This window comes from Myroides sp. NP-2 (genome assembly GCF_014145665.1).
In the GTDB taxonomy this organism is placed as follows: Bacteria; Bacteroidota; Bacteroidia; order Flavobacteriales; family Flavobacteriaceae; genus Flavobacterium.
Window position 1 is genome coordinate 288,357 of sequence record NZ_JACHTD010000002.1, and the last position, 57,671, is coordinate 346,027.

Annotated in this window: 52 protein-coding genes (1 of these 52 only partly in view); 39 read left to right on the plus strand and 13 right to left on the minus strand. The window is 37.2% G+C overall.

Annotated features, from left to right (window positions below):
• Positions 1-154 precede the first annotated feature (154 nt).
• From H4K35_RS03610 to rnpA, 4 genes are all read left to right on the plus strand, one after another.
• Complete coding sequence (locus tag H4K35_RS03610; protein WP_182626018.1) at positions 155-1,015, plus strand: MBL fold metallo-hydrolase; 861 nt, start codon at positions 155-157, stop codon at positions 1,013-1,015.
• 74 nt (positions 1,016-1,089) lie between these two features.
• Positions 1,090-2,703 (plus strand): S8 family peptidase, encoded by a 1,614-nt coding sequence (locus H4K35_RS03615; protein WP_182626019.1) that lies wholly within the window; start codon positions 1,090-1,092, stop codon positions 2,701-2,703.
• An 83-nt stretch (positions 2,704-2,786) separates the two neighbouring features.
• Positions 2,787-4,682 carry a M1 family metallopeptidase gene (locus H4K35_RS03620; protein WP_182626020.1) on the plus strand — a complete coding sequence of 632 codons (1,896 nt, stop codon included), beginning with the start codon at positions 2,787-2,789 and terminating at the stop codon, positions 4,680-4,682.
• Positions 4,683-4,809: 127 nt separating this feature from the next.
• On the plus strand, positions 4,810-5,223 hold the full coding sequence (rnpA, locus tag H4K35_RS03625) for a ribonuclease P protein component (RefSeq protein ID WP_182626021.1): 414 nt from the start codon (positions 4,810-4,812) through the stop codon (positions 5,221-5,223).
• A gap of 116 nt (positions 5,224-5,339) precedes the next feature.
• On the opposite strand, the gene H4K35_RS03630 is transcribed toward rnpA, so the two are convergent.
• The 3 genes from H4K35_RS03630 to pgk are packed head-to-tail and all read right to left on the minus strand — an operon-like array spanning position 5,340 to position 9,073.
• The gene (locus H4K35_RS03630) at positions 5,340-6,332 is read right to left on the minus strand and encodes a DUF4837 family protein (protein WP_255492354.1); all 993 of its coding nucleotides are present in this window, start codon (positions 6,330-6,332) and stop codon (positions 5,340-5,342) included.
• A gap of 10 nt (positions 6,333-6,342) precedes the next feature.
• Positions 6,343-7,827 (minus strand): lytic transglycosylase domain-containing protein, encoded by a 1,485-nt coding sequence (locus H4K35_RS03635; RefSeq protein ID WP_182626022.1) that lies wholly within the window; start codon positions 7,825-7,827, stop codon positions 6,343-6,345.
• Positions 7,828-7,882: 55 nt separating this feature from the next.
• Positions 7,883-9,073 carry a phosphoglycerate kinase gene (gene pgk, locus H4K35_RS03640; RefSeq protein WP_182626023.1) on the minus strand — a complete coding sequence of 397 codons (1,191 nt, stop codon included), beginning with the start codon at positions 9,071-9,073 and terminating at the stop codon, positions 7,883-7,885.
• A 200-nt stretch (positions 9,074-9,273) separates the two neighbouring features.
• Here pgk and H4K35_RS03645 point away from each other — a divergent pair, with 200 nt between their 5' ends.
• Positions 9,274-10,419 (plus strand): DNA polymerase III subunit delta', encoded by a 1,146-nt coding sequence (locus tag H4K35_RS03645; protein WP_182626024.1) that lies wholly within the window; start codon positions 9,274-9,276, stop codon positions 10,417-10,419.
• Between the two features lie 5 nt (positions 10,420-10,424).
• Here the strand turns inward: H4K35_RS03645 and H4K35_RS03650 are convergent, their stop codons facing one another.
• From H4K35_RS03650 to H4K35_RS03675, 6 genes are all read right to left on the minus strand, one after another.
• Complete coding sequence (locus tag H4K35_RS03650) at positions 10,425-12,710, minus strand: helix-turn-helix domain-containing protein (RefSeq protein WP_182626025.1); 2,286 nt, start codon at positions 12,708-12,710, stop codon at positions 10,425-10,427.
• 95 nt (positions 12,711-12,805) lie between these two features.
• Positions 12,806-13,405 (minus strand): OmpH family outer membrane protein, encoded by a 600-nt coding sequence (locus tag H4K35_RS03655; protein ID WP_182626026.1) that lies wholly within the window; start codon positions 13,403-13,405, stop codon positions 12,806-12,808.
• Between the two features lie 267 nt (positions 13,406-13,672).
• Positions 13,673-14,533, minus strand: a complete 861-nt coding sequence (locus H4K35_RS03660; RefSeq protein WP_182626027.1) for a class I SAM-dependent methyltransferase — start codon at positions 14,531-14,533, stop codon at positions 13,673-13,675.
• A gap of 1,160 nt (positions 14,534-15,693) precedes the next feature.
• The gene (gene mnmG, locus H4K35_RS03665) at positions 15,694-17,571 is read right to left on the minus strand and encodes a tRNA uridine-5-carboxymethylaminomethyl(34) synthesis enzyme MnmG (protein ID WP_182626028.1); all 1,878 of its coding nucleotides are present in this window, start codon (positions 17,569-17,571) and stop codon (positions 15,694-15,696) included.
• Between the two features lie 21 nt (positions 17,572-17,592).
• Positions 17,593-18,012 (minus strand): rRNA maturation RNase YbeY, encoded by a 420-nt coding sequence (gene ybeY, locus H4K35_RS03670; protein ID WP_182626029.1) that lies wholly within the window; start codon positions 18,010-18,012, stop codon positions 17,593-17,595.
• A 2,749-nt stretch (positions 18,013-20,761) separates the two neighbouring features.
• Positions 20,762-21,997: an NAD(P)/FAD-dependent oxidoreductase gene (locus H4K35_RS03675; RefSeq protein WP_182626030.1), complete on the minus strand. Its 1,236-nt coding sequence runs from the start codon at positions 21,995-21,997 to the stop codon at positions 20,762-20,764.
• Positions 21,998-22,100: 103 nt separating this feature from the next.
• Between H4K35_RS03675 and hutH the strand changes: the two genes are divergently transcribed.
• The 34 genes from hutH (at position 22,101) to H4K35_RS03845 (ending at position 55,205) form a co-directional block, all read left to right on the plus strand.
• Positions 22,101-23,618, plus strand: coding sequence for a histidine ammonia-lyase (hutH, locus tag H4K35_RS03680; RefSeq protein WP_182626031.1), 1,518 nt, complete (start codon positions 22,101-22,103; stop codon positions 23,616-23,618).
• Positions 23,619-23,993: 375 nt separating this feature from the next.
• Positions 23,994-24,725, plus strand: coding sequence for a 3-oxoacyl-ACP reductase FabG (gene fabG, locus H4K35_RS03685; protein ID WP_182626032.1), 732 nt, complete (start codon positions 23,994-23,996; stop codon positions 24,723-24,725).
• Positions 24,726-24,734: 9 nt separating this feature from the next.
• Complete coding sequence (locus tag H4K35_RS03690; RefSeq protein ID WP_182626033.1) at positions 24,735-25,958, plus strand: beta-ketoacyl synthase; 1,224 nt, start codon at positions 24,735-24,737, stop codon at positions 25,956-25,958.
• A 3-nt stretch (positions 25,959-25,961) separates the two neighbouring features.
• Positions 25,962-26,210: an acyl carrier protein gene (locus H4K35_RS03695; RefSeq protein ID WP_182626034.1), complete on the plus strand. Its 249-nt coding sequence runs from the start codon at positions 25,962-25,964 to the stop codon at positions 26,208-26,210.
• Positions 26,211-26,218: 8 nt separating this feature from the next.
• Positions 26,219-27,106 (plus strand): lipid A biosynthesis acyltransferase, encoded by an 888-nt coding sequence (locus H4K35_RS03700; protein WP_182626035.1) that lies wholly within the window; start codon positions 26,219-26,221, stop codon positions 27,104-27,106.
• 8 nt (positions 27,107-27,114) lie between these two features.
• A complete protein-coding gene (locus tag H4K35_RS03705) occupies positions 27,115-28,023 on the plus strand; it encodes a dialkylrecorsinol condensing enzyme DarA (RefSeq protein WP_182626036.1) in 909 nt (302 codons plus the stop codon).
• A 4-nt stretch (positions 28,024-28,027) separates the two neighbouring features.
• Positions 28,028-29,161, plus strand: coding sequence for a beta-ketoacyl-ACP synthase III (locus tag H4K35_RS03710; protein WP_182626037.1), 1,134 nt, complete (start codon positions 28,028-28,030; stop codon positions 29,159-29,161).
• Between the two features lie 2 nt (positions 29,162-29,163).
• Positions 29,164-29,598: a hypothetical protein gene (locus H4K35_RS03715; RefSeq protein WP_182626038.1), complete on the plus strand. Its 435-nt coding sequence runs from the start codon at positions 29,164-29,166 to the stop codon at positions 29,596-29,598.
• A gap of 6 nt (positions 29,599-29,604) precedes the next feature.
• The gene (locus tag H4K35_RS03720; RefSeq protein WP_182626039.1) at positions 29,605-30,060 is read left to right on the plus strand and encodes an ABC transporter permease; all 456 of its coding nucleotides are present in this window, start codon (positions 29,605-29,607) and stop codon (positions 30,058-30,060) included.
• Positions 30,061-30,063: 3 nt separating this feature from the next.
• Complete coding sequence (locus tag H4K35_RS03725; RefSeq protein ID WP_182626040.1) at positions 30,064-30,468, plus strand: hypothetical protein; 405 nt, start codon at positions 30,064-30,066, stop codon at positions 30,466-30,468.
• 1 nt (position 30,469) lies between these two features.
• Positions 30,470-31,465, plus strand: a complete 996-nt coding sequence (locus H4K35_RS03730) for a BtrH N-terminal domain-containing protein (RefSeq protein WP_182626041.1) — start codon at positions 30,470-30,472, stop codon at positions 31,463-31,465.
• On the plus strand, positions 31,465-32,217 hold the full coding sequence (locus H4K35_RS03735) for an ABC transporter ATP-binding protein (protein ID WP_182626042.1): 753 nt from the start codon (positions 31,465-31,467) through the stop codon (positions 32,215-32,217). Before H4K35_RS03730 ends, H4K35_RS03735 begins: the two co-directional genes overlap by 1 nt.
• Complete coding sequence (locus H4K35_RS03740) at positions 32,210-33,487, plus strand: ABC transporter permease (RefSeq protein WP_182626043.1); 1,278 nt, start codon at positions 32,210-32,212, stop codon at positions 33,485-33,487. The genes H4K35_RS03735 and H4K35_RS03740 overlap by 8 nt, the downstream gene beginning before the upstream one ends.
• Positions 33,462-33,914 carry a thioesterase family protein gene (locus tag H4K35_RS03745; protein WP_182626044.1) on the plus strand — a complete coding sequence of 151 codons (453 nt, stop codon included), beginning with the start codon at positions 33,462-33,464 and terminating at the stop codon, positions 33,912-33,914. Before H4K35_RS03740 ends, H4K35_RS03745 begins: the two co-directional genes overlap by 26 nt.
• A complete protein-coding gene (locus H4K35_RS03750; protein ID WP_182626045.1) occupies positions 33,911-35,032 on the plus strand; it encodes a beta-ketoacyl synthase in 1,122 nt (373 codons plus the stop codon). The genes H4K35_RS03745 and H4K35_RS03750 overlap by 4 nt, the downstream gene beginning before the upstream one ends.
• A 7-nt stretch (positions 35,033-35,039) precedes the next feature.
• Complete coding sequence (locus tag H4K35_RS03755; protein WP_182626046.1) at positions 35,040-35,660, plus strand: 3-oxoacyl-ACP synthase; 621 nt, start codon at positions 35,040-35,042, stop codon at positions 35,658-35,660.
• A 5-nt stretch (positions 35,661-35,665) separates the two neighbouring features.
• A complete protein-coding gene (locus H4K35_RS03760) occupies positions 35,666-35,923 on the plus strand; it encodes a phosphopantetheine-binding protein (RefSeq protein WP_182626047.1) in 258 nt (85 codons plus the stop codon).
• Between the two features lie 2 nt (positions 35,924-35,925).
• Positions 35,926-37,122 carry a beta-ketoacyl synthase gene (locus H4K35_RS03765; RefSeq protein WP_182626048.1) on the plus strand — a complete coding sequence of 399 codons (1,197 nt, stop codon included), beginning with the start codon at positions 35,926-35,928 and terminating at the stop codon, positions 37,120-37,122.
• Between the two features lie 3 nt (positions 37,123-37,125).
• Positions 37,126-38,121, plus strand: coding sequence for a beta-ketoacyl synthase N-terminal-like domain-containing protein (locus H4K35_RS03770; protein WP_182626049.1), 996 nt, complete (start codon positions 37,126-37,128; stop codon positions 38,119-38,121).
• On the plus strand, positions 38,106-38,873 hold the full coding sequence (locus H4K35_RS03775; RefSeq protein ID WP_182626050.1) for a polysaccharide deacetylase family protein: 768 nt from the start codon (positions 38,106-38,108) through the stop codon (positions 38,871-38,873). Before H4K35_RS03770 ends, H4K35_RS03775 begins: the two co-directional genes overlap by 16 nt.
• Positions 38,870-39,499 carry an outer membrane lipoprotein carrier protein LolA gene (locus H4K35_RS03780; protein WP_182626051.1) on the plus strand — a complete coding sequence of 210 codons (630 nt, stop codon included), beginning with the start codon at positions 38,870-38,872 and terminating at the stop codon, positions 39,497-39,499. Before H4K35_RS03775 ends, H4K35_RS03780 begins: the two co-directional genes overlap by 4 nt.
• A complete protein-coding gene (locus H4K35_RS03785) occupies positions 39,477-40,106 on the plus strand; it encodes a hypothetical protein (RefSeq protein WP_182626052.1) in 630 nt (209 codons plus the stop codon). The genes H4K35_RS03780 and H4K35_RS03785 overlap by 23 nt, the downstream gene beginning before the upstream one ends.
• A 114-nt stretch (positions 40,107-40,220) precedes the next feature.
• Positions 40,221-40,823, plus strand: a complete 603-nt coding sequence (locus H4K35_RS03790; RefSeq protein ID WP_182626053.1) for an outer membrane beta-barrel protein — start codon at positions 40,221-40,223, stop codon at positions 40,821-40,823.
• A 160-nt stretch (positions 40,824-40,983) separates the two neighbouring features.
• Positions 40,984-41,349, plus strand: coding sequence for a 3-hydroxyacyl-ACP dehydratase (locus H4K35_RS03795; RefSeq protein ID WP_182626054.1), 366 nt, complete (start codon positions 40,984-40,986; stop codon positions 41,347-41,349).
• A gap of 7 nt (positions 41,350-41,356) precedes the next feature.
• Positions 41,357-41,839, plus strand: a complete 483-nt coding sequence (locus H4K35_RS03800) for a hypothetical protein (protein WP_182626055.1) — start codon at positions 41,357-41,359, stop codon at positions 41,837-41,839.
• Between the two features lie 11 nt (positions 41,840-41,850).
• Positions 41,851-43,041, plus strand: a complete 1,191-nt coding sequence (locus H4K35_RS03805; RefSeq protein WP_182626056.1) for a DUF2062 domain-containing protein — start codon at positions 41,851-41,853, stop codon at positions 43,039-43,041.
• 2 nt (positions 43,042-43,043) lie between these two features.
• Positions 43,044-46,721, plus strand: a complete 3,678-nt coding sequence (locus tag H4K35_RS03810) for a 1-acyl-sn-glycerol-3-phosphate acyltransferase (RefSeq protein WP_182626057.1) — start codon at positions 43,044-43,046, stop codon at positions 46,719-46,721.
• A complete protein-coding gene (locus H4K35_RS03815; protein ID WP_182626058.1) occupies positions 46,711-48,249 on the plus strand; it encodes an NAD(P)/FAD-dependent oxidoreductase in 1,539 nt (512 codons plus the stop codon). The genes H4K35_RS03810 and H4K35_RS03815 overlap by 11 nt, the downstream gene beginning before the upstream one ends.
• Positions 48,230-49,897 (plus strand): C45 family peptidase, encoded by a 1,668-nt coding sequence (locus tag H4K35_RS03820; protein WP_182626059.1) that lies wholly within the window; start codon positions 48,230-48,232, stop codon positions 49,895-49,897. Before H4K35_RS03815 ends, H4K35_RS03820 begins: the two co-directional genes overlap by 20 nt.
• A complete protein-coding gene (locus H4K35_RS03825; RefSeq protein ID WP_182626060.1) occupies positions 49,888-51,186 on the plus strand; it encodes a phenylacetate--CoA ligase family protein in 1,299 nt (432 codons plus the stop codon). The genes H4K35_RS03820 and H4K35_RS03825 overlap by 10 nt, the downstream gene beginning before the upstream one ends.
• Positions 51,187-51,288: 102 nt before the next feature.
• Positions 51,289-52,800 (plus strand): glutamate--tRNA ligase, encoded by a 1,512-nt coding sequence (gene gltX / locus H4K35_RS03830; RefSeq protein WP_182626061.1) that lies wholly within the window; start codon positions 51,289-51,291, stop codon positions 52,798-52,800.
• Positions 52,801-52,897: 97 nt separating this feature from the next.
• The gene (locus H4K35_RS03835) at positions 52,898-53,401 is read left to right on the plus strand and encodes a hypothetical protein (RefSeq protein WP_182626062.1); all 504 of its coding nucleotides are present in this window, start codon (positions 52,898-52,900) and stop codon (positions 53,399-53,401) included.
• A 78-nt stretch (positions 53,402-53,479) separates the two neighbouring features.
• Complete coding sequence (locus tag H4K35_RS03840; protein ID WP_182626063.1) at positions 53,480-54,214, plus strand: hypothetical protein; 735 nt, start codon at positions 53,480-53,482, stop codon at positions 54,212-54,214.
• A gap of 64 nt (positions 54,215-54,278) precedes the next feature.
• Positions 54,279-55,205 carry an SPFH domain-containing protein gene (locus tag H4K35_RS03845; protein WP_182626064.1) on the plus strand — a complete coding sequence of 309 codons (927 nt, stop codon included), beginning with the start codon at positions 54,279-54,281 and terminating at the stop codon, positions 55,203-55,205.
• Between the two features lie 211 nt (positions 55,206-55,416).
• Here the strand turns inward: H4K35_RS03845 and H4K35_RS03850 are convergent, their stop codons facing one another.
• From H4K35_RS03850 to H4K35_RS03865, 4 genes are all read right to left on the minus strand, one after another.
• On the minus strand, positions 55,417-55,665 hold the full coding sequence (locus tag H4K35_RS03850) for a DUF6327 family protein (protein ID WP_182626065.1): 249 nt from the start codon (positions 55,663-55,665) through the stop codon (positions 55,417-55,419).
• A gap of 18 nt (positions 55,666-55,683) precedes the next feature.
• A complete protein-coding gene (locus H4K35_RS03855; protein WP_182626066.1) occupies positions 55,684-56,034 on the minus strand; it encodes a hypothetical protein in 351 nt (116 codons plus the stop codon).
• 21 nt (positions 56,035-56,055) lie between these two features.
• The gene (locus H4K35_RS03860; RefSeq protein WP_182626067.1) at positions 56,056-56,397 is read right to left on the minus strand and encodes a YtxH domain-containing protein; all 342 of its coding nucleotides are present in this window, start codon (positions 56,395-56,397) and stop codon (positions 56,056-56,058) included.
• Between the two features lie 104 nt (positions 56,398-56,501).
• Positions 56,502-57,671 carry the 3' portion of a glutamine--tRNA ligase/YqeY domain fusion protein gene (locus tag H4K35_RS03865; RefSeq protein ID WP_182626068.1) on the minus strand. 513 nt of this gene lie beyond the right edge of the window, so the window shows 1,170 of its 1,683 coding nt (coding positions 514-1,683); its start codon lies beyond the right edge, outside the window; its stop codon occupies positions 56,502-56,504.

Sequence of the window (57,671 nt, forward strand, 5' to 3'; positions counted from 1 at the left end):
CGTTCTGTCGCCGCTTATGCTAAAATCTAACAGATCGACTTGCTGCTGAACAACGGCATACAAATTTAGATTATACCTTATAAATTGGTTATTTATGCCCAGGGTTTTACATAAATTTCTTACTTTGCATCATTCACTGTTCAAAATAATCAACATGAAACTATACAGCATAGAAAGTGGCAATTTTAAATTAGATGGTGGCGCTATGTTTGGCGTAGTTCCCAAAGCGATTTGGAACCGTACCAATCCTGCCGACTCCAACAATCAAATTGATTTGGGCGCGCGTTTGCTCCTCCTTGAAGATGGCAATCGCCTGATTCTATTCGATACGGGGATGGGAAACAAACAGTCGGATAAATTTTTTGGATACTATGCGCTTTGGGGGGACCATACTTTAGAAAAGTCTTTGGCACAACACGGTTTTCACCCCGATGACATTACCGATGTGTTCCTGACTCATCTTCACTTTGATCACGTAGGGGGAGCAGTAAATTGGAATGCCGATCGCACAGGCTATGTCAACGCATTCAAAAACGCGCGTTATTGGTCCAATGAAGCCCATTGGCAATGGGCCACAAATCCTAACGACAGAGAAAAAGCGTCTTTTTTACCTGAAAATATCCTGCCTATTCAACAAAGCGGCGCTTTGCATTTTGTACCGAAAAGCGACGGCGATTTTACCCTAAATACCGAATTGGGATTCTCAATTTTCTTTGCCGATGGACATACGGATAAGCAAATGATTCCCATCCTGGAGTACAACGGACGCAAATTGGTCTTTACCGCAGACCTTTTACCCACTGCTGGCCATATCCCTTTGCCTTATGTAATGGGATACGACACCCGACCCTTGTTAACATTAAGCGAAAAAGAAAAATTTTTAAAAATGGCTGCAGACGAAAACTGGTTGTTGTTTTTAGAACATGATGCTCATAACGAAATAATTACAGTTCAACACACCGAAAAAGGAGTGCGTTTAAATGAAAAATTCAAGGTGTCTGATATCTTAATTTAATGTTAATCCTAACGTTTTCAACTAATTAAATACTATTTTTATCGGTCTTAAATCGAAATTAAAAAAAAATAACAATGCGTTTGATTAAACCAATTTACCTATCGGCAGCCTTAGCTTTTGCTTTAGCTAGCTGTGGAGGCTCAAAAGCAATTATACAACAGCCTATTTCAAATGTAGATCAACTGCCTACAAGAACTACTGATTTATCTGAAGAACAACTAAAGAGATGGAGTCATTTAGACATCCTAAGAGATACCGTACCAGGCATGTCTGTTGATCGTGCATACGAGGAACTTTTAAAGGGAAAACCACTTCCTAAAAAAGTAGTTGTTGGAGTGATAGACTCGGGTATTGAAATTGATCACGATGACTTAAAAGATCAGGTTTGGAACAATCCAAATGAAATTGCTGGAAACAACATAGACGATGACAACAACGGTTATATTGACGATGTACACGGTTGGAACTTTTTAGGTAAATCTGTACATGAAAACGTAGAGATGGTACGCGTGGTTCGCAGAGGAGATGACGGATCTGAGCAATACAAAAGAGCCGTTAAAGAATTGGCAAAAGAAATCCATGACGCAAAAGAAATCCAAGTTAGAGCCGATATGTTAATGCGTGCCAACGAAAGATTGGCCTCTTTCTTAGGTAAAAAAGACTATACCGTAGAAGACCTAAACGCAATTGCTGAGGATGCATCTGAAGAGATTTTACACTCTAAAAAAATAATTACTCCTATTTTAAACAATGGGCGTGAGCTATCTTGGATAGAAACGTATAAAAACTACGGAGATAGCAAATTAAAATATCATTTAAACATTGATTACAACGGACGTGAACTAGTGGGTGATGATCATTCGAACATCAACGATCGCGTTTATGGAGATAACAATGTATTAGGTCCAGACCGAGACGAAGCAAAACACGGAACACACGTTTCGGGAATCATCGCTCAATCGCGTCACAACGAGCTAGGTGGAGACGGTGTTGCATCAGATGTTGCAGAAATTATGGCTTTACGCGCTGTTCCTGACGGAGACGAATACGACAAAGACATTGCCTTAGCGATTCGCTATGCTGCAGATAATGGAGCTAAAGTAATCAATGGTAGTTTTGGTAAGTACTTTGAAGAAAATAGCCAATGGGTGCGAGATGCAATCCAATATGCAGAATCTAAAGACGTATTAATCGTTGTAGCTGCAGGAAATGATGCTATGGATTTGAACATTGATGGCGGTGTAGAACGCTATCCAAATGACAACGTGAAGATGGGACCTGAAGTAGCAAACAACTTCCTTGTTGTAGGAGCTTTAAATCCTAAGTTCGGAAAAAATATGGTGGCTACCTTTTCGAACTATGGACACTATGATGTTGACGTATTTGCTCCTGGAGTAAAAATTTACGCAACAACGCCAAATAACTCATACGAATACTTACAAGGAACATCTATGGCCTCGCCAAACGTAGCTGGAGTTGCTGCATTAGTTAGAGCGTATTACCCTCAATTTACAGCAGCAGAAGTGAAAAAAATCATCATGGATTCTGGTGTAGCCGTAAATATTGATGTTGTAGTTGGTGAGAAAAAAGAAGTGAGAAATTTCAATTCAATTTCGACGTCTGGAAAATTTGTTAATGCATACAATGCCTTACTTTTAGCTGAAAAATTGGCTAAGGCAAAAAAATAACATTTTTCTTCTAATCGGGAAAAATATCCTATACTCCACAACTTAGTTCTACTTTGTTGTGGAGTTTTAATTTACAGTAAGATATGAAAAAATTAGTAGCAGTTTTCTTTTGTTTTTTGCCGTTTTTGCAACAGGCAAACGCACAACAAAATCCAAATCCAGGGTATTGGCAGCAACATGCTGATTACAGCATGGATGTCAAAATGGACGTTAAAAAATTCACGTACACGGGAAAACAAGCCGTTGCCTATACCAATAATTCTCCTGATACGCTTCGCAAAGTGTTTTATCACTTGTATTTCAATGCCTTTCAGCCGAATAGTGATATGGACGCCTTGTTGATGTCTATTCCTGATCCTGATTCTCGTATGGTGGATACCAAAGAAATAAGAGGTCGTAAAATCCATGAAAGCAGAATCAATAAGCTGAAAGAAAGCGAGATCGGCTTTCTTAAAATTAAAAACCTTACTCAAGATGGCGTGGAGGTAGAAAACAACGTTGTGGGTACTGTAATGGAAGTGACGTTAAAAACACCACTAGCTCCTAAACAGACCACAGTATTAGACATGACCTTTGAAGGCCAAGTTCCACAAATGATTCGAAGAGCTGGACGCAACAGCAAAGAAGGCGTTGCTTTATCTATGGCGCAATGGTTTCCAAAATTGGCAGAATACGACTTTGAAGGATGGCAGACTGAGCAATACCTAGGAAGAGAATTTCACAGTGTATGGAGTGATTTTGACGTAAAAATTACCCTAGATAAAGACTATATTGTTGGGGGAACTGGAATCTTACAAAACAACAACGAAATCGGATTTGGATATGAAGATGAAGGGGTAAAAGTACCTGCAGTGAAAGGCAAAACCAGAACATGGCATTTCAAAGCAGCCAATGTACTCGATTTTACTTGGGCAGCAGATCCAAACTACATCCACGATATATACGATGGACCGAACGGCGTGAAATTACATTTCTTGTACAAGAACAACCCTGCTATCGTAGAAAACTGGAAGAAATTACAACCCATTACTGCTCAATTAATGGATTTCTTCAACAAAAATGTAGGCGATTATCCGTACTCTCAATACTCAGTTATTCAAGGAGGAGATGGTGGAATGGAGTATTCAATGTGTACGCTAATTACTGGAGAACGCAATTATGCAAGTTTGGTAGGTGTTACAGCACATGAATTAGCACACAGCTGGTTTCAACATACGTTAGCAACCAATGAGACCAAACACGAATGGATGGATGAAGGTTTTACAACTTTTATTTCAGATTTAGCGATGTTACAAATCTTGCCTAAAGAAGATTTAGAAGACAACAACCCCTTTGCTTCTACCTATAAAAGTTACTACAACATGGTAGCGCGAAACATTCAAGAGCCCTTGACTACACATGCTGATCACTATTTAACCAATAGAGCATATTCCATTTCAGCATACAGCCGAGGATCGATCTTCTTAACTCAACTCGCCTATATCATCGGTTGGGATAATATGATGACAACGCTAAAAGAATTTTACAGCCAGTACAAATTTACACATCCTACACCGAACGACTTTAAACGCACGGCAGAACGAATTACAGGAGCAAACCTCGATTGGTATTTAACCGATTGGACCATGACCAATAACACCATTGACTATGCAGTACTCTTTGTAGAAGAAATTCAAAAGAATCAATCTGTAGTAACCTTAAAACGCATTGGTCGTGCAGGCATGCCTTTAGACATTTTAGTAACCTATCAAGATGGGTCTATGGAAACTTTTTATGTGCCTTATACTTCCATGATGTGGAACAAACCCAATCAGTATATCGAGTATGAACGCACTATTTTAGAAGGATGGGGTTGGGCGCAGCCAGACTATAAATTCATCATCCCTAAGCCTAAAAATACAATAAAATCTATTCTCATTGACCCTAGCCAATTTATGGCAGATGTCAATCAAGAAAATAACGTGTATCACAACGAATAAAAACGCACAATTGCGGGGGTTAAAACCACTGTGCCTAAACAACAATAAAAAAACTCAAAAGTCCTAGTTTAATTCTAGGACTTTTCTTTTATAGATATCGTTTTCCTTTTCTACCTTTGCACCACCTATGACAAAACAAAACCAAACTTATTCAAAAGAAGAAAAGCTAAAAGCTAAAAAGCTTATAGATGAACTATTTATAACAGGAAAATCTGTTAGTAAATACCCACTTCGCTTGGTTTATATTGAGGTAAACGACCAAGATGCCCCCCCTTTACAAACCGGTGTTTCCGTGTCAAAACGCCATTTTAAAAAGGCGGTAGACCGAAATTATTACAAGCGTTTACTGCGCGAGTGCTATCGAAAAAACAAAACGCTAATCTTGGATCACGTGGACCAAAAGTTTGCAATGATGTTGTTTTATCAAACCAAAGATCGATTGACCTATCAAGAGGTAGAATACAAGATGAAAGCCTTGTTCGAAAAATTTGTTCGTCAACACCAACAAACAACCCCAGAAAGTGATAATAAAACGATTTAAATCGCTTTTACAATAGCGTTATAGAAATAGCAATTAAAATAAAAAAAAGCGTTTAAATCGCTTTAAATTACATCGCATAAAAAAAGCGGAGCACATCGTTAAGTGCTCCGCTTTTTTTATGGATTGATGCGCAGGGTGCGCATAATGGCTTCTAATTCGAGCAACACATTGCGCTTACTCATCGACGGATTATAGGTAAACCCCTCAAGAATTAAATAATATTTTTTGTCTTCTACTTTGGCAATATAGCTTAGATAGGGACCTCCCATAAAACTATTTTCCATATCCCAAATACCTGTTACTTCCAGAATTTCAACTCCATTGAGTTCAATCGTTCGACTGAGTGGTTCTGCATCGACAATCAAATTCATAAACGTATTTGATTCTGAAGAGTGAACGTATTTTTCAACTACGGAATCCCTCAAAAAATTAATTTCTCTTGTCAATTCTCTTTTGTCCGTGGTCGATTTAATTCGCTCATACGGCAAGCAATAAATTAAAATATTACTCGTTCCAGAAGCTATTTCTTTCTTGTACCACACAAAGCTATCATCTGTTAATACGCGTTTATACGACGCAGGCAGATCGAGCTTAATCTTGTATTTATGTTGCAAGAAATCAGCATCGCGCAACACACTTTCTTTGAATCGATCCTGCATTTCGCTAATTTCTTGATGGTGAAAGCGACTGATAATGGAATCTTTGTGCTTCAAGAAATTGTCTATTAGGCTTTTATTGTCCTTTCCCTCCACCACAAAAAAATGCTGCGGTTGAGCGTACTCGTTGATTAAAAGCTCAAATTTAGTGCGCTTTTCACTTGTTGACACATACAATATATGCTTACTACTCTTGGCGGTACTTTCAAATATACGGGGCGATTGCTGATCAATATCAAATTTGGGTTCCACTGGCGTGATTCCCTCAATAGCTGCAGCCAAGTAATTTCGAATTGTATCTCCTACATTACTCAACCACAAATCGTCGTCAATAACCACCAAGACCTGGTTCACTTGACCTTGGGAAGGCAGTTGTGTTTCATCCTTTCGCGTGCGTTCACTACAACTCACACAAAAAGTCAAACAAACCATATAGAAAATAAAATATCTCAAAGGATGTAACTTAATTAATTCTCAATTTCATACCTGGTTGTAAGGTTGATTGATCACTCATATTGTTTAAAGCTTTCAACTTAGAAATGGTTACACCTGGTAGATTTTTACTGATTGAATACAGAGAATCCCCTTTTTTAACAACGTAATATCCATTCGTTGAAGCTTGAGCAACCGTTGATTTCCCTACGATTAATTTCTTACCAGGATAGATAACATTTGTTTTCATGTTGTTTAACTTTTTCAATTGAACAACAGAAAGACCGTATTTTTTGGCAATTACACCAACGCTTTCACCCTTGCGAATGGTGTGATATTTATTGCGTACACTAGACGTTTGCGCAATGGCTATATCGTAATTCGGCTTCTCTTTGCGATTTTCCTCAAAATCGACATAAGCATATACTTTTTCTTCATTCGACACTAATAAACCAGCGCGATCCAACGGTAAACGAAGGAAGTTTAATTCGCTAGAGGAATACGGAATGACTTTTAATTTATAGGTTGGGTTTAAAAACTCCAATTCTTCTTCGCTGATGTCTAATAGTTTAGAAATTTGTTCAAAGCTCATCATGCGTTTCACTGCCACAGTATCGGTTTGAACTAATTTCATTGGAATATTGTCATTGGCTTTGATTCCGTGCTCTTTGGCATATTCGAAAATATACATTGTTGCATAAAAAGCAGGCAGGTAGTTTTGGGTTTCACGCGGTAAATTTGGACGTATGTTCCAGTAATTAGTCAAGCCATTTGAGCGACGAATGGCCTTAGAAACGTTTCCAGGACCAGCGTTATACGAGGCTAATACCAAATCCCAATCGCCAAAAATGGTATAGAGGTCTCCTAAGAATTTGGCTGCTGCTTCAGATGCTTTTAACGGATCCACGCGATCGTCTTTAAAGGAAGAAACTTCCAAATTATACTGTTTTCCAGTGGCATACATAAACTGCCACAACCCGGTTGCTCCCATATGGGATACTGCTTTTGGGTTCAAGGCAGATTCAACAATTGTCAAATATTTGACTTCCAGCGGAATATTGTTTTTTGCTAATTGTTCTTCAAATAGGGGAAAATAGTATTCTGAAAGACCTAATAGGCGTTCGAACGACTTTTTTCTCTTCTTTAAAAACGACTTAATCAATCGCTCCAAAGACTCGTTATACTCCACGTTAAATGGCGTTTTTTCATTCAATAAAGCCAATCGTTCTTTCAAGACTTCGGTTGTTAAGCCATCGTATTCTCCAGCATCTTCACTAAAAAATTCATCCCCTGTTAAATCTGCATTCATCTCCTCATACAAATCTTGGTTGATCAATTCACCTAGCCAGAGCTTTTCTATGCGCTCGCTAGTAGAATGATTGACAAAACTTGCTTTGATTGAATCCAAATATACTTGTGGATCTAGTTCTTTCTTGCTTGCTTCTATTCCTTCTTGTGCATGTAAACTTAAAGATAATAGGCTAATAAGGGATAACGCTACTCCTTTGTAAATCATAATTTTATATTTTGATATAGGGTATAGTCCACAACGCCAACTACACCCTATACTGTTATTCTTGTATTGCTTTGATACCAGGCAATATTTGTCCTTCCAACATTTCTAACATAGCTCCTCCACCCGTAGATACATAACTCATTTTCGGTGCTAATCCAAATTGCTTCACAGCGGCTACAGAGTCTCCCCCTCCTACTAAAGAAAATGTACCCTTAGTTGTTGCCTCTGCGATGAAGTTTCCTAATTCAATGGTTCCATTGGCAAATTTCTCCATTTCAAATACCCCTAGTGGTCCATTCCAAAGAATAATTTTAGAATCCAAAATTACCTTTTTCAAACTCCCAAGTGTTTCTGGCCCGACATCAAGTCCTTGCCATCCCACAGGAATTGCCTTTACATCGACAATTTGCGTCTGAGCGTCTGCTGAAAATGCATTCGCTGCGACTACGTCAATAGGCAAGTGAATCTCCACGTTTTTTTCCTTAGCCTGCTCTAAAATACGCAATGCCAATTCAATTTTATCATCTTCACAAATGGAATCGCCAATAGCTCCCCCAAGTGCTTTGACAAAAGTAAACGCCATACCACCTCCAATAATCATGTGGTCTACTTTGTCTAAAATATTTTCAATTATCGTAATTTTAGAAGACACTTTTGATCCTCCCAAAATTGCTGTAACTGGTTTATCTGTACTGTGTAAAACTTTATTGATACTTTCAATTTCTTTAGCTAACAAATAACCAAAGCACTTGTCATTTGGAAAAAATTTGGCTACAATTGTCGTTGAAGCATGGGCGCGATGCGCTGTACCAAAAGCATCGTTAATATAAAAATCAGCCAGTGAAGCCAAAGCAGCAGCAAATTGCTCCTCTCCTTTTTCTTCTTCTGCGTAGAAACGCAAGTTTTCCAACAAAAGAACATCTCCCGCTTTGCTGTTGGCAACTGCTTGTTTCGCAGTATCGCCAATACAATCGTCAACAAACGTAACTTTTGTACCTAAGACTTCTTGCACTTTAGCCGCAATATGTCGCAGTGAATACGCTTGGTTTTTTTCTCCTTTTGGACGACCCAGATGAGAAACCAAAATGGCTACTCCACCCGATTTAATCACTTTCTCAATTGTGGGTTTTGCCGCTTCAATACGATTGGTGTCTGTCACCTCAAAAGCATCGTTTAACGGCACATTAAAATCAACGCGAATTAAAACTTTTTTATCATTAAAATTCACAGTATCAATTGTTTTCATAGTTGTATTTTTCTATAATAGGTTCCAATTAACGCAAATATAAATCTTTTTAAAATCCAAATTACGTTTATTTTAATTATTATCTTAATTTTCTCTTGGCAATTGTCTTCCAAAACGCGAATCAAATTGTTGCCCAAACAGGAGGAAGTTTTCTTTTCCAAGACATTCTCATACCCAAAGAATTCCATTATATTTGCATTATGTTATTTTCAGAAATAGTTGGTCAAAACCACATCAAAAATCACTTAGTACAAAGTGCCGAATCCGGTCGAATCCCGCATGCCCAATTATTTATTGGTCAAGAAGGTACTGGAACATTAGCGATGGCCATTGCCTATGCGCAATACCTACTTTGTCGCAATGTAGGTGGTGAAAACACAGGCGGAAATGAAAGTTGTAATATCAAGTTTAATGCCTTGATGCATCCCGATCTACACTTTGTCTATCCGGTGGCAACAACAACTGAAGTTAGCAAACATCCTACAAGTGATAAATTTGCCGAAGCTTGGCGTATTTTTATCAAAAACAACCCCTATGGCAGCTTATTTGATTGGTACAACCACATTGACATTCAAAATAAACAAGGGCAAATTGGCGTGGATGAAGCAGGAGAAATCCTCAAAAAACTAGCGTTGAAATCCTACGAAGGTGGATATAAAATTATGATTATTTGGATGGCCGATAAACTCAATACAGAAGCGTCCAATAAGATTTTAAAAATTTTAGAAGAACCGCCTGCCAAGACGATTTTTATTCTAATTGCCGAAAACGAAACTTCCATCTTACAGACGATCTTATCGCGTTGTCAGTTGTTGCGTTTTACGGCATTAAACAGCGTTGAAATCGAACAAGCCTTAATCAATCAGGGGTGTGACAAGCAGCAAGCGGCTTTGCTTGCTCGTCAAGCTCAAGGCAATTACAACAAAGCATTGCAGTTACAGCGCAATGGTGCCGATTCCACGGATTTTGAACAGAAATTTGTCACTTGGGTTCGCGCGGCTTTTCGCGCCAAGGGCAATGCAGCAGTCATTAAAGATCTCGTTGATTGGAGTGAGGACTTAGCCACCATAGGCCGTGAACAACAAAAACAATTTTTGGAATTTTGTATTGAATTGTTTCGACAAGCGCTGCTTTACAACTACCAATCGCCCGATTTGGTTTACTACCAAACATCAGTCGACCGATTTAAACTGCAAAACTTTGCCCCATTTGTCAATGGCGCAAATATTGAAGAGATTTTTGAGGAATTATCCAACGCAATTTACCATATTGAACGCAATGGTAACAGCAAAATGATTTTTACAGATCTCTCTATTAAATTAACTCGATTAATCCATAAAAAATAGCGAAACTAATCGGTTTCGCTATCGGGTAAAGTGCGTTGATATAATTTTAATTCTTCCCATGTAAATTCGTTGGCTGAAGCCGCTTTAAGGTCTGCAAGCGATTTGCCCTCGTGTTGTGAAAACACCTCGCTTAAACGCTTTATTTTCGCTTGGTCTAACACTTCGTGCAATTCAATTTTTCCATCGCTGATCAATTTAGCCAAATGAGAATATATAGTGGTAGGCGTCAATTTGCGTTCTGCAGCTATCGCATCTACACGCAGACCTTCCATCCACAACTCATACGTTAGAACAAAAGTGCTTTTCTTCTTTTCTTTTTTCTGGTTGTCTTTAGACTTTAAATCTTCTATAAGGTCGTAATCATCCTGTAGATCCAATCTAGTGGTGAGCAATAAAGAGGCAATGTGGGTCAGGTGATTGATGCGGTACTCCCCTATTTCTAAACTGCGTAGATTTTCTTTGGTTATACGTTCTTTTTTAATGACTAAATCAACCAAAAGTTTGGTTTTTTTCAGGTCTAAAACTGCTTTAATTGTCTGATCTTCCAATTCCTCTAATTCGGAGAAAAAAGTCTTCATTTGTCGCTTTCCACGTACTTGTGCCATGGTAAACAACAGCTCAAATACCACGTGATCTAAGGAAGGGAAAAAATACGCATAGGCTTTGTCCACACGCTCTTTGACAAAGTGAATATCCACGGGTTGTTGATAAAAAATATGGCTGAGTTGTTTAGTAAACTTATCGGCTAATAGCACGAGTTCTTCCAAGGTCTGAACAATTTTTAACGTCCAACTTTTATAGTCATTCTTTTTACTTTTATCGTTTTCCTCTCCGTAGGAGTACAAGTGATTGCGCCAATTCTGGCACAATCCTTTCCACGAATAAGCACCGATCAATTTCTCTTCCAAAAAAAGTAGGGTTTGCTTGAGCACTTCTTGTTCTAAAGTGTCTTTGTCCGCCTTATTTTTGGCATATTGCATCACATCGAAGTCGTTCTTTAGACCATTCATTTGAATTGGCGATAATAGAACCAATCCCTGCAGCGATTTTAATCGAGACAAGGCAACATAAGCCTGACCAGGTAAAAATACCTTAGAAACGTCTAAAATTGCTTTTTCAAAGGTCAATCCTTGACTCTTGTGAACCGTAATAGCCCAAGCCAGTTTTAAAGGGTAATGTGTAAAGGTTCCCAAAAGCTCCTCTTCTATTTCCTTAGAATTGGGATTGACCTTATACCGAATATTTTGCCATTCATATCGCTCTACTTCAATCACCTCATTTTCCTCAGGGAACTTAACAAAAATCTCCTTGCTACTCAACTTTTGTATAATCCCCATCTTGCCGTTGTAATATTTCTTCTCGAAGGATAAATCGTTTTTTACAAAGATGACCTGCGCCCCCACTTTTAAATGCAACTGATTTTCAATGGGGTAAATAGACGTAGGGAAATCACCAACCACTTCAGCTTGATAAGTATAAGCCTTTGCCGCTAAGGCCGCTAAGGAGTCGGAATTAATCGTATCTGCTTTGGCGTTATGCGTAGTTAAGGTAATATAGCCTTGCGCTTTATTTTGATCAAAGGTTGGGTTTACATACTGATTGAGTACTTGTAAATCCAAGGGAGTAATCGTGTTATTGCGCAAGTTATTTAATATTTTAATAAAAGCATCATCTGATTGTCGATAGACTTTGTCTAATTCGATATACAGTGGTGGATTGGATTGAACAATCAAGGAGTGAAAGAAATATGAACCATCGTAATACCTTCTCAAGACCTCCCATTCTTCGTTTTTCACCACGGGAGGTAATTGCAACAAATCGCCTATAAAAAGCAACTGAACCCCGCCAAAGGGCTGATTATTGCGTCGAACCGTTTGCAACATAAAATCCATCGCATCTAGTACATCGGCGCGAAGCATACTCACCTCGTCAACGATGAGCAATTCTAAATTGCGAAACAGCGAACGACGTACATTACTCATGCGGAAATGCTTCTTAATCGACACCCGATTTTCAAATTTTACGTATTCACTAAATATAGGTGGGTTTACTGCATCCGGAATAAAGGCAGCTAAGGGAAAGTGAAAAAAAGAATGTATCGTAACACCTCCAGCATTCAAGGCTGCAATACCTGTTGGAGCAACAATAACCGTATTTTTATGCGTGCTTTTGACAATCTCTTTCAACAATGTGGTCTTTCCCGTTCCCGCTTTTCCCGTTAAAAAAATGGACTGCTTGGTCTCGTTGATAAACTGTAAAACGTACTTGGCTTCGCTTGAAAAATTTTCCATTTTTTGAGGTAAGATAAAACTTAAATTGGTTTTAAAATAAAAATAGCCCTAAGAATGCTTAGGACTATTTGAATAATATACGTAATTAAATATTCTTATTTTTCTTCTTTTGTTGCTGGAGTTTCCTCTGCTTTCTTATCGTCTACAGTTGAAGCAGCAAATGTACCTGAATACTTTGCATTCAATTCTTTGATGATGGCATCCGTAATATTGTACTCTTCTTTACCGAAAATTACAGTGGAAGCTTCTTCTGTATTAAATACATAGTCTAAACTCTTTTTCTTCGCATAGTCAGCAATGTGTGTTTTCACTTTTTTCACTACTGAATCCATTTCTTTTGCGCTAGCAGCTTGTAATTCTTGAAACATCGACTGTTGTTTCATTTGAATTTGTTGCTCTTTACGTTGTAACTCTCCTCCTTTTTGTTGAGCCCACGCTTGTCCTTTTTGTGCTGCGTTATTTTGGAAATTTTGAATCTCTCGTTGAAATTGTGCAATTTCTCCTTCTAGCTCTTTTCCTTTCTCTTCAGATTTTATTTTGTATTTCGATTCAATATCTTTTACCTCTTGATATTCTGTCATTAATTTAGAAGAATCAATATACGCAGTTTTAAATTCTGTTGCAGCAGAGTTTGTATTGTTGTTACAAGAAAATAACAATCCAGCTAATCCTAATACGAAAATACCTTTTTTCATTTTTGATTTTTTTAAAAACATGTAAAATTAAAAAAACTTTTAATGTATACTACATTATTTCAATTTATATATTCCGATAAATATAACTTATAAAGATAGTATAAACAATAGAAATAAACTATTAATACTAGCTATAATAGCTTCTTTCTTATCCACGATCTATATTTTGCTATACGAAGTATTGACTCAACTAAAAAAAGTAGCTTAAAACACTTTAAAATAAGAAAAACAGTTCAATACCTACAGTTTTTACGCCATCCTTGTGTTTTAGTTTATTTTAGACAGGCAATAAATTAAAGAAGAATATTCCATCGTATTTCTCGCTTCAACATTGGAACGCAAACCAACAAATAAAGCTTTACCCCAATTTCGCTTTCCTGTTTTATACTGTTCCGACAAAAGGGAAACATAAAAGCTATCAAACAGCATCGGATGAAGTTCGTCGACAGTAAAATCAAAAAGTGAAAAAATACGCGGAATCGAAGATTGAGAAAAATGCCAAAGATGTCTTGGTACGTCAAAGGCTGCCCAATACTCTTTGTAATAAACAGCATCATAGGACTTATAATTAGGCACGGCGACGATTAATTTACCTCCAGGTTTCAACAAGCGATTCAATTCAACGATTTGTTCTTCTAAGTTAGGAATATGTTCCAACACATGCCATAGGGTGATTACATCAAATGTATGAGCTTCCAATTCACTCAATTTTTTTACTAAAGTAATTCCCTTCGCTTTTGCTTTGGCAAAAGCATGCTCATTTGGCTCATAGCCTGTAGTGGCCCATCCGCTCTTTTTCGCTTCTACCAAAAAATCACCTGTACCACAGCCAATATCCAAAAGCGTTCCCACTGTATTATTTTGTTTGAAAAGCAAATCTACTTTTCTGCGTAAAGCAATGCGCTTTATACCTTGATAAATTCGTTCAAAAAAATTGCGCTTGCCATCCGTATGCGAAATATAATTCTCACTTAGATAGTAGTTGTTCAAATTTTCTTTTGCTGGAACAGGATCTGTAAGCAGTAAATCATAAGCGCGATTATAGAACAAGGAAAATACTTCTTTTGAAACAGCGTGATCTTGCACCGTTAAAAATTTCTCATCTTTTGTAAAATTCAATTTTTCCATCTACTCTATACTTTTTAATCTACAACGCTTTTTTTCGAAGTGAAAAAAATCATCTTTCAAATTTAAAATTTAATCTAAGAAAAACACGTTTATTCTCCAATCAAAATTTTAATTACACCGGGAAAGAAAAAAAGAATGAGCTATCTATTTTGCATCAATCATTCTTTTCTCTTCTTTTTTTGTCGATCTAAAAAAGTTGTTCTTATTTTTTTTTGATTGCTTTTTCAAAAGAAAAGAAAAATAGGCTCCTTTTTTAATACCACCTAATTTTAGGATTATTCAAAAAAAGCTTGCGCTTTTCCCTTAAATTTTGAACGTTTTTAGTTTCAATTTTGGAATGGAAATTTTGTGTTTTCGGATTGATTTTTTTCAGATGAACTTCCATAAAAAAATTAGCTTTTTCAAATTGCTAAAAATTGAAAAAGAAAAAAAGTAGCAATCCAAAATCCAACTTTCACCTTTTGATTTAGTAGAAAAAAAAAACACCAATTTATCGTGTAAACTAGATGTAAAAAAACAAGTCGTTTTCGGTTTTGATTTTTATGCTTTTCATTTTTTTATGTTGGATTTAGGCGGTCAAAATTCCACAAGGTTTTATCACAAAAAAATAGTTCCCTCATTTTTTCAAACTGAATATTTTTAAAAAATATCCGTCAATTTTGAATGATCTACTCCGGTCTAATTTCTACTTTATTTTTAAACAAAAGTATTCTGGTGGGTCTATTTTTTACAACCGAATTGTTTAGATGATCGCTCCTATTTTTGTTTTTTATATGCTATCGAAAAACAGAATAAGCGTCTGAAAGATTCTCCTTCTTTTGCCAAGGTTTTATACTTTACTATTTCGAGTTCACAATTGATTTCCCTTTCTTGGCCCCGATTTTTTTAAGGAAGTTAAACCATAGATAAGTCATCAATTAAGACAGTACAGTAGGGTTATTAGGATATCAATCACGTTGCTAATTCTATTCCTATCGATTCCTACTTCCTCTACCCAAATCCCTTATAAAAGGCAGTTAGTCGGGTTTTTTCACTTGATCCTTTACTTTAAACATCCAGCTAATATATTGAAAAGACGGGGCTTAATTCGAACCTACTAAACAAAAAAATAAGGATTGTTCCACGTGGAACAATCCTTATTCTTTAGTTGCTATCCCCTCCTATCTCCCCATATGGATTAATAGAATCGATATGTCTGTCGGGGTTACTCCACTTATTCTCGATGCTTGTGAAATGGTAATTGGACGAATCTTTTTGAACTTCTCGCGCGACTCAAATGAGAGAGACACGATCTTATCATATTCAAAATTCTCCGGAATTTTCACATCTTCTAAGCGAGTTAATTTGTCTGCATTATTCTTTTCCTTTTCGATATAACCCGAATATTTCACTTGAATTTCTGCTTGCTCTATAACCTCCTGATCGATGTTGTGCTCGGCAATATACTCCTCCACTTTTTGGAATTTTAAGATGTCTTCTAACTCAATTTGTGGGCGAGAAAATACCTTAAACATTTTGTCTGGCTGACTCATTAAAGACGATCCTTTAGCTTCTAAAATAGGATTTGCCTCTTCTGTTTTGACACTGGTTTCTTTAAAGAATTGAACAAATTTATCAGACTCCAAACGCTTATATTCCATTCTTCTCATGCGCTCTTCAGAGGCTAATCCGATCGAATATGCCATCGGTGTTAATCTAAAATCAGCATTATCTTGACGCAATAAAGTGCGATATTCTGCTCGAGAAGTAAACATGCGATAAGGTTCTTCTGTTCCTTTTGTGATCAAATCATCAATCAAAACTCCGATATAAGCTTCATCCCTACGCAAGATTAAAGGCTCTTTTTCGTTCACTTTTAAGTGTGCATTTATACCTGCCATCAACCCTTGAGAAGCCGCTTCTTCGTAACCAGTTGTTCCATTGATTTGCCCTGCAAAATACAATCCATCGACCAGCTTTGTTTCCAAAGTATGTTTTAATTGTGTCGGTGGAAAATAGTCGTATTCAATCGCATAGCCAGGACGAAAAATCTTCGCATTTTCAAATCCTGCAACTGCGCGTAAAGCTTTAAATTGAATATCCTCTGGCAAAGAGGTTGAGAAACCATTGACGTAAATTTCACATGTATTCCACCCTTCAGGTTCAACAAATATTTGGTGTCTTTCCTTATCGGCAAAACGATTAATCTTGTCTTCGATAGAAGGACAATAACGCGGACCTAGACTCTTTATACGTCCTGTAAACATCGGAGAACGATCGAAACCTTCACGAAGTAGATCGTGTACTTCAGCAGAAGTATAGGTCATATAACAGTCTCTTTGTTGCTTTAAAGGCGAGGTTACATCCATATAGGAAAACTTAGCAGGATTGATATCTCCTCCTTGAACTTCCATCTTAGTGTAGTCTAACGAACGTCCGTCTACACGGGGAGGTGTACCTGTTTTCATACGGCCAGCAGTAAACCCTAGCTTAACTAAATCCTCTGTAATCCCAAAAGCCGCTCCCTCTCCTGCTCGACCTCCACCAAACTGTTTTTCACCGATGTGGATCAAACCATTTAAAAAAGTACCATTGGTAAGGATTACCGTCTTGGCTTTTATAGTCAATCCTAAACTCGTTACCACACCTTCGACTTGATGATTTTTAACCAGTAAAGACTTTACCATATCTTGATAAAAATCTAAATTAGGTGTTCCTTCCAGCATCAAACGCCATGTTTCAGAGAAACGCATACGGTCCGATTGTACTCTAGGAGACCACATAGCAGGACCTTTTGATTTATTCAACATTTTAAATTGAATAGCCGTTTGATCAGAAACAATCCCAGAATATCCGCCTAAGGCATCGATCTCGCGAACAATTTGTCCTTTGGCAATCCCACCCATAGCAGGATTACAAGACATTTGCGCGATATTTTGCAAGCTCATGGTGATCAAAAGTGTTTTTGATCCCATATTCGCAGCAGCTGCGGCAGCTTCGGAGCCAGCATGCCCTCCACCAACAACAACTACATCATATCTATCTTGAAAAATGCTCATTTTTGTAAAAATCTTTTCATTTTAGTGTTCCACGTGGAACAATTTTATTTTTTCATCCTCTTTTTGACGCATCAGCGCTTCATCTTCCTCACTCTTGTCCTTAAATCCACAATAGTGTAGGATGCCGTGAGCCATTACTCGTAATAATTCAGTGTGAAAATCTACCGAAAAATCAGCAGCATTTTCTCTTACACGTTCTATACTAATAAAAATATCTCCACTAACTACTTGATTATCAGAGTAATCAAAACTAATAATATCAGTTAAGGTATCATGATCTAAATACTTTACGTTGATTTCGTGTAAGTACTCATCTGTGCAAAAAATATAGTTTATCTCCCCTACCAAAAAACCCTCAGAACCAATAATAGAAGCTATCCAAGTCTCATATTGGGATTCGTTTTGGAGCGAAAAATCCAGTTCGTAATTAAAAGTTATCATATAAAATAAAAATATCTGGCAAAGGTACAATGAAAATCAAAACAGTAATACACTGAAATCTAAAAAGATTCACAAATAGAAAAGCTGAATTTGAAACAAATTATTTCAAAACTTACCTTTAACGAACTACAGTAAATAATAAAAAAGTAACTGAAAATAAATTGTAGTAAAACCAGTATTTAGCTTCAAACAATAAAAAGCCATATAAAAGTCAAAAAAAATAGCTCCTGTAATTGGCGTATTTTAAAAAAAAGAAAAACTAGAATCAAATACGCAAATGTCCAGCTTTCACCAATCAAAGATAGATAAAAATAAAAAACGAACCTTGAAAAGAAATAAATTTTAACAACAAAGGTTGGAAAAATTTTAATCAAGAAATCAACAAATTAAAAGGTACTTGAGCCGAAATTAGAATGGCAAATATAAGAAACAACAAAACCTAGGCAAGAACTAAAGATCCCTCCCCTATTTTTCATAAAACACACGAAAGTCTCTGGAAAATTTTTTAAACCATTTACAAGAAGAAGCAAAATTAAATCTATCAAATACAGAGTAAAACTCCTGCCTATAATTTTCGTAAACCGATTAAAGGGGAAGTAATTTTTATTTACGCAAAATACAGCGGGATCCAAAAAAAGAAGGTAAGCGAATACCGACTCAAACTACTGCCTATAATTTTCGTAAACCGATTAAAGGGCAAGCAAATTTTTTTTACGCAAAATACAGAGCGATCTTAAAAAGCAACTCAAGCGAACAGGCACACAAACATCTTCCTATAATTTTAGTAAATCGATCTAAGGTCAAGCAAAATTTTTTTACGCAAAATACAGCGGGATCCAAAAAAAGAACGCAAGCTAATATCGACTCAAACTCCTCTCTATAATTTTCGTAAATCGATCAAAGGGTAGGCAATTTTTATTTACGAAAAATACAGAGCGATCTTAAAAAGCAACTCAAGCGAACAGGCACACAAACATCTTCCTATAATTTTAGTAAATCGATCTAAGGTCAAGCAAAATTTTTTTACGCAAAATACAGCGGGATCCAAAAAAAGAACGCAAGCTAATATCGACTCAAACTCCTCTCTATAATTTTCGTAAATCGATCAAAGGGTAGGCAATTTTTATTTACGCAAAATACAGCGGGATCCAAAAAAAGAACGCAAGCGAATAACCACTAAAACTTCTCCCTATAATTTTCGTAAACCGATGAAAGGATAGGTAATTTTTTTTTATGCAAAATACAAGGCCTCTTAAAAAAATAAGACAACAAAAAACAACCCAAACTCCTCTCTATAATTTTCGTAAATCGATCAAAGGGTAAGCAATTTTTATTTACGCAAAATACAGCGGGATCCAAAAAAAGAAGGTAAGCAAATAACGACTCAAACTCCTGCCTATAATTTTCGTAAACCGATGAAAGGATAGGTAATTTGTTTTTATGCAAAATACAAGGTCTCTTAAAAAAATAAGACAACAAAAAAACAACCCAAACTCCTCTCTATAATTTTCGTAAATCGATCAAAGGGTAAGCAATTTATATTTACGCAAAATACAGCGGGATCCAAAAAAAGAAGGTAAGCAAATAACGACTCAAACTCCTGCCTATAATTTTGGTAAACCGATGAAAGGATAGGTAATTTTTTTTTATGCAAAATACAAGGCCTCTTAAAAAAATAAGACAACAGAAAACCACCTCAAACTTCTCCCTATAATTTTCGTAAATCGATAAAGGGTAAGCCAAATTTATTTACGCAAAATACAAACTCCATACGAAACGAAATAAAAGGAAAAAAGTCAACTTTTGACAAGAAGAAACAAAAAGAGAAAAAAACAGACTTATCAACGTTATCAACAATATAAATAATAGAATAAAAATCTTTTTAAAAATTAAAAAAAAGGTTCTCTATTATATTGCTTGTTAATATGTACAATAACTTTTCAGCTAGAATTTGCTGTTTTGACTTATAAAAACTTATTAACAGGATATCATTTCTTAAATCGCTTTAAAATAAGTATATAGCTATCTTATTAACACGGTTGATAACCGTTATCAACAGCCTTTTCACAACAACTTAGGGTGTGTATTTCTGTTAATAAGTGGTGCATAGGCTATGGATATCTAACTAATAGAATCTAAAAAATAAATTTGCACATCAACATTCCAATCCCGTATTGTAATAAATTTCAATTAAACAAAAAATAGTTATTCTATTCTTTCCTTACTTATCAACAAAAACTGTTTATTTCGATCTGCCTAAAAATCAAAGCATTAGATCATTTTAAAAAATACGATGTTGATAAGTGTTAGTTAGCTGTAAATCAATGTTTTATTTTTAAATTTTAGAATTTGGAGTATTTTCCTTCTCGAAGCATAGATGGTGTTTTTTCGTTTTTAATAGGCGGGAAAAGCAACGGAAGTGCAGCTAAAAATAGGGGCTATTTTGGGGTTAATTCTCCTTAATTTTCGAGGAGAATGCAAGCTGAAATACATCTGTTTTGACCTAACTTTTTCTTTATTTATAGAGGCTGTACTTTTTTTTTGCCATGTAAAAAAGAGATTATACTGCGTTTAATCCAGGGGTAAAACGTATAAAAGAGAGAAGGAATGAAAAAAGAATGTCAGCAGTTTTAGGTGTCAAATACTGTATTTCTGTCTATTTTATTCGCTGATCTACATAAAAAAAGTAGCTCCGTTTGGGCTACTTTATTGTGTTTTCCTTTGCGATTTTCGTTTGGTATAGGATAGATTAACTGCCTTTTTCCATTTTTATTAGATGGGCCATATTGCGAATAACGCTGTTGTGTTTTAAAACAAATGGATTAGATTTATCCCACACATAGCCTGCTAAAACCGAACATATTTTGCGTTTTACGTCTGGATTTTCAGGTTGATGAAAGAAGAGTTCTTGTAGATTTCCCGTGTACCATTCTTGGATATAGGTGGTAAATACATCAATTCCTTCCTGCATATAATCGGCGTACTCTGTTTGCCAATTTACTGTTTCTCCTTTTAGTGTTTTGATCGCTAGTTTAGCTGCTAACATACCCGATTCGGTGGCAAAACACACCCCAGAAGAGAAAACTGGATCTAAAAATTCAGTGCTATTTCCTGTTAATACATAGCCTTCACCAAACATTTTCGACACGCTAGTGGAATAATTTGACAATTTTTTTGGTTCAAAATCAAAAGGCAAATCACCAAAACGTTGGATGTAAAAATCGGATAGTTGAATGGCGTTTTGTAAGGCTTCTGTTGTGGTATTTCCCAGTGTATTGATATAATCAGTAGGACCAACAATTCCCACACTTGTTTTTCCGTTGGAGAAAGGAATAACCCATAGCCATACTTTAGTTTCTAAAATGTCAAATGAGATTTGTGTTCCCTCTACTCCTTCTGGTCTTCTATCATCGATGATATGGCTAAATATAGCAGAGTGTGGACTTAATTTAGAGGCGGCATCTAAGTTGAGCATACGCGGTAAAACGCGTCCATATCCACTGGCATCAATTAAAAATTTAGCGCGTATTTGCGAACTTTCTCCTTGTGCATTTCGAACGGTGGTAAGGGAATTCGTTCCATCAAATTCTACCTTAATTACTTCTGTTTCAAATTGGATATCAATGCCTTTTCGCTGCATTTCATCCGTTATAGCTTTGTCAAAATCTGCACGGGGAATCTGCCATGTCCAATCCCAACCTTCTGAAAATTTATCGCTAAAATCAAAGATACAGATTTCTTTTCCTCGGATAAATCGGGCACCAGGTTTCGGTTGAAAATTGTAGGTATGCAAGGCTGGAAGTAAATCAGCTGCTTCAAAGTGATCCATTACACGGGGAATTAGGCTTTCACCTACTACAATTCTAGGAAACTTTGTTTTTTCTACTATTTTAGCGCTAATACCCATTTTGTGTAAGTAACTGCCTGCAACACTTCCAGATGGACCTGCTCCGATTATTAGAACATCTACATTTTCGATTGACATTATTTGCTATTTATTATGTTATTAGTATTAAATTTGTTGCTGTCTCAGCTAAGCTATAGAGGAGACTAAATTTGAATACAAATATAACTAATATACCAAGTTAATGAACACGTTGAATGGCTTCTTATCTTTAGAAAATTTCGTACAATATCTAAAGGCAGAACACGAATTAGTCTTAGATCCAGCACTTAAAGAGCGAGTTGAGACGAGTTTTAATTTTTTAAGTGAGTATGCTAAAAATAAAGTAATTTATGGCGTAAATACTGGCTTTGGACCAATGGCTCAATATCGCATTAAAGACGAAGAATGTGTTGCTTTACAGTATAATTTAATTCGCAGTCACGCTTCTGGCCTAGGTAATCCTTTGAGTATTGCACAAGTTCGCGCTGCGATTTTAGCGCGTTTAAACTCGCTATCTCTAGGATATTCTGGTATTAATTTGGAGGTTATTGAGTTGATGAAAACCCTGTTGAACAAACAAATAACGCCACTTATTTTCGCACATGGTGGAGTGGGCGCAAGTGGTGACTTGGTTCAATTGGCTCATTTAGCCTTGGTATTAATCGGAGAAGGAGAAGTTTTTTATCAAGGAGAAAGAAGAAGCACAAAAGAAGTGTTTAAACTTGAAAATATTACGCCTATGCGTATTAGTATTCGCGAAGGTATTTCTTTGATGAATGGAACTTCTGTGATGACCGGTATTGGTATTCTCAATTGGAATAATGCGACAAAACTGTTGGATTGGTCTGTAAAAATTGCCTGTGCCATTAATGAGTTGGTTGCTGCTTATGATGATCATTTGTCTGAAGCCTTAAACGAAGCTAAATTACACGAAGGTCAACGCCATATTGCTGCCCAAATGTGTCAATATTTAAAAGATAGCCAACGAATTAAGAAAAGAGAAGAACATTTATATTCGGGAACAAATCAGGAGGATATATTCAAAGATAAAGTACAAGAGTACTATTCTATTCGCTGTATTCCTCAAATTTTAGGTCCTGTGTATGATACGATTCAAGCCGTTGGAAAAGTATTGGAAAATGAAATGAATTCTGCCAATGACAATCCAATTATAGATGTTAAGAGTCAACAGGTATACCATGGAGGAAATTTTCATGGCGATTATATTTCGTTGGAAATGGATAAACTGAAATTGGTTGTTACACGGCTGACCATGTTAGCTGAACGTCAGCTAAATTATTTGCTCAATGCGAAGATAAATGAATTGTTACCCCCATTTGCCAATCTCGGAAAACTAGGCTTTAACTTTGGTATGCAAGGTGCACAATTTACGGCTACTTCAACAACAGCAGAATGTCAAGCCTTAGCAACGTCTATGTATATTCACAGTATACCTAACAACAACGACAACCAAGATATTGTCAGTATGGGGACTAATGCAGCAGTGCTTTGTGACAAGGTAATTGAGAATAGCTTTGAGGTGTTGACCATTGAACTGCTAACCTTAGTTCAGGCAATAGATGCTTTAGAGTGCAAGGACAGCGTTTCTGAATCTACCAAAAAATGGTATACTGAAATTCGCCAAATTATTCCTACATTCTCAGAAGATCAAGCCTTGTATCCGTATTTACAACAGATAAAAGACTATTTAAAAGCCTAATATTGCGATTCGTTTCGCCCTGCATTTATTGTTTTTTAGTGTTAGCTTACTGCAAATACACGATGAACACTAGTTTGAAAGGACGAACACGTTGGAAAGATAGACAAGGAGTGAAAAACGATTCGATCACAGTATATTCAATGAGATTCATTTTCATCAGAAATTGCTGGGTAGAAAGAGGAAGACAGGTAAGATTCTTATGATCACTTAACAATGCAAAGCGCCTTAGTCTCGCCTTGCTATAGTAAATTAGGGAGTTAACGGTGGAATAACCCGTGTAAAAGAAGAGGAAAATAAAAATTTCAGGCTGTAGTTGAAAAGCTATGTACAGCAAAAAGGTATAAAACATAGAATTATATAATAATAGATACACAAATGAAAACCGCGATAGTAACAGGAGGATCTAGAGGAATAGGTAGAGCGATTTGTTTGCGATTGGCACAAGAAAAGAAATATCACATCTTGATCAATTATCAATCAAATGAAGAAAAGGCGTTAGAAACGTTACGCGAAGTGGAGGAAATGGGAGCGACAGGAGAAATTCTGCGTTTTGATGTGAGTAATAATGAAGAAGTAACGGAGGTATTAACGCAATGGGTAGCTACAAATCCTACTGCCATTGTAGAGGTAGTTATCAATAATGCGGGGGTTACAAGAGATGGTTTGTTTATGTGGATGTCTTATGAGGATTGGAATACTGTGATGCAAACAAGTATCAACGGATTTTATAATGTAACCCAATTCTTTATGCAAAAGATGTTGAGAAACCGATATGGTCGCATTATTAATATGGTATCAGTTTCAGGTATGAAAGGAACGCCAGGACAGACGAATTATTCAGCTGCTAAGGCTGCGATTGTCGGCGCTACAAAAGCATTGGCTCAAGAAGTTGCTAAGCGAAATATTACCGTTAATGCAGTTGCACCTGGGTTTATTGAAACCGATATGACGGCTAATTTAGATGCGACAGAATTGGTAAAATTAATACCAGCCAATCGATTTGGTAAAACAGAAGAAGTAGCTGATTTGGTTGGTTTTCTAGCTTCAGATAAAGCGAGCTATATCACAGGAGAAGTCATTAATATCAATGGTGGAATATATTCTTAATTAGGTTTGATGGAAAGAAGAGTTGTTATCACAGGCATGGGAATTTACTCTTGTTTAGGACTAAATCTAGACGAGGTAAAAACGTCTTTATATGAAGGGAAATCGGGAATTATTTACGATGAACAACGTCATGAAATGGGATTCCGTTCTGCTTATACGGGTATGGTTCCACGTCCTGATTTGAAAGCTGACTTGAATCGTAGACAGCGACTTTCTATAGGAGAGGAAACGGAATACGCTTATGTGGCCACAATGGAAGCCTTGAAAAATGCACAAATTAGCTTAGATTTCCTAGAACAACGCGAAGTGGGAATTCTATATGGTAACGATAGTGTATCCAAAGCGGTGATTGAGGCAACCGATATTTTTAGAGAAAAAAGGGATACCGCCTTAATTGGTTCGGGTGCCATTTTTAAATCGATGAATTCGACCGTAACGATGAATTTATCTACGATTTTTAAATTGAGGGGAATTAATATGACCATTAGTGCGGCATGTGCTAGTGGATCTCATGCTGTTGGACTTGGTTTTGCGATGATTAAAGGAGGACTTCAGGATATCGTTATTTGCGGTGGAGCACAAGAAATTAATCCATTTGCTATGGCTAGTTTTGATGGATTGGGGGTATTTGCAGAAGAAGGCGTAGACCCAAGCGAAGCTTCTCGTCCCTTTGATGTTAATCGCAATGGTTTAGTGCCTAGTGGTGGGGGAGCAACGTTGATTTTAGAAAGCTATGAGTCAGCTATGGAGCGTGGAGCACCTATTATAGCAGAAGTGTTGGGATATGGTTTCTCTTCTAATGGCGGGCATATTTCGACACCTAATGTTGATGGGCCTGCTACAGCAATGCGAAGAGCGATCGAAAATGCTGGTGTTGCTGTGGACGAAATAGGGTATATTAATGCACATGCTACCTCTACTCCCTTGGGAGATGCAAATGAGGCCAAAGCAATCTACGAAGTATTTAAAGCAAGTATGCCTTATGTTACCTCAACTAAATCACTAACAGGGCACGAATGTTGGATGGCAGGGGCCAGTGAGATTGTTTATTCTACATTGATGATGAATAACAATTTCGTCGGACCAAATAAGAATTTCACAATCGGAGATGAAGATTCGAGTCGACTTAAGATTGTTAAAAAAACGTTAGATAAAAAATTTGACCTATATTTGTCCAATTCTTTCGGATTTGGAGGTACAAATTCCGCCCTTATTGTTAAAAAATATAGTTGATAGATGGATAGTAAAGAGATTTTTGAGAAAATTAATCAAATTTTAATTGAAGAATTTGAAGTAGATCAAGATGTCATTGAAGCAGAAAATAATTTAAGAGAAAGCTTAAATTTGGACAGCTTAGATTATGTTGATCTCGTGGTATTAATTGAATCAAATTTTGGTGTTAAATTAGTAGAAGCTGATTTTACAGCTATTGTTACTTTTCAAGATTTTTACGATTTAATTGAACGCAAGATTAAGCAAAAGTAAGATGACCGATGGCGCAATGGCAAGGAAAATCTAAAGGTAATTTACTCGGGTATAAAATTTTCGTTTTATGTATAAAAAAGCTCGGTATCAGAACGGCTTATAGCGTTCTGATATTTGTAGCTTTTTATTATTTTATCACAGCGTGGAAATCCAATAAAGTTCTTTACTATTACTTTCACCACAGACATCAATTTAGCGTGGCAAAATCGCTAGTCATGATGTATGCCAACTATTTTAGATTTGGTCAAGTGCTCATCGATAAAACAGCTATTTCTATTGGTTTGAGAAATCGCTTTACGTATGATTTTGACGGAATCGACATTCTAAAAGAATTACTAGCAGAGAAAAAAGGAGCTATATTAATTAGTGCGCATGTTGGCAATTTTGAAGTAGCGGAGTACTTCTTTGCAGACATTGATTTTGACTGCCAAATTAATTTAGTAACAACAGATCGTGAACACAGTTTTATCAAAGCGTATTTCGATCAAATATCCATTAAAACAAAGCTGAATTTTATTGTTGTGAAAGAGGATATGTCTCATATTTTTGAAATTAATACCTGTCTGTCCAACAATGAAATTATTTGTTTTACAGGGGATCGTTTTTTTCCTGCTAATAAAACCCTACAACAAGAATTCTTAGGGGAGGCAGCGCTATTTCCTGCTGGTCCCTTCAGTATAGCTTCACGTATGAAAGTACCTGTTGCCTATGTATATGTAATGAAAGAGTGTAATTTACACTATCATTTGTACACAAGACGGGCTGAAGTAAAACATCGCGATGCCCAACACCTGCTCCATTCGTATTGTACTAGTGTAGAGCAAATCGTAAAAAAATACCCCTTACAATGGTTTAATTATTATGATTTTTGGGAAAAACCCATCTCTACTAAATAATAAAGAAGATGAAGCGTGTATTAGTCATTTACTATAGTCAGTCAGGACAATTAAAGCGGGTATTAGATCAATTGGTAGATTCGTTAACCAAAGACGAAGCAACTGAAATAACCTGGTATGAAATAGAAATGGAACAGCCCTATGCTTTTCCTTGGAAGAAAGAGGATTTCTTTGATGTCTTTCCTGAATCATTCCGACAAATAGAACAACCTATACTACCGCCTTCTCAGGCGATTTTAGACAAGAAATACGATTTAGTTATACTCGGCTATCAAGTGTGGTATTTAACGCCTTCTATCCCCATAAATTCCTTTGTAAAAAGTAGCTATGCAAAACAGCTATTAGCCCAAACCCCTATTATAACGGTTAGTGGTAGCAGGAATATGTGGATTATGGCACAAGAAAAAATAAAAAAACAGATTCAAAGCATTAATGGTATACTAGTTGGTAATATTGCCCTTGTGGATAGAACAATTAACTTAGTTAGCGTGATTACCATAGTGGATTGGATGTTTTCTGGAAAACAGCGAAAGGTATTTGGTCTATTGCCAAAGCCAGGGATTTCAACAGCAGAGATTTTGGCTAGTAAGAGATTTGGAGATACAATAATAAAATATTTATATAGTACTAATTATCAGGGATTACAAAAAGAGCTCATTCAGCAAAATGCCGTAGAGGTACGCCATTTTTTGGTTTCAATGGATCGAAAAGCCAATCGTCTTTTTGGCATATGGTCTACATTGATTTTGAAAAGTAGCCCCAAGCGAAGACCTTTTTTGTTGAAGTGTTTCAATGTCTATTTGTTTATAGCCATTTGGTTTATTTCGCCAATTGTACATTTGATCCACCTCCTTTTGTACCCGTTTAAATACAAGAAAATTCAACGAGATAAAGTGTATTTTCAAGGAATAAAGTAAAGGTATGGGAAGAGTTTTTATAACAAGAGCCGCAAAATGTTTACCGAATATGCCAATTTCTAATGATGAAATGGAAGAAGTATTAGGTAAGATTGACCAACAAGCCTCTAAAGCACGTCGAATTGTGTTGAGAAACAACGGAATTCAGACCCGCTATTATGCAATGACCAAGCAAGGAAAAGTAACGCATACTAATGCACAGCTAACTTTTGAAGCTATTCAAGGTTTGTGTGATTCTCAATTTACCTTAGCTCAAATTGACGTACTCTCTTGTGGAACATCCACACCAGATAGTTTATTGCCATCACATGCTGCTATGGTGCACGGACTAATGCAAACAAAATCCCTGGAATTAAATTCCTCTTCTGGCGTGTGTTGTTCGGGAATGAATGCGCTAAAATTTGGATTTTTATCTATCAAAGCTGGTACGGCTGCTAATGCAGTTTGCACGGGATCTGAACGGGTATCGACCTGGATGAAATCAGAGAAGTTTGAAGGTGAAGTAGCTAATTTAAAAGCGCTGGAACAAACCCCTATTATCGCTTTTAAAAAGGATTTTCTGCGTTGGATGCTATCGGATGGATGTGGTGCTTTTTTATTAGAAAGCCAACCAAGAGGCGAAAGATCAGTCGAAATTTTATGGATGGATTACTACTCGTATGCCTTTGAACTAGAGGCGTGTATGTATGCTGGCGGAGATAAATTAGCCGATGGTAGTATTAAACCGTGGAGCGACTATGATGCAGCGGAATGGTTGACGCAATCGGTATTCTCTTTGAAACAAGATGTGAAAATATTAAATGAACATATTTTAGAAAAAGGGGTTGAAAGCATGAAAGCTGCCTTGGAGAAAAATAAAATCACAGTAGAGGAAATCGATTATTTCTTACCTCACGTCTCCTCCCATTACTTTGTGGAGGGATTGTATACCAAATTTGCCGATGCAGGAATGGAAATTCCCAAAGACAAATGGTTTATGAATCTCAAACACGTCGGTAATGTAGGGTCTGCTTCAATCTATTTGATGTTTGAAGAGTTGATGAATTCCGGTCAATTAAAATCAGGCGATCGCATTCTATTATCTGTTCCAGAAAGCGGACGATTTTCATATGCATATGCTTATTTAAAAGTAATTTAGTCATGGAGAAAAGAGAATTAATTGCAAGAGAATTGGTTGGAACATTAATTCCACAACGTCCACCCCTAGTTATGGTGGATGCGCTTTATCAATTTGGAGCTGATTTTATTGAAGCAGGCTTGTCAATCGTTGGCCATAATATTTGCGTATCCAATGATCGATTACAAGAATCGGGAATTATTGAACATATGGCACAGGCTGTAGCTTTGCATACTGGTTATGCTTATTATTTGAAAGATATAGCTGCGCCAACTGGTTATATTGGATCCATAAAAAAAATTGACATTGCTCAACTGCCGAAAGTTGGCGATCAACTGATTACTAGAGCACAAATTCTACATGAATTTATGGGCGTAACTCTAGTAGAGTTGACCACAATGTGTAAGGATATCACAATAGCAACAGGACAGATGAAAACAGTCCTTGCAAAATCTTAATATCTTATGGTGAATACGAAAGTAATTGAAATACAAAATTATTTACCGCACCGCGATCCAATGCTGATGGTGGATATTATTACAACTATTACGGCGGATAGTGTTGCTACGCGATTTGATATAAAAGAAGACAATATTTTTGTAACAGATAAGTTACTTTGTGAAGTTGGGCTGATGGAAAATGCTGCCCAAACGTGTTCCGCTATTGTTGGACAAACCTTTTTTTTTGACGAAAATCATCAAGAACGTCAAAATGTACAAGTATTGGGATTTATTAGTACCATGAAAAAGGTGGAAATACTTGATTTACCTCGGGTAGATGAAGTGCTCTTAACAGAGGGAAAGTTAATTTCTCGACTCGATGGAGATGATTTTTCGATCTGTTTAATTGAGGTTACCACGCATACAGAAGACAAACTTGTATTAAAAGCTGAAGTTAACCTATTCTTACAAAAACAATAAGCAATGAAAGAATCTGAAGTGCCACAAGATAAAAGCAGTTTACAGGAAAACGACATTCGTGAACTGTGCTATGCAGTTAATGAAAAAGGCGAGTATGTTACTGCGCTTAGTTCAGGTTGGGAAACTAAAACCATTGTTCAAGAAGCGACTTTAGAGGGCATTAACACCCGAGTGCAAGAAGCAAAAGAACAAGTAGCGCGTGGACTAGTTAGTCCAATCGTCTATTTTATGGAAGTGAACCGCATGGATTTACCTACATTAAGTGCTTATGTATCCCTTTGGAGATGGCGTGTAAAACGACATTTTAAACCAGAAATATTTAAAAAATTAAGTACATCTGTACTACAAAAATATGCAAATGCCTTTGACATTTCCGTAGAAGAGTTGAAGTCATTTAGCGGCAAATAAAATGAAGATAGATTTTGTACACAAACAGGCTGCGCATTGCGAAAATGGGGTAGCATCAAATTTATTGAGCAATCAAGGGATCCAAATTAGCGAACCGATGGCTTTTGGACTTGGTTCTGGTTTGTTTTTTGTTTACTTGCCTTTTGTCAAAGTAAATCACGCTCCAGCAATTAGCTATAGGCCTATGCCTGGGTTAATTTTTAACCGTTTAGCCAAGCGCTTAGGATTAAAAGTAAAACGCATCAAGTTTACCGATAAACAGAAAGCACAACAGGAATTAGAAGTTAAAATTGCACAGGGAATTCCGTGTGGACTTCAAGTGGGGGTGTATCATCTACCCTATTTTCCAGCAGAGTATCGCTTTCATTTTAATGCCCACAATTTGGTTGTTTATGGCAAAACCGGAAGTAATTTTTTGGTTAGTGATCCCGTGATGGCTACACCGACAGAATTAACTCCTAGTGAATTGGAAAAAGTGCGATTTGCCCAAGGAGCATTTGCGCCTAAAGGGCAGATCTATTATCCTGTTTCCATCCCTCAACAGATTGATTGGGAAAAGGCGATTGTCAAAGCGATAAAAAAAACGTGCAATGATATGCTAGCTCCTGTTCCTATAGTAGGCGTGCGTGGGATGCGGATGGTGGCCAAAGCCATTGTCAAGTGGCCAAAGAAACACGGTGTGCCCAAAGCCAATCACTTTTTGGCACAAATGGTGCGCATGCAGGAAGAAATTGGAACAGGAGGCGGTGGATTTCGCTTTATTTACGCCGCTTTTTTACAAGAGGCATCCAAAAAGTTAAATAAACCCTTTTTAAACGAGTTTGCAATTGAAATGACAGCAATCGGTGATGCGTGGAGAGATTTTGCCGTAAATGCAGCTCGAGTGTATAAAAAACGCAAAAATGGAGAGGATGTATACCTCAGCTTGTCCGAAGAACTGAATGCTTTGGCTGATCGGGAAGAACAATTCTTTAAAAAGCTTAAAAAAGCCCTCTAATGAAAACGGCCATTATCGACATACAAAAGCTATACAAACAATATGAAGGAGCAAACTTCTTTTCTATTGAAGATGTCTCTTTGCAAATTAACAAAGGAGATTTTATTGGCGTATTAGGACCAAATGGCGCTGGTAAAACAACGTTGTTATCCATGCTTTACGGATTGGTTAAACCAACATCAGGCCTTTTGAGCATTGAGGGGAAAACCTACCAACACAATGAAAGAGCAATTAAGCGTATCATCGGGGTTGTCCCTCAAGAATACGCCCTCTACCCTACACTTTCGGCTTATGAAAACCTCGAATTCTTAGGTAGTATGTACGGATTAAAGGGAAGAGAACTCAAACAAAAAATACAATACTACCTCAACTATTTAGGCCTAGAGGCGTTTACACATAAAAAATTGGATACCTTTTCTGGCGGAATGAAACGACGCGTAAATCTCATCGCAGGTATTTTACACGACCCTAGCATTCTCTTCCTTGATGAACCAACGGTAGGAGTTGATTTACAATCTAGACTGTTGATTGTCTCTTTTCTCAAAGAACTCAACGCCAAAGGAACAACGATTATTTACACCTCACATCACTTGCATGAAGTACAGCAATTGTGTACCTCTATCGCGATTATTAATCAAGGAAAAATATTTGCTCTGGGCAGTAGTGAAGATCTGATCAACCAAACGAAAACAACAAACTTAGAAGAGGCTTTTTTGCAACTAACGGGTATAAATTTGAAGGACAATGTATAAATTACTGATGACCATCCGCAAAGAGGTAAAACTGCTGTCAAGGGATTTAGGCGGTTTGGCTATTTTATTTATTATGCCAGTGTTTCTCGTTATCGTGGTTACTCTGATTCAGAATAATACCTATGAAAATATAACCAATCATCGCGTAAAATTATTGGTGATTGATCAAGATCAGGATCAAGTTTCTCAGGCAATTTTTGAGGAGGTAAAAGCCTTGGGAAGTTTTGAATTGCTTACTTCTTTAGGTGGAGAACCTTTAACAGAAGAACGCGCTGCACATGCTGTTCTCAAAGGAGACTATCAATTGGCTATTGTAATTCCCAAACAGTTGACCCAAGAGATTCAGCATTATATTGACACCAATGTAGAAGAAGTACTTCAGTTAAACGAAGCTGGTAGTCATTCAGAAGAAAAACTGAACTTTACACCAAAAGAAGTAGTGTTATATTTCGATCCAGCCCTGCAAATTGCTTACAAAGAGGGAATCAAGGCAGCTATTGATCGCATTGTCACTCAAACGGAGAATAAATTTATTTATAGCGCTTTTGCTGCACAGCTGGATTTGGAACCTAATAGTACACTCCTAAATCAACAAGCGCTTTTTACTTTTAAAGAAATATCGCCCCTTGATTTACACAATGAAGTAAAACCAAACGCTGTACAACACAACGTCCCAGCTTGGTCATTGTTTGCTATTTTCTTTATTATTGTGCCTTTTGCCATGAATTTAGTCAAAGAAAAAAATCAGGGTACTAAAGTGAGACTCTATACAGTTCCCACGCATATGGGAATTATTTGGGCGGGAAAAATCATAACGTATCTCGTGATTTGCTTGTTGCAGTTTTACCTGATTTTAGGTGTGGGGAAATTCGTTTTTCCTTCCTTAGGATTGCTACCGTTTACCATTGGAAATCAGTTGTTTAATTTGAGTGTCTTGACCTTGTGTATTGGTTTATCTGCAATATCTTTGGGTGTTGTTTTTGGAACAGTGGCACAAACACAAGAACAATCCTCTCCTTTTGGAGCAACTTTTGTCGTAATACTCGCAGCGGTAAGTGGGGTTTGGGTACCAACCTTTGCCATGCCAGTTTTCATGCAATATGTTGCTCAATTGTCACCAATGAATTGGGGATTGGAAGGGTATTATGCCCTTTTGCTTCGACAAGGCAGTTTATGGGAAATTAGAACTGAGATTATTTTGCTACTTTTGTTTGCATTAGTAATGATCTCAATAGCGTTGTTTTATGATAAGAAAAAAAGATCTTTATAGAGAAGTTTCCGAACTCACTGTTGAAGTTGAAACCCGAGTTCGATTCAACGAAACAGATGCGCTAGGAATCGTCTGGCATGGCAACTATTTAGTGTATTTTGAAGATGCTAGAGAGGCCTTTGGACGAACCTATGGTATCTCTTACTTAGACATGCTAGAAGCAGGATATGTTACGCCTATTGTAGCCTCCGCTTGCGCTCATAAGTTAACCTTGAAATACGGAGATGTTATTCGTATTCGAGCAACCTATATCGCAAGTCCCGCTGCTAAAATTATATTTAGATATAAAATAGTAAATGAACAAGATCAAGTGGTTTGTACTGGAGAAACAACACAAGTTTTCCTCGATAAAGCCAATAATCTTTCGTTAGCTATACCCCCTTTCTATGAAGAGTGGAAAGCAAAATTAGGATTGACAAAAGAATGAGAAAGGTTTACATCAACAAAGCAGAGTGTTTCAGTTCAATTGGATTTGGTCAACAGTACAATTGGAAAGCCATACAAGCACAAAAGTCAGGCATAAAAAAAATAGATCAACTTGGATTTATTTCAGCTTGTTATGGTGGCCAAATCGACGATGCATGGATCGATGAACAACTTCAGCATAGTATTGAAGGGAATTCGAGCTTTACACGTTTTGAGCGCCTGCTTATAAGCACACTTCATCCCCTTGTTGATCAAGGAAAAATTACGGCAAAAACAGCCTTGGTTGTTTCTACAACGAAGGGAAATATAGCAGCTTTAGCAACCGGTAATTTAGAAGAGGCCGATATGAATCGATCTGTGCAACGCATTGCTGATTTTTTTGGTTTCACCACACCTGCTGTTGTGGTATGCAATGCCTGTGTTTCGGGTATTTTAGCTGTTTCTGTTGCCAAGCGATTGATTCAAATGGAACAGTTTGATGAGGCTTATGTCGTAGCTGGAGACGAATTAACTGCTTTTGTTGTTTCGGGTTTCAACAGTTTTCAAGCGATGAGCAAGGAACCTTGTACTCCTTTTGATCTCAATCGAAAAGGAGTCAGTTTAGGGGAAGCTGCTGCAGCGGTTTACCTCAGCACTAAATCCGTTGAGGGAACCTCCTTTGAGGTGGTAGGCGAAGCGTCTATCGCAGATGCTAATCATATTTCAGGTCCATCACGTACAGGTGAAGGTCTATTTTTAAGTATACAAGAAGCTTTACAAGAAGCTCAACTCACAACAGCACAAATCGACTGTATTTGTGCACATGGTACAGCTACGGCCTACAATGACGAAATGGAAGCAATCGCCTTCGATCGATTGGGATTGGCTCAAACGCCCATCCACAGTCAAAAAGGTTATTTCGGACATACTCTTGGAGCTGCAGGACTACTAGAACTCGTGATGCTTATGCAAAGCATGAGACATAATGAATTAATTGTATCCAAAGGATTTACGAAACTAGGTGTGTCAAGAGAGCTTAATATTACAACAGCAACGGAGGTCAAATCCCTGCAGATTGGGTTGAAAACCGCTTCGGGCTTTGGAGGATCAAACACAGCATTAATACTAAGTAAAAAGTAAGTACAAGATGAGGAAACAAACTTTTTATATTGCGGATTATTGCACAATCAAGGCGGGGGAAGTACGTGTAAATGACAGTAGTGTTTTCACGGCTAATGCGGAAGAAACAAAGGATTTAGCTTTGTTTTTAAAGCGCATCTACAAAGAAAAACAATTGGAGTATCCCAAGTTTTTTAAAATGGATATGCTGAGTAAATTGGCTTTTATTGGTGCAGAATTGCTACTAACACCTACAACTTCAGCTCAACCCATACGCGATACTGCTCTTTTTTTGAGCAATTCAACCTCGAGTTTAGATACGGATCTGAAACATAGCGCATCTATAGCAGAGGCGGATGCCTGCTACCCAAGTCCAGCTGTATTTGTGTATACCTTAGCGAACATTTGCTTAGCAGAAATAAGCATCAGACACCGTTTACAAGGGGAAAATGCCTTTTTTGTTTCACCAGCATATGACGCAGCACTGATGCTCAACTACACGAACTATGCGTTGATGTCGAATCGCGCATCAAAAGTAATATGCGGTTGGGTAGATTATTTAGAAGGAGAATATCAATTGGTCTTGTATTCCGTTGAAAATCGGGGTCAAGTACCACATACAATAGAAAGTATTAAGCATTTATTTTAATTGAAATGGAAAATTTAAAAACAGAATTAAAAACAAAAATTATTGACGTTTTAAATCTTGAGGATATCGAAATCAACGATATTCAAGATACAGATCCCTTATTTGGCGATGGATTAGGACTAGATTCGATTGATGCATTAGAATTGATCGTATTGATGGACAAAGATTACGGAATCAAATTAAGTGATCCAAAAGAAGGACGAGCTATTTTTCAGTCGATTGAAACAATGGCAACCTATATTTCAGCTAATAGAACCAAATAAATATGCAAGATCGTATAGTTGTTACCGGAATGGGGATTATTTCTGCCATTGGTCAAACCGTTGAAGAAAATTACCATGCGTTATGCACGCATCAAGTTGGTGTGGGCACATTAACGCTTTTCGATTCTATTCACAAAGACAAGATCAAGGTTGGAGAAGTGAAGTGTTCGACTGCCGCACTGATCAAACAACTAAACCTACCGCAAGACAACAACTATACGAGAACAGCTTTATTAGGGGCTTATGCTGCAAAACAAGCGGTAGAGCATGCCAATATACAAGATATTAATGCTGTTCGCACAGGATTAATATCTTCTACCTCAGTAGGTGGAATGGATTTTATCGAACAGTATTATCATTCTTTTCTAACCGATCCTAGCGTTCGAAAATACGTTTGCAGTCAAGAAGCAGGAGACTCAACGGAGAAAATAGCGGATTACATAGGTTTACAAGGCTATGTATCAACGATTAGTACGGCATGTTCCTCTGCAGCTAACGCCCTGATGATGGGGTGTCGTATGATTAAAGCTGGAAAACTAGACCGCGTAATTGTTGGAGGAACCGATGCTTTAGCTAAGTTTACGATTAATGGTTTTAATAGTTTGATGATTTTATCAGATACAGATAATACGCCATTTGATCAAAATAGAAAAGGATTAAACTTAGGAGAAGCCGCAGCTTTTCTCGTTTTGGAACGAGAAGATATAGCGCTTGCGCGCAATCAAGCAATTTTAGGTATTGTTGCAGGCTATGGCAACGCTAATGATGCATATCATCAAACTGCTTCCTCAGAGGACGGTGAAGGGGCGTTTTTAGCCATGCAAAAAGCGCTGAAGATGGCAAAGCTCGACAAGCAAGACATTGATTACATCAATGCCCACGGAACAGCTACTCCCAATAACGATTTGTCTGAAGGACGAGCTATTCAGCGTATTTTTGGTTCATCCGCTCCTGTATTTAGTTCTACTAAACCTTTCACAGGCCACACCTTGGCCGCTGCTGGTGCAATAGAAGCCGTATACAGTATTTTAGCGTTACAACACAATGTAGTTTTTGCAAATTTGAACCATACAACTCCAATGGAAGAATTAACGCTTGTACCACAAAAAGAAACTTTACATACACCCATCCAGGCGGTTATGTCTAACTCTTTTGGATTTGGAGGCAATTGTTCAACGATTATTTTTACTAAAGCGTAAAAGATGAAAAAGGTCTATATCAACGGGGTATCTTCTATATCCATTCAGGAACAAGCGCGTAATTTTACTGTAGAATCACTTAAAACGATCCATCAGGGAGTGAATGAAGCCCATCAACCCTCGTACAAAGAATTAATACCTCCTGCTATGGTGAGAAGAATGGCTAAAGGAGTAAAAATGGGTATTTACACCGCTCATTTAGCCTTAGAAGAAGCGCATTTACAAATGCCACAAGCCATTATTACAGGCACAGGGTTGGGGTGTTTAGTTGATTCAGAAAAATTCTTAGAGCTGCTATTAGACAATAACGAAAGTTACCTTACGCCTACTTCTTTTATTCAATCTACACACAATACTGTTGGTGGACAAATTGCCCTGCATTTCGGGTGTAAAGGCTACAATTTTACCTATGTACATCAACATAGTTCTTTTGAATCCGCCTTACTTGATGGCCTATTGCAGATCAAAGCAGAAGAAATAGAAAATGCCTTAATTGGCGGTATTGATGAGGTGGGTAAAACGACAATCAACAATCAACAACTAGCCCAATTAGTCAATACAGAGGATATTGTATATGAAAAGGGAATTAACACAGGTGAAGGGGCAACATGCGTTGTACTCGATCAACACCACACGGCAACAAGTTATGCCGAGTTAGTTGATATTCATATCAGTAATACCACCAATCCGAGGAGTATAGCGTCCTTTTTAAAAGAAAATAACTTGACCGAAGAGGCCATTGATCTGGTGTATGTAGGCAGTTGTGACCTACCCGTGGATCAAGATTATTTTAAAGTGATATATCACAGCTTTAAGCAAGCGGAAATGCTCACCTATAAAGAATATGTCGGTCACCATCATACAGCTTCGTCTTTTGGGCTATTACTAGCTGCGGAACGTATGAAAAGAGATGCAAATGTACAGTATATCCTCCTTTACAATCAATTTCAAGGAAAAGATCATAGTTTTATTTTGTTAAAGCAATGTGGAGAAAAATAAGCAACGGAATAAGTGCACTTTATACCATAATCGTGCTTTATTTTGTCCTATATACAGGACTATCCCTTGCATGGCTCATTCCGGGAGTTTTGTTTTTTATTGGCGTCTATAGCTGGGGTGTTTTTGATATTCGGTTAGGGTTTTTTATCCCCGCTATTGTTAAAAGCCCGAATCCCAAACCCAAAACTATTGCCCTTACTTTTGATGATGGACCTACCCCCTATACCCTTCAAGTATTGGATTTGTTAGGACGTTATCAGGCTAAAGCCACTTTTTTTTGTATTGGCAAACAAATAGAGCAATATCCAGACATTGCCAAAAGAATCCTTGCCGAAGGACATACCCTGGGCAATCACAGCTATTCGCATCCCAAATCAATGGGTTTTCTCTCCACGGCAGAAGTCAAAACGGAAATAGAAAAATGCACGGCTGTAATGCAGCAAATTCTTCAGTTTCAAACCCCTTTTTATCGTCCGCCTTTTGGCATTACCAATCCACATATTGCCAAAGCGATTCGCCAAACCCAGCACCGTGTGATCGGATGGAATAATCGATCCTTGGATACTGTGATTGAAGATGAAAATACCATCTTTAACCGCGTATACAAGCGAATAGACGAACAATCTCTTGTGCTCCTTCACGATACAAGCAAGCGATCTGTAAAGGCGTTAGAAATACTTTTAAAACAACTACAACAAGAGAAGTATAAAATGGTTAATTTAGTAGAGTTCTTAAATGAAGAAAAACAATGAAAAAAATAATCTTTACCGCTTTAGTATTCGGTTCAACACTCGTTGGGTTCTGCCAAGAAAAAGCCATGTCAACGGATGAAAAGAATACCTTTAAAAAAGAAGTTGTCAGTACTACTAAAGATATACAAACCCTTTCAACCGATTTTACACAGTATAAAAACATGAGTTTTATGTCTAAAGAAATCGAATCAAAAGGACATATGCAGTTGAGTATTCCCAATAAATTACTTTGGAAATACACTAGCCCTTTCGCTTATAGTATTTCGTTTTCGGACAATAAAATCACCATTAATGATCAGGGAAAAAAGAATAAAATTGACATAGGAAACAATAAAAAATTTGCCAAAATCAATGCGCTTATTGTTGGAAGTATCAGTGGCAATATGTTTGATGAAAAGGAGTTTGCCATTACTTATTTTAAAAATAATAACCGACGTATTGCAAAATTAGTTCCGCTGAATAAGGAAATTGCACAATACATCAGTGAAATTGTCTTGTATTTTGATCAAGGACAAAATACCGTTTCAGAAGTTAAACTGATTGAACCTTCGGCAGATTATACACGTATTGTATTTAGCAACAAAAAAGTAAACATTAAATTAGATGAAAAGGCATATACTAATTAGCATATGTTCCGTATTGTTGTTTTCGTGCAAGAGCTATCACGGTCCTGTTTCAAGTAAAGAAAACTATGTACAAGGTACTTTTACCGTAGTCAATCCATATTTTGCTACGATTGGTGAAGAACATATTTTTCGCGCTCATATTCAAATTTCCAAAAGAGAAGTCAGCGGACTATTAGTGGTAAAGCGCATGGACGAACTAGTACACCGCGTAGTTTTAACCTCTGATTTTGGCAATACGCTCTTTGATTTTTCCATCTATAAAGACCAACCTTATGCAATTAACTACGTTATGCCTGATTTGAATAAAAAGATTATTCTCAACTTTTTAGCTAAAGATTTTAGTTATTTAGTGGAAGATAATTATACCCTACAAGCCAAAGCCACACAACCTGATACAACGGTGTACAAGGGAGTATACAAAAAACAAAAAACCTTTGTTGTAGTCAATCAACAAGAGGAAGTAACGGAAGTCATTGCGGCAAGTGCAAGCAAACCAAAAATTATTTTTACCTATGCAAAAGGAGGAGAAACGCTAGAGATAACACATCAAAATTTTCCTTTAGTCATTCGATTAAATCCTTTAGAGCCTAGTTTAACAGAAGACTAATGTTGTAATTCGCTTCGCCTGTATAGAAACAAGACATATTCAGCGTAGACGTGTCCCACTTGGGTTAACCTATTCTTATAATCATCCATCAAAATAACCAATACCTTATAAATTATGATTAAAAAATTACTATTCATTACCTGCATTACCTTGGGAATTGCCAATGGTACATATGCACAAAAGAAATTTACACCCGGAGTTCGCGGAGGGTTGAGTTTATCTACCATTACGAATGCAGAAGCGGATTACAAAGCTGATTTCTATGTTGGGCTACAATTTCCAATTAAATTAGTTAGTTTTTACACCTTACAACCTGAATTAAACTATACCCGCCAAGGTGCTAAAAATGCCAATTTGCAATACGTCAAAAGAGGCAATGGGTACAATGAACCTTATCAATCCGTATCCGAAGATATTAATCTATCCTATATTGATATCAACGTGATCAACAAATTTAGCTTTAAAGATTTCAACGTACACGTTGGACCGGGTTTTGCGATTATGACTGAAGGAAAAAGTAAAACAGAGTTTTATGGCGATTTGACTTTGAACTTAGGTGTAGGGTATCAAGTAACAGATCACTTGGGTATCGAAGCAAGATGGAGACAAGGAGTTGTGCGCGTTGTGGATAAAGACTATTGGTTCTACACTGATTATTGGTATAATGATGATAGTTTTAACTCTAGTTTTCAAATCGGCCTGACCTATACTTTCTAAGTGTACAAATTTTTAAAAGCTCTCTTTCTATACAAAAAGAGGGCTTTTTTGTTTCTAAATTATAATGTTAAAGCCATTGGCATCATTACAGACGGTTTTTCCATAACTATATGTAATTTTTAATTAGTTTTGTGAAATTAAAAACGCAATCGGATATTTTATGTTGATAAAGGATTTTTATCGTGTAGTTTCAATTCAAAGTGTGGAAACGGATTTTCAAGCAACCATAGAGCTAAATAAGGATCATGTTGTTTTTGATGGACATTTTCCCGACAATCCTGTGATGCCCGGTGTTTGTATGATACAAATCATCAAAGAATTAGTTGAAACAACAACAAACAAGACACTTTTGATGCAACAAGTATCTAATGTGAAATTTATGACGTTGATCAATCCACAAGTGGATCAAACCCTTCTGGTAAATTTTGCAATAGAGGAGAAAGAAGAGTTGATAAAGGTCAAAAGTAGTATTAGTTTTCAAGATAGCATTGCGTTGAAAATGAGTAGTGTATATACCCAAAAATAGGAAAAAGATGAAGGCAGCGTTGGTTTGTATATTCAGTTTTATTAGCTTTTTTCAAGTGTCGACAACAGATTTGAGCAAAAGCTTTCAACAAGCGAGCTTGTCTGCTGAGCAAGCACAGGCTTTTTATGAAAAAGTTTTGACAATCAAAACGACGGACGAATCTGCCTCCTTATACAAAGGGGCGGCCTTGGTTACCTTGGCTAAATTCGAAAAGAAAATTAAAGTAAAAAAAGAGCTCGTTAAGGAAGGTGCTTTACTCATTGAAGCAGCAATCGAAAGAGAACCTACCAATGTAGAATTTAGACTCGTTCGCTTAATTATCCAAGAAAACACCCCTAAAATTGTCGGCTATTACAAAAATATTGACAGCGATAAAAAGTTGATTATTAAACAGTACGACCAACAATCGACAGCAGTAAAAAAATGGATTAAAACCTATGCTGAACAATCAAAAGCTTTCACTGCAGAAGAACGGAATAAATTGCTTTAATAGGCGTGATAATGACAACAGCAAACTTTGATACTTATAGTTCGAAACTAAAGGAATGGGGTATTTGTATACTGATTCCTACCTACAATAACCAGAACACCTTAAAACGTGTTTTGGATGGCGTATTGGAATTTTCAAAGGATGTTATTGTTGTAAATGACGGTTCTACAGATCAAACGCCGATTATCTTGCAAGCATACAAGGATCTAATCACTATCGTTGACCTTCCTGTAAACCGAGGGAAAGGAAATGCGCTGAGAAAAGGGTTTGAAGTAGCTAAAAAAGCGGGATTCTCCTACGTCATTTCCATTGATTCTGATGGGCAACACTACCCCTCAGATATTCCTGTATTTATCGATGCCTTAGAACAAGCAAAAAATAAAGAATTGCTGTTGATTGGTTCTAGAAATATGAATCAAGAGGGCATTCCTAAAAAAAGTAGTTTTGGCAATGCGTTTTCCAACTTTTGGTTTTGGTTTGAAACAGGAATATCCCTTTCAGATACACAATCAGGTTATCGTTTGTATCCACTAAACAAGCTTTCAAAAAGATTTTATACGCGAAAGTTCGAATTTGAAATAGAAGTTATCGTCCGAGCCGCTTGGAATGAGGTTGAGGTGAAAAATGTTCCCATACAAGTATTATACGATAACCAGGAACGCGTTTCCCATTTTCGCCCTTTTAGAGATTTTACCCGTATCAGTATACTAAATACTGTATTGGTCTGTATCTTATTGCTATATATCATCCCAAGAAACTTTCTGCGCAGTTTTAAAAAAAAAAGTTTTAAAGCGTTTATAGCACAAGATATTCTTGGTAGTCAAGATACGGCCTCTGTTAAGGCATTGTCTATCGGATTGGGAACCTTCATTGGGCTTTCCCCACTCTGGGGCTTGCATTCTTTTCTCGCTATCTTTTTAGCGATTACTTTCCGATTAAACAAAGTATTGGCCTTTGCTTTTTCAAACGTCAGTATACCACCTATGATTCCACTCATCGTCTATACATCCCTTCAATTAGGCTACTATATGGTTCCCAATGGAAGTCAGCATATTTTAATCAGTGAATTTAGCTTTGTAGCTATTTCTGAGCATGTATGGCAATATATTTTAGGTAGCTTTGCACTGGCTGTTATGGCTAGCTTTTGTTTGGGATCAATTAGTTTCTTTTTACTGTCAATCATTCAAAAACAGAAAAATTAAAAATGGCAAAGTGGTTTTATAAAATATACCAATGGGGAGAGAAAAATAAAATACTATTTTTCGGCTGTATTGTGTTGTTTATTGGCTTTATGTCTTTTGGGGCTTGGAATATTAAGTTTGAAGAAGATATTACCCGCATTTTGCCTAAAAGTGAAAAATCCAATGCAACAGCCAAAGTATTAGAACAGTTGCGCTTTTCGGATAAGATTACCCTGATCATCGAAAAACAAAAGGAGGGAACAACGGATGATATGGTCGAATTCGCCTCTAATTTGCTCGACACTTTAGCGACTAAAGAAGGTTATATTAAGCATATTCAAGGTAAAATAGAAGACGAAAACATAAATGAAACCATCGCGTTTGTTTATCAAAATCTGCCCTTGTTCTTGGATGAAGCAGATTACGACCTACTCGACCAAAAAATACAGCTTGATAGTATAGCTCAAACAGTGGAGGCAAATTATAAAACCTTAGTATCTCCAACGAGCTTAGTGGCCAAACAATTCATTCAAAAAGATCCCTTTGGCATCGGCTTTATCGCGCTAAAGAAATTGCAAAAACTCAATATTGGCGACGGTTTTCAATTGATAGATGGCTTTTTATTCAACCGAGAAGAAGATAAATTGTTGTTGTTTATCGATCCTGTTTACAGTGGAAGTGATACCGCACATAATACCGATTTTATCCGCTTTCTAAACGGGGTAAAAGAGGAGTTTAACCACAAGCAAGAACACGTATCCTTAGATTATTTTGGCGCCTCTTTTGTAGCTGTTGCCAATGCAACCCAAATCAAAAGCGATATTCAGCAAACAGTAGCTGTTTCGGTCACCATTCTGATGATTTTGCTCATCGCTTTTTACCGAAGAATTACCATTCCCATTATTCTCTTTATTCCCACGTTTATCAGTGCGTTAATGGCTTTGTTTTTTCTTTATTTTATGACTGATTCCATCTCAGCAATCTCATTGAGCATTGGTGCGATATTAATTGGAATAACTATTGATTATGCCCTGCATATCATGACACATTATAAACATTGTAATGATATCAAACAGCTCTATCAAGAAATTACAAACCCAATTATCATGAGTGCTTCCACAACAGCTATTGCGTTTTTATGCCTGGTCTTTGTGCACTCAGAAGCATTGAGAGATTTGGGTATTTTTGCCTCTATAACCGTATTAGGAGCAGGAATACTATCCCTTTTACTAGTACCTCATCTCTATACTCCTTCAGCGAAGGATAAACTCAATCAGTCGAATACGCTGCTAGATAAAATCTCACACTTTCCTTTTGATCAAAGTAAAGTACTTTTAGGCGTGTGTGGTTTAGTTGTTATGATCAGTCTTTTTACGTTCAAAAATGTCAAGTTTAATAGCGATTTATCCTCGTTAAATTACTTTCCTGAAGAACTAAAAAAAGCAGAGCAAAAATTAGAATCTACAGTTGATAGTGGGTCGAAATCACTTTATTTAACTTGTTTTGGAGAGGATATTGAACAAGTAGTAGAACAAAATGTAGCCCTAGCCAAGCAATTAGAACTTGCGAAAGAGAGTGGAACTATTCTACACTTTAGTTCTTTGGGTGATTTTGTATTGTCCACTCAACAGCAACGCAATAAAATTGCCCAATGGGAGAATTTCTGGGCAAAAAAGAATGTCAACGCTTTTATCACAAAACTCAAATATGAAGGGGCAAAATACGGGTTTAACCAAACAGCTTATCAGCCCTTTTTTACCTTGTTGAATACGGCCTTTGAACCTATTAGTATAAAAGAATATTCAGCCTTAAATCCAGAGATTATTGACGAGTTCTTAATCGAAAAAAAGGGACACTATACGCTGAGTACAGTGGTCAAATTACCCGAAGAAAACAGGCAGGCTTTTCTAAAGCAGTTTCCTTCTTCCAATCATTTTATCGTGATTGACAGAAAAGAAATGAACGAAACCTTTTTAGGTAATATTGTCCATGATTTTAACGACTTAGTCAACTATTCTTTTTTAGCTGTATTTGCTATTTTATGGCTGTTCTTTAGGAGAATTGAAATGGTCCTTGTCTCAATGGTTCCCATTGTGGTTACTGGGTTAATCACAGCAGGTTTAATGGGGTTATTTCACATTGAGTTCAATATATTTAGTACGATTGTATGTACCATTATTTTTGGACAAGGCGTAGATTTTACCATTTTTATGACCAATGCCCTACAAAGAGAATACACCACAGGAAAAGATAGTATGGCAACGTATAGGGCGTCTATTATTTTAGCAGTACTGACTACTTTATTAGCTGTGGGTACGTTGATATTTGCCAAACATCCCGCATTGAAATCCATCTCGTTGGTTTCTATCATTGGAATGAGTGTGGCGGCAATTACTGCATTTGTGATTTATCCACGACTGTTCAAAATTTGTTTCATACGTAGGCAACAAAAAGGAAATTCACCCATTACGTTGCGGTTGTTGTTGCACAGTATGCTGTCTTTCTTGTACTTTGGTGTTTTTGGCTTTTTGTATTCGCTTCTATCTAAGTTATTTCTTACTATTGCCCCTGGAAAACAGCAAACTAAATTGCGTTTGTTTAGCAAGGGAATGCGTTGGTATATGACTTCTGTGCTCTATTTGAATGCATTTGTGCGCAAGAAAGTGCGCAATCCACACGGAGAAACTTTTGAAAAACCTGCCATTATCATTGCCAATCACACCTCTTTTTTGGATTCTCTTGTCATGGGAATGGTGTACCCCAATATTGTGTATCTAGTCAATGATTGGGTATATAAATCGCCAATCTTTGGCAAAGCCATACAATCGGCTGGTTTTTATCGCGTTTCCGAAGGGGTTGACAACAGTATTGAACACCTTCAGCAAAGAGTAGAAATGGGATTTTCCTTAATGATCTTTCCCGAGGGCACTCGTTCGTATTCCAACCAAGTACAACGCTTTCACAAAGGCGCTTTTTACTTGGCAGAAACCCTGCAATTAGATGTGGTTCCCGTTTATATTCACGGCAATTCTGAAACCATTCCAAAAGGAGATTACATCATCTATGACGGTCATATCATAGCGACAATAGGCAAGCGAATTGCTCATCAAGATGCGTCTTTCGGCAAAACCTATGCGCAGCGTACAAAAGCAATTAGCAAGCATTTTAAAACCGAATTCGCCCATATTAGATCCGAGTTAGAAAGCGTAGATTATTTTAAGAAAAAGCTGTTCTGGGCTTATTTATACAAATTTCCAACTGTGGTTAAGGCGGTTAAGGCGGACTATACACAGTACCGTACTTTTTATTATGAACTGAATAAACAGGTGAATGATGATGCTGTGATTCATCATATGGCTGATGATTATGGACAATTGAATATGCTGTTGACCTTGCAACAAAGCAAGCGAAAAATTTACTGCTATATCCCAGATCAAGAACAACGTGCCATTGCCAATACGCTATATATCGTAAAGAAAAGGAAAATTAACTACCTCGATACATTGGAAGTACAGGAAAATTGCGATACGCTTTTAGTGAGTAGTGCAAATACCTGCCTTACTCCTGCCTTCTACTCCCATTATCGAACGATCGTCCTGCTCAAAAAATCAGGAGTTCAGTTGAAGGAATTCGAGGGATTTGAAAAAATTAGCGAAGACGACTATACTGTTGTCTGGAATATTAGACAGGATGGAGAATAAATATGATGTAGTCATTATTGGAAGTGGAATCGGAGGACTAGCTTCTGCTGTTATTCTTGCTAAAGAAGGCAAGAAAGTATGCGTTTTGGAAAAAAATAACCAATACGGAGGCAATTTGCAGACTTTCTCTAGACAGAAATCTATTTTTGATACCGGTGTACACTATATTGGAGGTTTGGAAGAAGGACAAAACCTATACAAGTATTTTTCGTACTTGGGCATTATGGATAAGCTGCAGTTGAAGCGAATGGATCTCAATGGCTATGATATGATTTCTTTTGGAGATGAGGGAATTCGCTATCCGCATGGTCAAGGATACGAAAACTTTGTACAGCAATTATTGGTCTATTTCCCTGAAGAAGAAAAGGCTTTGCGTCAATACATTGACAAAATTAAAGACATTTGCGACAGCTTTCCCATGTATAATTTAGCCTTGGGAAAAGGGTATAATGACCAAATTGTCTCCTACCGATTGTGCGATTTCTTAGATGAAATCACAACTAATCAACGCTTAAAAGCCGTCTTAATAGGCTCTAATTTTCTCTATGTGGCCAACAAAGAAAAAACGCCTCTCTATGTTCATGCCCTAACGGTAAATTCTTATATTCAAAGTGCTTGGCGTTGCATCAATGGAGGCAGTCAAATCAGTAAATCACTCCTAGCTGAAATAAAAAAATACGGCGGTGAAGTCTATAAAAATACAGAAGTAACGAGCTTAAATTTTGATGGGGATAGAATTACGAGCTGTCAAACCAAAACGGGTAAACGCTTTGTAGGCGAACAATTCATTTCCAATATCAATTTAAAACAAACGATTCGAATGGTGGGACCCAACCATTTTTCCAAACCATTTGTAAAACGAATCATGAGTTTGGAAGAGGTAACCTCTGTTTTTTCCCTGTATATTGTCTTTAAAAAGGACTGTTTTCCCTATCAAAACAACAATATTTATCACTATAATAGCCCAGCAGATATATGGGATACAAACGGAAAGTGTAATTCGAGTTGGCCCAACCTACTGGTAACCTCCATGAACGTCAATAAAGCCGAACAAACTTATGCAGAAAGCATGACGGCAATGACCTATATGGACTTTTCAGAAGTAGAGCCTTGGGAACATACCCACAACGTATCTACTATCAAATCCCTAGAACAGCGAAACGAAGCCTATGAGCAATTCAAAGCTGAAAAAGCGGAGTTACTCCTCCAAAGGCTTGAAGAAGTGTATCCCGGGATTCGTGAGTCCATTCAAGGAATGTATACTTCTACGCCATTGACGTATCGCGACTTTATCGGTTCGGAAAAAGGAAATATGTACGGTTTCATCAAAGATGCCAATAGCCCGATGAAAACGTTTATCTCCCCACGTTCCAAAATCGGCAATTTGTTTTTTAGTGGACAAAACGTACGTATGCACGGAATTATGGGAGTGACTATTGGAGCTTTTGTAACCTGTATGGAAATGATTGACAAAGAAGGTTTAATGCAAAAACTAAATCAATACTGTAATGACACAACACAAGCATAAGATACTACCATTACTGCTACTCGCTTTCTTGCTAGCCAGTTGTGGTATTAAGAAAGGACTCCGAGAGCTGCCGTCTCTTGAACAATACGATACGCTTGTCCCTCAATTGTCTTATAACACGGATACCCTAAAAATTACGGATCAGGCTTACCTCTATCAAAACAAACAAAAACTATGGGAGCTTTATGTCACTGGAGATCCCTACCAAATTGGATTGAAAACCGGGGCCTTAACCCAGCAATTATATCAAAAACAAGAAACCGTCTTTTTTGCTAAAGTAGAAGAGTTTGTTCCATCGAGATTTAAACAAAATATGTTGGTCAAAATGCTGAAATTTTATAACCGACACCTCTACCGTTATATTCCAGCAGAGTTTAAAACTGAAATTTATGGACTGTCCCAGTATGCAACAGATCAATTTGCGTATTTAGGTGATGCCTATCATCGAAATTTGTACTTACACGGGGCACACGATATCGGACATGCCTTTCAGGATTTAGCATTAGTAGGTTGCTCTTCTCTAGCCGTGTGGGGAGAACATACGGAGGATGGAGGCTTGCTCATCGGACGCAATTTCGATTTCTACGCAGGAGATGAATTTGCAGAAAATAAAATAATAGCTTTTGTCAAACCCGACCAAGGTCATGCATTTATGTCGGTCACTTGGGGGGGCATGACTGGTGTAGTATCAGGGATGAACCTAGCAGGATTAACGGTAACACTTAATGCAGGTAAATCTGCAGTTCCCCTCAAGGCTAAAACCCCTATTTCCATTGTTGCCCGTGAAATCTTGCAATATGCCTCAACTATTGACGAAGCAATCGCCATGGCCCAGCAAAAAGAAGTTTTTGTCTCAGAGTCTATTTTAGTAGGAAGCGCCCACGATAAAAAGGCTGTTATTATTGAAATAGGGCCTAAAAATTTTGGGGTATATGACATGCCTAATGTGTCTGCAGTTATTTGTTCCAATCACTTCCAAAGCGATGCTTTTGCCAAGGATAAGCGAAACCTCAAACAAATAGAAGAAAGCCATTCCCAATACCGCTGGGATAAAATAAAGGAAATCGTGGAAGAGGAACACCAATTATCACCGCTAAAAATGGCGCAACTATTGCGCAATACACAAGGATTAAACAACAAAGAAATAGGTTATGGCAATGAAAAAGCGCTAAACCAACTCCTCGCCCATCACGGCATTATCTTTCAACCAGAGAAACGCTTGGTGTGGGTATCTTCAAATCCCTATCAATTAGGTGCTTTTGTAGCCTATGATCTCAATGCCATTTTTTCCAATACCTTTGAAGAAGCCAAATCCTATGCTATCGATAGCTTAACGCTCCCTGAAGACCCTTTTATTCATACAAAAGCTTTTGCAGATTATGAAGCATTTCGAATACAAAACCGCTGGATAGAACATCAAATTAAAAATAAAGAGAAAATCGATACCGCAAGACTTCAGGCGTATCAACAATTGAACCCGGAGTATTGGCTGGTGTATTACCGTACAGGTCTGTATTATTACAACCAAAAACAATATCAATTGGCAAAGGAAGCTTTTGAATTGGCATTGACCAAAGAAGTGACCACCTTAAATGCCGAACGAGAAATAATGAAATACCTCAAAAAAATAAATAGAAAATGGAACTAAATTCGTCAGTAATGGACCGATCAGTTGAGGAAATAAAACATTTTCAAGAACAAAAACTCAGGGAAGTGTTGCACTATGTCACCCAACATTCCCCCTATTACAAGCAACTGTATCAAGCACAACAAGTCGATATTTCAGCTATTCAAACCCTAGAAGACCTGCCCTTGTTGCCCTTGGTTACTAAAGATGATTTGCAGCGAAACAACGATGATTTCTTTTGTGTCGACAAAGGACAAATTATCGACTATGCGACCACATCAGGTACATTAGGAGATCCAGTAACCTTCGGATTGACGGATAGTGATTTGGACCGTCTAGCTTTTAACGAAGCGACGTCATTTACTATTGCTGGTATTCAAAAAGGAGATATCGTACAGCTAATGACCACTATAGATCGTCGATTTATGGCGGGATTAGCCTACTTTTTAGGGTTGCGTAAGTTAGGTGCTGGAGTTATTCGCGTTGGCGCTGGAATTCCCCAATTACAATGGGATTCGATCTTAAAATACAAACCCAAATACCTCATTGGCGTACCTTCTTTCTTGCTAAAACTGATCGATTATGCCGAAAAAGCCGGAATTGATTACAAAAATAGTAGTGTTCAAGGGGTGATTTGCATTGGAGAGGCTTTGCGAACTGCGGATTTACAACCGAGTATTTTAGCCAACCGAATTTTGGATAAATGGCCTTTAGCCTTATTCTCAACCTATGCCTCAACAGAAATGGGGGCCGCTTTTACAGAATGTGAGTACCATCAAGGGGGACATGTAATTCCCGAATTGATCCTTACTGAAGTTGTCGATCAAGAGAATAAACCTGTTTCCCCAGGTGAGCTAGGGGAACTCGTTATTACAACGCTAGGTGTTCAAGGTATACCTTTGGTGCGCTTTAAAACAGGTGACATGGTGAGAAAACATGAAGATCCTTGTCCATGTGGTCGAAATACCTACCGAATAGGTCCCGTTGAAGGACGCAAAAAACACATGATAAAATACAAGGGAACTACTTTTTATCCCCCAGCAATTCACGATATTCTAAATGCATTTACTTCCATTCAAATGCATTTGGTAGAGGTTCAAACTAACGATATCGGAACCGATGAAATTGTCATTCGTTTAGTGAGCGACGATACTTCTCAAGAGTATATGAAGCAAATTAAAGATGCCTTTCGCGCTAAATTAAGAGTAACACCCCAGATCGTATTTGAAGAGATCGCCATTTTACAGCCTATTGTATTTAATGCTCTAAGCAGAAAACCTATTGCATTTATTGATAAACGAGTGCAGTAAAACCGAAAATAGTAGAATTTTACTTTATAAATGATTTTAAAGGTATTACAACTTTATAAAAACGATAGTTGTACTATCTTTGTAAAAATATAATGAATCAAAATGGCTAATCAAGTTCGCGTGCGTTTTGCACCTAGTCCTACAGGACCTTTACACATTGGTGGTGTTAGAACTGCATTATTTAATTATTTATTTGCTAAACAAAATAAGGGTGTCTTTTATGTGAGAATTGAAGACACAGATCAAAATAGATTTGTTCCAGGAGCAGAAGCCTACATTCTTGAAGCATTGGAATGGTTGGGAATTGCTCCAGACGAAACCATTGGAAAAAACGAAAAGTTTGGACCTTATAGACAAAGTGAACGCAAAGCTTTATACAAACAATATGCCGATCAATTAATTGAAACAGGATGGGCCTATTATGCATTTGATACAGCAGAAGAATTAGATGAATTGCGCAAAAAAGCGGAAGAAGCGGGGCAAACATTTATTTATAATCACAGCAATAGAGAAGTTTTGAAAACCTCGCTAAAGTTGTCAAAAGAAGAAGTAGATCAGTTGATTGCTGCTGATGTACCTTATGTTATTCGCTTCAAAACACCAGTTGGTGAAACCCTATTTTTGAATGATATTATTCGAGGTGATATTAAATTCGAAACGAATTTATTAGATGATAAAGTGTTGTTTAAAAGCGACGGAATGCCTACTTATCACCTAGCTAATATCGTAGATGATCATTTAATGGAAACATCTCACGTTATTCGAGGTGAAGAATGGTTACCTTCTATGCCCTTACATGAATTGTTATATAAAGCATTTGGATGGGAAGCTCCTAAATTTGCACATTTACCGTTAATTTTAAAACCAGTGGGGAACGGAAAATTGTCTAAAAGAGATGGAGATAAATTGGGATTCCCTGTGTTTCCACTCGATTGGCAAGATCCTGTTTCAGGCGAAAAATCATCGGGTTATCGCGAAAAAGGATTCTATCCAGAAACGGTACTAAACTTTTTAGCCCTTTTGGGGTGGAATGACGGAACCGATCAAGAAATCTTTTCACTAGAAGAATTGGTGGCTAAATTCGACTTAAGTCGCGTGCACAAAGCAGGTGCTAAGTTTGATCCAGAAAAGAACAAATGGTTCAACCAGCACTATTTAAAATTGCAAAAAGACGCAGATTTAGCCCAAGCGTTTCAGGTGATTTTGAATGAAAAGGGAATTGATGCAACAGACGCTTATGTAGAACAAGTTGTTGGACTAATCAAAGAACGTGCAACTTTTGTTTCTGACTTTTTTGAATTGAGTGATTTCTTTTTCCAAGCACCAACGGCTTACGATCCAAAAGCACTGAAAAACTGGAAAGAGGATACGGCAACCATTATGCAACAAGTAGCTGATGTTATTCAGGGAATAGATACGTTTGATGCAACGACAATTGAAACGGTGGTAAAAGCGTGGATCAACGATCAAGGCATTGGAATGGGAAAAGTGATGCAACCGCTGCGCGTTTGTGTCGTAGGAGCTCTTAAAGGTCCAGACTTATTTCAAATCATCGAACTAATTGGCAAAGAAGAAACACTAAAGAGAATCAAGCAAGCAATTGCAACCATATAAGTATAAAAGAGAGCCCTAAAAGCTCTCTTTTATTTTGTTCCAACACTTTAGAATTTGTGAATAATAAGGCGTATTTTTACTTTTTAATTGAAGTTTAATGAGAAATTTATTGGCAAGCTTTACTATCTTGACCCTTTTATTTTCCTCTTGTGCTAATGATGAAGCCAATACCCAAGAACGAGCACAAAACGAGTGGACTAATTTTATTCAAAAGCACCTCCTAGGCGAATGGAAACCTCAATCCATCACTGTTAGACCACTTCTCGGTCATGCTTTTGTTCTAAAAGAGTATTCCAGTTTGGGCAATGACGCCGATGTGGTGCGGTTGCACAAAGATTATACTGGTGTATTTCAATCGCTTGACGCCTTAGGTCAAGTCAAAAATATCCCTTTTACCTGGTATCATAAATTAGATGAGCTTGGCATTCAGTTGCAAGATGATCGAGTGCTTAAAACGATCCTTTTGAACAAATCTAGCACCGAATTAGAATTGTCCATTAATTTAGCCCATGTGGAAGCGGATTTAATCCCCCTTATTCCCGAATTAAAACAGATAAAAGACAAAGAACACTATGTGGTCTATTTTTATTTTGTTAAATAATTAGTATTCTAATGTTAAGAAAATTTAAATTCTGTCCGTAATAAGTTGTATATTTGAGAGTAATCAATAACTTATTTTATGAGAAAAATAGTCTTATCATTTTCACTATTAGCGCTAGTACTCACGGGAACAGTTTCTTGTAGTAGCGATGATAATAGCTCAGAGCAGCACAGAAAAAAAACGCTTGAACTAACCATCTTAAAAGGAAATACAGTTGCTGTAAATGAAGAAGTTTCTTTTACGGTTGCAGTAGGAGGAACTACTGTTGAAGGTAGTCTTATCTATGTAGACGGAAAGCAAGTGGCTAATCCTTATATATTTACCACTGCTGGTACATATAAAGTCGTAGCCAAAAAAGAGGGCTATAACGACAGTAACGAAATCACCGTTCAAGTAAAACAAGCTGCTGCTTCTATTCGAAAAACTTGGATCCCTGTTCACGTAAATGTTGTTATGCCTGCGGGTGATCCCATCGCTATGGCTTATCCTAAAAATCCTGATTGCGATGATGATACCCTCGTTTTTAACGATGGAGAACAGGTGAGTTTTAATTTTCACGATGAAAGCTGTGCTGTATCAACTACAGGATCCCACTGGTCATTTAATGCGGCAACAAACCTGTTGACTTTTACACTTTTTGATCAAGAGATGAAAGTAAATGTAACCACTTTGACCGAAGACAAATTAGTGATTAAAGCAAAAGGCGACCAATTTGCAGCTTTAATCCCAATTTTAGTTCCTGACTTAGCTGCAGGTTTACCACCAGCCTTGCTTGCATTAATAGAAGTAGAATTAGAATTTAACGCCCAGTAATAAAAAAAATCTCTAGTACTAGAGATTTTTTTGTAATTTGATCTACGAATAAATAATAATTGTTATGTTTTTAATTTTTTTAGTTCCTGTATTAATTGTCTTGTTTTTAAGCTTTTTTACAGTCAAACAGCAATCTTCAGCAATTGTCGAACGCTTTGGTAAATTTAATAGTATTAGACACTCTGGATTGCAGTTAAAAATTCCAGTAGTTGATCGGATTTCTGGTGTTGTTAACTTGAGAATCCAGCAGTTAGACGTGATGATCGAAACCAAGACCAAAGACAACGTTTTCGTCAAGCTCAAAGTTTCTGTTCAGTTTAAAGTAATTGCGGATCGCGTTTACGATGCTTTTTACAAATTAGAGTATCCACACGATCAAATTACTTCTTATGTTTTTGACGTGGTGCGTGCCGAAGTACCCAAATTGATCTTAGATGACGTATTTGAGCGTAAAGACAATATAGCCGTGGCCGTTAAACGCGAATTAAACGAAGCGATGACGACCTATGGATATGATATTATCAATACTTTAATCACGGATATTGATCCAGATATTCAAGTAAAAAATGCGATGAATCGAATTAATGCTGCAGACCGTGAGAAAGTGGCAGCAGAATACGAAGCGGAAGCAAGTAGAATTAGAATTGTTGCCAAAGCCAAAGCAGAGGCAGAATCAAAACGTCTGCAAGGACAAGGTATTGCAGACCAACGTCGCGAGATCGCACAAGGTTTGGTGGAAAGTGTTGACGTTTTAAACAAAGTGGGTATTAACTCTCAAGAAGCGTCGGCTTTAATTGTTGTTACGCAACATTACGATACCCTTCAAGCGGTGGGTGCTGATTCCAAATCGAACCTGATCTTATTGCCCAATTCTCCAACGGCAGCAAGTGATATGCTAACGAATATGGTTACTTCTTTTGCAGCAGGCGGTAAGATTTCAGAAATGTCAAATACAGGGCATTCTAAGCCTTCAAAAAAGCAGGAGGAGTAAAACCTCGTTATAGTGCATAAAATGCCTTAAAACACCTGATTTATGATCAGTTTGCCGGTATTACTATACAATAAAGCTATAAAACTTGAAGAACAATTTCTTCAAGTTTTTTTTTGCACCAAAAAATAAAAGCTAGCAGAAATACACAATCAATTGTTTTTCTACTAGCTTTTATATGCTAACTAAACGCCTTAGCGTTAACCTTCTTTATTTATTTCTTGAATTTTCTGCGCATAAAAAAGCGAAAGATAGACGTTGCGATTAACGTTTGTATGCTACCAGAGTTTTTCAAAAGTGAACCGGCAGTACCCAAGGTATTCTTGATTAATTTCTCAGGAGATGTTTCTTCTTTCAGCTGGTCCAAAGCAAGATTAATCTTTTGATAGTGGATTTCCCTTTCTATGCGTAAGATATGTAAATCGTGATTAATTTGCTCTAGAGATGAATAGCTCTTTTTCATAGTCATATAATTTTAAATCTAATCATTAAAAATAGCTTCTGAAAGCTTTTTAATAAGGGGTCTATCAACAAGCTGTTTTCGGCAGGTAAAGACAAGAATGCTAATGAGTAAATAAAACAAGCCGACATATAAGAATCCAAGAGATGCACTTCCAACGCTCTCCCCTATGGCAAATGCGGCATAGAGAGATAAAAATAAAAGCGAGAGAAGAAGAAATACACCAACGACAAAAATTGTCATAAAAATAATGGCTGTTTTTGCTGTAATTTTAAACCCCCACAGCCGAACATAGTCAATACTCGTATTGAGGTATTGTTCTGAATGCTCTTTTATCTCGTTAAGGTTGTCTTTTATTTCTTGGAATGCCATGCTATATTTTATATAAACAGATTATTTTTTTGCGTTTTCAGCCAATTCTTTACCTTGCTTTTTCAGCTCGGCTAATTTGTGCTCTAATGCAGAAATCACTTCATCTCTTTTCTTTCCTGCAGCGTTGACAAATTCTTCAATGCCGTCCTCAAAGCTATCTGCCTTTCTGCTTACAACATTTCGCACTTGTTTTTTTAGATCATCAATTTTATCTGATAATTCATCTTTGGACTCGTCAAACGATCTTTTAATTTTTTTTCTCGTTTTCTTTCCTTCATCCGGAGCGAAAAGTATTCCAATCCCCACTCCTATTGCTGCTCCAGCCACTAATGCGGCTAATGTACTTCCTAAACGTTCTGACATACTTTTTAATTTTTATGGTTATCTCATAAAGTTAATAAAAAAAGGCGTTTTTGATCGTTAATATAACGTTAAAAACACCTTTTTTTACTGTATTACCAATAAAATTAATTTTGATCTAACTTCGCCCAAGTATCTCTAAGCCCTACGGTTTTGTTGAAAACCAAGTGATCTGCTCTACTTTCTTTGTCAACACAGAAGTAACCCATGCGTTGGAATTGGAACTTATCCCCTGCTTGTGCTTCTTGTAAGCTTGGCTCTAAATATCCCTTGACAATGCTTAGTGAATTCGGGTTAATGAATTCTAAAAAGTCAACTTCTTTATTTCCATCTGGATTTTCATTGATGAACAAGCGGTCGTACACGCGAATTTCTGCTTCTACAGCATGGGGGATGGAAACCCAGTGAATCGTTCCTTTCACTTTGCGTTTACTCGCTTCTGTTCCACTTCCACTGCGACTCTCTTCATCGTAGCTGACGTGAATTTCTGTAATATTGCCTTCGTCGTCTTTGATTACGCTTTCTCCTTTTATGATGTAGGCATTTTTAAGGCGTACTTCTTTGCCTAGTGTTAAACGGAAGAATTTACTGTTTGCCTCTTCTTTAAAGTCTTCTCTTTCAATGTATAATTCTCTTGAAAAAGGAACTTTTCTAAAAGTCATTACCTCGTCCTCTGGGTTGTTTTCAGCTTCTAACCACTCTTCTTTTCCTTCTGGATAGTTGGTAATAACCAATTTTACAGGATCTAAAACAGCCATCACACGGGGTGCGATTTTATTCAAATCTTCGCGTACACAAAACTCCAATAGAGAAACGTCAATCAAGTTGTCTCTTTTGGCAATTCCAATGGTATCTGCATAATTTCGGATTGAAGCAGGCGTATATCCTCTTCTTCTCAATCCGGAAATCGTTGACATTCTCGGGTCATCCCATCCTGTTACGTGACCTTCCGCTACTAGTCTCGCTAGTTTTCGTTTGCTCACTACTGTATGTGATAAGTTTCTACGGGCGAATTCGCGCTGTTTAGGGCGAATATTGCCTTCCTCTACCACTTGATCTAAAAACCAATCATAAAGCTCTCTATGCGGTAAAAATTCAAGGGTACAGAACGAATGTGAAATACTTTCTAAATAATCACTTTCTCCATGAGCCCAATCGTACATAGGGTAAATACACCAATCATTCTGTGTGCGGTGGTGTGCTTTGTTGATGATGCGGTACATGATTGGATCACGCATCAACATATTAGTATGAGCCATATCGATTTTGGCGCGTAA

What these genes read in the sequence shown, in the direction of transcription:
- H4K35_RS03610 (WP_182626018.1), top strand. Translation starts at nt 155, where the DNA reads ATGAAACTATACAGCATAGAAAGTGGCAATTTTAAATTAGATGGTGGC.
- H4K35_RS03615 (WP_182626019.1), top strand. Translation starts at nt 1,090, where the DNA reads ATGCGTTTGATTAAACCAATTTACCTATCGGCAGCCTTAGCTTTTGCT.
- H4K35_RS03620 (WP_182626020.1), top strand. Translation starts at nt 2,787, where the DNA reads ATGAAAAAATTAGTAGCAGTTTTCTTTTGTTTTTTGCCGTTTTTGCAA.
- rnpA (WP_182626021.1), top strand. Translation starts at nt 4,810, where the DNA reads ATGACAAAACAAAACCAAACTTATTCAAAAGAAGAAAAGCTAAAAGCT.
- H4K35_RS03635 (WP_182626022.1), bottom strand. Translation starts at nt 7,827, where the DNA reads ATGATTTACAAAGGAGTAGCGTTATCCCTTATTAGCCTATTATCTTTA.
- pgk (WP_182626023.1), bottom strand. Translation starts at nt 9,073, where the DNA reads ATGAAAACAATTGATACTGTGAATTTTAATGATAAAAAAGTTTTAATT.
- H4K35_RS03645 (WP_182626024.1), top strand. Translation starts at nt 9,274, where the DNA reads ATGTTATTTTCAGAAATAGTTGGTCAAAACCACATCAAAAATCACTTA.
- H4K35_RS03650 (WP_182626025.1), bottom strand. Translation starts at nt 12,710, where the DNA reads ATGGAAAATTTTTCAAGCGAAGCCAAGTACGTTTTACAGTTTATCAAC.
- H4K35_RS03655 (WP_182626026.1), bottom strand. Translation starts at nt 13,405, where the DNA reads ATGAAAAAAGGTATTTTCGTATTAGGATTAGCTGGATTGTTATTTTCT.
- H4K35_RS03660 (WP_182626027.1), bottom strand. Translation starts at nt 14,533, where the DNA reads ATGGAAAAATTGAATTTTACAAAAGATGAGAAATTTTTAACGGTGCAA.
- mnmG (WP_182626028.1), bottom strand. Translation starts at nt 17,571, where the DNA reads ATGAGCATTTTTCAAGATAGATATGATGTAGTTGTTGTTGGTGGAGGG.
- ybeY (WP_182626029.1), bottom strand. Translation starts at nt 18,012, where the DNA reads ATGATAACTTTTAATTACGAACTGGATTTTTCGCTCCAAAACGAATCC.
- H4K35_RS03675 (WP_182626030.1), bottom strand. Translation starts at nt 21,997, where the DNA reads ATGTCAATCGAAAATGTAGATGTTCTAATAATCGGAGCAGGTCCATCT.
- hutH (WP_182626031.1), top strand. Translation starts at nt 22,101, where the DNA reads ATGAACACGTTGAATGGCTTCTTATCTTTAGAAAATTTCGTACAATAT.
- fabG (WP_182626032.1), top strand. Translation starts at nt 23,994, where the DNA reads ATGAAAACCGCGATAGTAACAGGAGGATCTAGAGGAATAGGTAGAGCG.
- H4K35_RS03690 (WP_182626033.1), top strand. Translation starts at nt 24,735, where the DNA reads ATGGAAAGAAGAGTTGTTATCACAGGCATGGGAATTTACTCTTGTTTA.
- H4K35_RS03695 (WP_182626034.1), top strand. Translation starts at nt 25,962, where the DNA reads ATGGATAGTAAAGAGATTTTTGAGAAAATTAATCAAATTTTAATTGAA.
- H4K35_RS03700 (WP_182626035.1), top strand. Translation starts at nt 26,219, where the DNA reads ATGGCGCAATGGCAAGGAAAATCTAAAGGTAATTTACTCGGGTATAAA.
- H4K35_RS03705 (WP_182626036.1), top strand. Translation starts at nt 27,115, where the DNA reads ATGAAGCGTGTATTAGTCATTTACTATAGTCAGTCAGGACAATTAAAG.
- H4K35_RS03710 (WP_182626037.1), top strand. Translation starts at nt 28,028, where the DNA reads ATGGGAAGAGTTTTTATAACAAGAGCCGCAAAATGTTTACCGAATATG.
- H4K35_RS03715 (WP_182626038.1), top strand. Translation starts at nt 29,164, where the DNA reads ATGGAGAAAAGAGAATTAATTGCAAGAGAATTGGTTGGAACATTAATT.
- H4K35_RS03720 (WP_182626039.1), top strand. Translation starts at nt 29,605, where the DNA reads ATGGTGAATACGAAAGTAATTGAAATACAAAATTATTTACCGCACCGC.
- H4K35_RS03725 (WP_182626040.1), top strand. Translation starts at nt 30,064, where the DNA reads ATGAAAGAATCTGAAGTGCCACAAGATAAAAGCAGTTTACAGGAAAAC.
- H4K35_RS03730 (WP_182626041.1), top strand. Translation starts at nt 30,470, where the DNA reads ATGAAGATAGATTTTGTACACAAACAGGCTGCGCATTGCGAAAATGGG.
- H4K35_RS03735 (WP_182626042.1), top strand. Translation starts at nt 31,465, where the DNA reads ATGAAAACGGCCATTATCGACATACAAAAGCTATACAAACAATATGAA.
- H4K35_RS03740 (WP_182626043.1), top strand. Translation starts at nt 32,210, where the DNA reads ATGTATAAATTACTGATGACCATCCGCAAAGAGGTAAAACTGCTGTCA.
- H4K35_RS03745 (WP_182626044.1), top strand. Translation starts at nt 33,462, where the DNA reads ATGATAAGAAAAAAAGATCTTTATAGAGAAGTTTCCGAACTCACTGTT.
- H4K35_RS03750 (WP_182626045.1), top strand. Translation starts at nt 33,911, where the DNA reads ATGAGAAAGGTTTACATCAACAAAGCAGAGTGTTTCAGTTCAATTGGA.
- H4K35_RS03755 (WP_182626046.1), top strand. Translation starts at nt 35,040, where the DNA reads ATGAGGAAACAAACTTTTTATATTGCGGATTATTGCACAATCAAGGCG.
- H4K35_RS03760 (WP_182626047.1), top strand. Translation starts at nt 35,666, where the DNA reads ATGGAAAATTTAAAAACAGAATTAAAAACAAAAATTATTGACGTTTTA.
- H4K35_RS03765 (WP_182626048.1), top strand. Translation starts at nt 35,926, where the DNA reads ATGCAAGATCGTATAGTTGTTACCGGAATGGGGATTATTTCTGCCATT.
- H4K35_RS03770 (WP_182626049.1), top strand. Translation starts at nt 37,126, where the DNA reads ATGAAAAAGGTCTATATCAACGGGGTATCTTCTATATCCATTCAGGAA.
- H4K35_RS03775 (WP_182626050.1), top strand. Translation starts at nt 38,106, where the DNA reads ATGTGGAGAAAAATAAGCAACGGAATAAGTGCACTTTATACCATAATC.
- H4K35_RS03780 (WP_182626051.1), top strand. Translation starts at nt 38,870, where the DNA reads ATGAAAAAAATAATCTTTACCGCTTTAGTATTCGGTTCAACACTCGTT.
- H4K35_RS03785 (WP_182626052.1), top strand. Translation starts at nt 39,477, where the DNA reads ATGAAAAGGCATATACTAATTAGCATATGTTCCGTATTGTTGTTTTCG.
- H4K35_RS03790 (WP_182626053.1), top strand. Translation starts at nt 40,221, where the DNA reads ATGATTAAAAAATTACTATTCATTACCTGCATTACCTTGGGAATTGCC.
- H4K35_RS03795 (WP_182626054.1), top strand. Translation starts at nt 40,984, where the DNA reads ATGTTGATAAAGGATTTTTATCGTGTAGTTTCAATTCAAAGTGTGGAA.
- H4K35_RS03800 (WP_182626055.1), top strand. Translation starts at nt 41,357, where the DNA reads ATGAAGGCAGCGTTGGTTTGTATATTCAGTTTTATTAGCTTTTTTCAA.
- H4K35_RS03805 (WP_182626056.1), top strand. Translation starts at nt 41,851, where the DNA reads ATGACAACAGCAAACTTTGATACTTATAGTTCGAAACTAAAGGAATGG.
- H4K35_RS03810 (WP_182626057.1), top strand. Translation starts at nt 43,044, where the DNA reads ATGGCAAAGTGGTTTTATAAAATATACCAATGGGGAGAGAAAAATAAA.
- H4K35_RS03815 (WP_182626058.1), top strand. Translation starts at nt 46,711, where the DNA reads ATGGAGAATAAATATGATGTAGTCATTATTGGAAGTGGAATCGGAGGA.
- H4K35_RS03820 (WP_182626059.1), top strand. Translation starts at nt 48,230, where the DNA reads ATGACACAACACAAGCATAAGATACTACCATTACTGCTACTCGCTTTC.
- H4K35_RS03825 (WP_182626060.1), top strand. Translation starts at nt 49,888, where the DNA reads ATGGAACTAAATTCGTCAGTAATGGACCGATCAGTTGAGGAAATAAAA.
- gltX (WP_182626061.1), top strand. Translation starts at nt 51,289, where the DNA reads ATGGCTAATCAAGTTCGCGTGCGTTTTGCACCTAGTCCTACAGGACCT.
- H4K35_RS03835 (WP_182626062.1), top strand. Translation starts at nt 52,898, where the DNA reads ATGAGAAATTTATTGGCAAGCTTTACTATCTTGACCCTTTTATTTTCC.
- H4K35_RS03840 (WP_182626063.1), top strand. Translation starts at nt 53,480, where the DNA reads ATGAGAAAAATAGTCTTATCATTTTCACTATTAGCGCTAGTACTCACG.
- H4K35_RS03845 (WP_182626064.1), top strand. Translation starts at nt 54,279, where the DNA reads ATGTTTTTAATTTTTTTAGTTCCTGTATTAATTGTCTTGTTTTTAAGC.
- H4K35_RS03850 (WP_182626065.1), bottom strand. Translation starts at nt 55,665, where the DNA reads ATGAAAAAGAGCTATTCATCTCTAGAGCAAATTAATCACGATTTACAT.
- H4K35_RS03855 (WP_182626066.1), bottom strand. Translation starts at nt 56,034, where the DNA reads ATGGCATTCCAAGAAATAAAAGACAACCTTAACGAGATAAAAGAGCAT.
- H4K35_RS03860 (WP_182626067.1), bottom strand. Translation starts at nt 56,397, where the DNA reads ATGTCAGAACGTTTAGGAAGTACATTAGCCGCATTAGTGGCTGGAGCA.